Raw genomic sequence first — 57,671 nt, forward strand, 5'->3', positions numbered from 1 at the left:
AAAGACAAGAACGGCAACCCTGTGAAGGACAAAGATTCGACGCCAGGCAACGGCTTCACTAAAGGCGAAGACGATGATGACGATGAGCCGATTAATCTAACGCCATGTGCAATACCTCCAACCCCAACGTGTGGTGGTATGGGTGAAAATACATGTCCTGATTCTTGTGTGAACTTGGCCACCTTTATTCATAGTACAATTCGCACAGAAGGCGGTCGTTTCGAATGGTATACTACCTTCGATCACCAGCCTGGTACTAAAGTACTTGATCCAACCAAAGTATGTACTTCTGGCGACTACTACTTATTTGAAGTGGCTGAGTGTGGTGTATTCAGCAACGGTGCATTATTGAAACTTACAATTAAGTCTTGCGTAAGATTGACAGACCTGTCTGTTGAGAAGCAGGTACTGGAAGCGGGTCCTTATACTGTTGGACAAACAATTACCTATAATGTAGTTGCTTCTAATGAAGGCCCGAACAATGCAACAAATGTTACAGTAAGTGATGTTTTACCTGCTTCGTTGACGTTTGTAAGCGCGGATCCTTCTGCCGAATATAATGCTGCAACGGGTGTTTGGACTATTGGTAACTTGGCTAATGCAGCCAATCGTACCCTGAAAATCAAAGCAACTATTAATGCTGTTGGTTCAATAACAAACACTGCCATCGTAAAAAGCCCAGATAACGATCCGACCAAAGCTGGCAATGATACATCTCGTGTAACAATTCAAGCTACTTGTGTACAACCTGAGCCTCCAATTCTGGCTTGTGCAACCACCAACATTTGTCCAGGTGACAGCACATCGATTCACGCAATTGGTTGTCAGGGTGGAACAATCCAGTGGTCAAACAATATGATAGGCGCAAACATTGTTGTCAGACCAGCTGTAACAACAATGTATACTGCGATTTGTAAGAAGAATGGTTGCAGTAGCGGTCCTTCAAATGCAATTACAGTGTATGTAAATACGCCAACAACGCCAACAATTGCAGCAAGTCCTTCCACAACCGTTTGTGCAGGCAGCACTGTAACTTTGACTGGGGCCAATTGTGCAGGTACTATCATGTGGAGTACAGGCGCAACGGGAGCGCAAATCACGGTAACTCCAGGTGCAACTACAACGTATACTGCATTCTGTAAAATCGGGGAGTGTGAAAGTCCTAAAGCGAGTGTAACTATTACTGTAACACCAGGCGGACCTACACCTGAAGTTATTTGCAGCACTGATAAAGTTTGCCCAGGCGAAAGTGTTACGTTGGAAGTAAAAAACTGCACAGGTATCGTAGAGTGGTCAACTGGTGAAACAGGTAACGCAATTGTCGTTTATCCTTCAGAGACCACTGCTTACTGGGCAGTATGTAACAATGGGGGTTGTAAGTCGAAGTCTAAAGATTACGTCATAACGGTCACACCAATTGCTTCGCCAACGGTTGCAGCTAGTCCTTCAACAACAATTTGTAACGGTGGCAGTGTTACCCTCACCGCATCAGGTTGCACAGGTGTAGTAACATGGTCAAATACGATGACTGGTGCAAGTATCGTGGTAAGCCCAACGTCGACAACGACCTACACTGCCATCTGCAAAATAGGTAATTGTGTCAGCGCTCCTTCTGCCCCAGTTACAATAACTGTAGGAAATCCAACGGCTCCGATTATTTCTGCTGAATCGACCTTGCTTTGTGCAGGTCAAGGCACAACGCTCACCGCGGTTGGAACATGTGAAGGAAGCATCATCTGGTCTAATGGCGCTACAGGCAGCACGATTTCGGTGTCTCCTGCCGCAACTACTGAATATACTGCGGTATGTAAAGTTGGAACGTGCGAAAGCGTAATATCGAATAAAGTTAAAATTACCGTAACAACTACCGGTCCGGCGCCAACAGTGGTTGCCTCTAAACCGAGTATTTGTGTCGGTGACAGCACTACACTGACGGCAAGCAATTGTGCAGGTACGATTATCTGGAATACTGGGGCAACAACGACAAGTATTGTGGTTAAACCTTCCACTACTACTACTTATACTGCTTCATGCCGTGTAGCTGGGAAATGTGACAGCGCTCCTGGAAGTATAACTGTAACTGTCGGGAACAACACAACAGCACCAACCATAACGGTGAGCCCATCGGCTACTGTATGTGCAGGTACTAACGTGACACTTACCGCGGCTGGTTGCGCTGGTACAGTAATGTGGAGTACGGGTGCCACAGGTGCAAGTATCACCGTAGTAGCTAATGCAACTACGACCTACACTGCCATCTGCAAAATAGGTAATTGTGAAAGCGCTCCTGGTTCTGCTACAGTAACAGTTGTTCCTGTTCCTGAGAAACCGGTGGTTATTTGCAGCACCGACAAGGTATGTCCTGGTGAAAGTGTTACCCTTGAAGTACCGAGCTGTGCAGGTGTTGTGTACTGGTCGACTGGTCAAACTGGCCCTGCAATCGTAGTAACTCCAACAGTGACTACAACTTATACCGCTACTTGTAAAGTAGGTAACTGTACAAGCCCTGTGTCGGCTAATTACACCATACAGGTTATCCCCGTTACACCTCCAATTGTGAAAGCTACGCCATCATCAGTTAAATTAGGTGAAACGGCAGTACTTACAGCAGAGGGTTGTGCAGGAACAATTACTTGGTCGAACGGAATGTTAGGAGCAAGCATCGTAGTTAATCCTACTGAGACTACTTCATATACCGCTGTATGTAAGATAGGTAATTGTACTAGTGCGGCATCAGTGGCTGTTACTGTGACAGTGGCTAATTGTACAGCCCCAAGTATTGTGGCAACTTCAGCAGTAATCTGCGAAGGCAATTCTGTAACACTTACTGCCGCAGGATGTGAAGGCGGAACCATTCAATGGTCAAACAATGCTACTGGCAACAGTATCACGGTTACACCTTTAGGAACGACAACTTACACCGCAGTATGTAAAAAAGGAGATTGCACAAGTAGTGCTTCCAATACGGTGACGGTTGCGGTAACTAAAGTGTACGCACCAACGATTATTGCATCAGCAACAACCATCTGTAAAGGTGATTCTGTCACCCTGACAGCAACAGGTTGCAACGGTACATTACTCTGGTCAAATGGAGCGTCAAGTACTTCAATAAAAGTAGCTCCGATAGCAACTACTTCTTACTGGGTTAAATGTAAAGTAGGTAATTGTGAGAGTGCAGCTACTACTCCTGTAACCATCACGGTAGGAACGCCTGCACCTCCAACCATTGAAGCATCGAAGACAACGCTTTGCTACGGAGAGTCTGTAACACTGACGGCGTTGGGTAACTGTGCAGGATACATCCAATGGTCAAGTGGCCAAATTGGTAGCACCTTAACTATTATCCCAGCAGCGAGCACAATCTATACTGCAGCATGTTGCTACAACTCGATTTGCAAAAGCGTAGCATCTAATGCCATAAATGTGATAGTATCACCACGCATTACTGCTCCAGTTGTTGTTAATCTGGCGAATGTGTGTCCTGTTAAGACGGTAGATTTAACTACTGCAGTTAAGAATTATACACCTAACGCAGGTTTGGTTCTTGAATTCCACCAAACGAATTCACCAAGCTCGCCACTGGTCTCTAATCCTTTAGCAGTAGGAGTGTCTGGTACTTACTACGCATTCTTCCGCACAACGGCAGGTTGCTACAGTACTGGAACGGCTATCTCCGTATTGATTTCACCTTGCGAAACTACACCTTGTGAAACAAACCCTGCGACCGCTGATGCAGGTGCCGACGCCTCAATCTGCGCGGCGCTTCAGTACAAGCTCAACGGTAAAATAGGAGGCGTGGCTACTGGAGCAGTATGGACAACAAACGGTACGGGTACCTTTAGCAACTCGCTTGCACTGGATGCAACTTACTATCCATCGTTGGAAGATTTGATTAAGGGGGATGTAATACTCACCCTTACCACCAACGACCCAGATGGAGAAGGTAACTGTAAAGCAGGAGTAGATGCGATGAAGCTGATATTTACGGGAATCAAATTCAGACCGCAGATTATTGTAAATGGCACTTTCAAAGCAGATACACTGCCCGAAACCATTACCATCTGCCAAGGAGATACCGTTAAGTTGAAAGCAAGCGAAAACGGCTACAAAGTAAAATGGTTTAAAGACGGTAATGTCCTGTTCCCTGCCTCTGATGGTATCAGACAGTGGAATGTAACAGAACCTGGTACTTATTCCTACGCATTGGTTGATGATAGTCTTTGCTGCTCAGTAAACTCAGCTTATATTACGGTAGTTGTGAAAAGTCTACCAACGCCAATCGTGAAAAATCTGCGGAATGATTGCCCAAGCAATACCGTAGACTTAACCAAGGCACTGGAAGGTAATATCAACTATACTACCATCTTTACTTCTGCCGCTCAACCAAGATGCGATTGCTTGGTTGGTACACCAGAAGCAGTAGGAGCAGGTACTTATTTTGTTACTTACAAGAAAGATGGTTGTTATAGTGCACCAGCAGCTATAGAAGTGAAAATCTTCGATTGCGCTACCGACACGTTACGCTCCGACTTGAGTATCACAAAAACTGCAAATAAAACATTGGCGCTCATTGGCGAACAAGTTACTTACACCATTGTGGTGAAAAATAACGGACAGCACAAGGCAACTAATGTAGATGTTCGCGATATTATGCCAACACAGTTGGAGTTGATTTCAACATCGGGCTTAACAAACACAGGTGGTGTACTTAAAACCCGCATTCCTGCAATTGCAGCGGGCGACAGTACGACACTGACGGTAGTCACTAAAGCGGTAACGGCAGGCTATAATGTAATTAACAAAGCCGAAGTTACGTATGCTGACCAAGTCGATCCGAATACGGCAAATAACCTTGCGTCGGCAGGCATTGTTATCAGCGACGGTACAATATCTCCCGCCATTGGAGTTGCGCTTGCGGTTGATAAAATAGAGAAGAAAGGTGAAGGAGATACGACCTCTTACGATGTAACCTATAAAATAACGGTCAAAAACGTAGGAAATGTGCCTCTGACAAATGTAGTACTGCGTGATAGCATCACGAGTAGCTTTGCGCCTCCAGTTACGTTCGCAGTGTTAGGAGCACCAGTCGTTGAAACGGGTAGCCCACTCGTACCGAATGCAGGTTACAACGGAACAACAGATAAGAATATCTTAGGTCCTGGCAGTAACTTGGCGGTAGGTGCTGAAGAAACAGTCCTGATTACCATTAATATTAAACCCAATGGTAACAGTGGACCTTTCTTGGGCAGCGTGATTGCAACGGCAAACGGAAACGGTACACCTGTAACAGATGCTTCAAACCGAGGTATTGTGGTGAATGCACCAGTCAACAATCCTACTCCTGTGCGATTCGATTTGCCAAGTGCAATGATTGGATTGTCTAAATTAGCAGGTACTCCAGTAGCGCTTGGTGAAGGTAAGTTCAAAATACCATATACCATCAGCGTGACAAACCTTGGAACCAATGACCTCAAGAAAATCAAAGTAGAAGATAACTTGGGACTCACTTTTGGTAATAAGGCGGTCATTATTGGCAAGCCTTTGGTAACGGCAGACCTCGGGTTTGTGGTTGACTCAAGCTATACTGGTCAGGGATTACTTACTAATTTGTTGGTTGACTCGCTGAGTACTTTGCCAAAAGGAACAACGCGTAACATCAACTTGGCGGTGGTTATCTCTCTCTACAATCCTGATTCTGTGACTACGTTTAATAACATTGCAATCGGTGCAGGATATACAGAAGGCGGTGTAATGACTGCGGATACTTCAACGACAGGCGATAACGCTGACCCTGACAATGACCTTGATCCGCGCAACAATAGCGAATCTACTCCAGTATCACTTAACTCTACACCTGGAAGTGGGTTGCTTGGTTTGGCAATGTCTATCAAAGATACCGTGCGCAAAGGCGATGGTAGTATGAACATCACTTACAGGGTTATCTTGAAAAACTACGGTGCGGGTATGTTGACCAATGTTCAGGTTTCGGATTCACTGACCAAAGTCTACAGTTCGCTTACGGGTGCTAGTTATCAACTGGTAGGTACTCCAACGGCCAACGATTCAAGTACGTTACGCATCAATCCTGACTTCAACGGAGACCGCGATGTGAACCTCTTGATTGCCGAACAAAGCCGATTAGCGGGTGGACGATCAGACTCGCTATTCTTTACGGTCAATGTTACCACTGACGGACGTGTCACTCCTTATCTCAACCGTGCTTACGGAGCAGCACTTGCTGGACAGAATTCTGTTGCTGACATCTCGACCAATGGTTTGAATCCTGATTTGAACGGAAATAATAACCCAACGGAGTTGACAGAGGCAGAATACACGCCAATTGTGATTCCTTCCGACGGTGGATTGTTTGTTCCTGAAGGCTTCTCTCCAAACGGTGACGGTATTAATGATAAATTTGTGATTCGTCACCCATCTGGCACGAAGATTGTTCTAGAAATCTATAACCGCTGGATGAATCTGGTTTATCGTAACAACGATTATCAGAATGACTGGGAAGGCTCAGCTAACGTAGGAATTGGTGCTAACAATCAAACTGTACCAGTAGGCACCTACTTCTACAACGTGATTTTGGTTGACCAAAACGGCGGTGAGATTAAGAAGACAAGCCGATTTATGACCATTAACCGATAAGAACGATGAACAATATCATCAAACAAAAATGGACAATGTTACTGCTGCTGATCACTTTGATTAGCAGCAGTAAAACCTGGGCTCAGCAGGACAAAATGTTCTCCCAGTACATGTTCAATATGATGGCACTTAATCCTGCTTATGCTGGTAGCCGAGATGTGCTGAGCGCAACCGCTCTTTACCGCAACCAGTGGGGGGGAATGGCTGGAGCCCCTCAAACTGCTACGTTCAGCATTGATATGCCTGTAAACCGTGAAAGAGTAGGACTAGGACTTCAACTCTTCAATGACCAGGTGGGTCTTGAGAACTGGACTGGGGCGATGTTGTCGTACGCCTTTCGGATTAAGTTAGGCGAACGTTCAACCTTGGCATTGGGATTGCAAGGTGGAGCTATGAGTTTTCGCTGGGATTTATCCAAAGCGAACTTGGGCAACAACCTAACCGACCCTGCTTTTGCCAATAATGTTTCGAAGATCTTACCCAATTTCGGAACGGGTATTTATCTCAGTAACGATCGCTCTTACATTGGTGTTTCGGTTCCTTATCTGATTGAAAATAACCTTTCAGACTATGACTCTGGAGATAACCGCGCCAAAGTACGCCGGCATTTCTATGTCATCAGTGGGTTTGTGATTGGACGTAACAACATTAAACTAAAGCCATCCATGATGGCTCGCTACGTCCAAGGAACGGGATTGTCGCTTGATGGAAACCTTAATCTTTGGTTTAACGACCGAATTGCGGTTGGAATGTCTTATCGCCATAATCGTTTTTCGACGTATGCTGGTAAAATTCAAGAAGATATCAGCGGAAAAGTGTTAAGTGGAGATGCATTGGTTGGGATGTTGGAATTGCAACTTTCAGATCAATTCCGCCTGGGATATTCTTACGACTGGACACGCAATCGGTTGAACCAAGAACGTAAGTTTTTAAGCATTCCTACCCACGAAATAATGCTGCGGTATGAGTTTGGATTTAGCAAGAGCAAAATCCTTACTCCACGGTACTTCTAAAGAGACTGTTTGTTAAAAATAGTTAAAGGTATATTCTTCATGAAGGGTTCTTAACGATACCAACAGAAGAGAATATACCTTTTTTTTATCTTAAATTGTAGTATATGAAAACATACATTTTACTCATTATTTTGGCCATCGGTCTTTGGGTAAAGGAAGTAAAAGCACAGTCGTCTTTACAGCAGGCCAATCGTCAATATGAAATGATGGCCTATTCAAAAGCGATTGACTTGTACGAGCAGGCGCTTAAAGGTGGTGGCCTTGCCGATTCTACCAAATTACGTACGTTGATTAAATTAGGGAATAGCTATCGGCAAATCAGAGATACACAAAATGCCGAGCGAGTTTATCGGTTGGTGGTGGGAGAGGATACAATACCTTCGGCAGCTCATGCCAATTGTTATTTGTATTATGCACAAGCATTAGCAAGTAATGGCAAATATGACGAAGCTAAAGAAGCTTATGAGCGTTATAATCAATCGCAGCAAGAAGATAGTCGTGGAAAAGAATTTAATAAATTATATACAGATGTTAATAAGTTATCAAAAAATAAAGCAAGCTATACGGTAGAGTCACTCGATAATATCAATACAAATCGTGCTGAATTTAGCCCCACTTATTATAAAAAAGGCTTGGTATTTGTTTCTGCCCGCAATGAAGGGTTAAACGTAAAACGAGTATACAGTTGGAATCAAACGGCGTTTCTGGATTTATACGAAATCCCTGATTTATCCGTAATTAATTCTAAAAAAACGAGTAAACTCGGAGGTTCAACGTTAGCAAATAAGACCGAGCGGGCCAAAGGTGTTTATTTACTGGGGGCAGATGAGTACACTTCGCCAACGGCCAACGATTCCCAAATTCCTGGAAATTACCGTAATGCAAACGTGAATGGTACTGCTACCGCACCTTTACAAAATGCAGTGATTGAGTCCCATAATATGGGGAAAGCCATTAATTCAAAATACCATGAAGGGCCAGTTGCCTTTTTTAAGGATGGGCAAAGGATTCTTTTTACCCGTAACAACTACCTGAACGGAAAGTATAAAACAAGCAAAGACGGGGTTAATAAACTGAAATTGTACTCTGCTGAAAGTGTAAACGGTAACTGGAAGGATTTGAAAGAACTTCCATTCAACAGTGACGAATATTCCGTAGGGCATCCGGCGTTGTCAAAAGATGATAAATTGTTGTATTTTGTTTCAGATATGCCTGGAGGGTTTGGCGGGACGGATTTATACGTCAGTAAATACGACGGAGCCAATTGGTCTACACCAATCAATTTGGGACCAGGGGTCAATAGTTCGGGTAACGAGATGTTTCCTTTTGTAGACGCGCAAGGGAACCTTTATTTCGCATCAGATGGTCATGCTGGATTGGGGGGGCTGGATATATTTTATGCCAAGCTTATTGAAGGCGTTATGGCTAAAAAGCCGAGAAATCTTGGAACACCTATCAACTCAGCCAAAGATGATTTTGGATTGATTACCGACGCCGAGCGTACCAGCGGTTTTTTTAGCAGCAACCGACATCAGGGGGGGCATGATGATGATTTGTTTCGCTTTGAACGAACGGGTCCGCTAAATCCCTGTCAAGACATAATTGTAAATGTCATTGATGCAGAAACAAAGATGCCATTAGCAAATGCCGTTGTTGCCATGGCGGGCAAAAGTGAAAGTGATACCGAAGTAAAAACAGGCCAAACGGATAAAAACGGTAGCATACGCTTATGCCTAGACCCCGAAAATGATTTTGTGTTTAAAACAACTTATGAGGGCTATGTTGGCAATTCGGTCGATGTTGCCGCCAAAGATTTAGACATAACCGAAGTTATAAAACTGGATATTCCGCTGACGAAAATCAAAGTAAAATCTAAAACATTTACACTTCGGGGCTTAGTAACGACCCAAAAAGACCGCAAGCCTATCTCGGGTGTGAAAGTATTACTTCGAAATGAATGTGACGATAGTGTTCAGGAAGCCGTAACAGACGCAAATGGAACTTATCTTTTTGAAGTGCCCAGTGGTTGTGATTACTCAATTGAAGCCCTGAAAGATAATTTAGGAACAATGGGTAGTAAAGTAAAAGGAGGAGAGACATCCGAGGCAAATATCACCATGTTTGAAAAAGGCGATGTCATTAAAATCGAAAATATCTATTATGATTTAGATAAATCGAATATCAGAACCGATGCATCAGCTGAGTTGAACAAACTCGTGGAGGTCATGAACAAATACCCTAAAATGAAGATTGAATTCGGCTCTCATACCGACAGCCGTTCGTCTGCCAAGTATAATAAAATACTATCTACGAAGCGTGCAAAGGCCGCGGTTGCGTACATCGTAAATCAGGGAATCTCCTCTAAAAGGATTATTGCCGCAGGCTATGGTGAAAGTAAGCTGGTGAACAAATGCAAAGACGGAGCCCCTTGTACCGAAGAAGAACACCAACAAAACCGCCGAACAGAGATAAAGATTTTGAGTTTGTAAAAGTAGATGTTTAATAGGATGCTTATCAAAAGCAGAGGCTCTAATGAGTTTCTGCTTTTTTTATGATTATGGAATGGCATCGTAAGATTGTTTTTGCAAGCAAAACTGTAATTGTTGGTATCAAAAAGGGTAGAAGTTTGGGTTGACTTCTGCCTTTTTATTGGGTTTGGCAAGATTAGTGCTTTCTTTTGCGTTGATAAAAGAATCAACTGGTATTATGATGAAAAAACTATGTCTACTCTCTACAGTTTATCGCCTTTTCTCCCTCGTAAACTGTAAACTGCTAACTGCCTGCTGCTTATTTCTAATTGCCCACTATGCCCAAGCCCAGCGTGAAGTTCAATATTCTCAATATTTAGTTAATCCAATCGCCATCAACCCTGCAGCTACGGGTGTTCGTGAAAACTTTTATTTTAATGCCGTTCTTCGCCGGCAATTTGTGGCTGGAATACAAGGGCTTCCTGTTACCCAGTCTTTCGCTATGGATGGGAGCGTTGCTGATGGAAAGGTCGGGTTGGGATTACAGGGGCTAAACGACCGAGTGGCCGTCAATGTGGCGGTTTTTGGCAGTGCTTCCTATATTTTTAAGCTTTCAGAATTTCAAAAAATTTCCATCGGAGCATTAGGGGGAATTAATGTTTTGCCGTCGCGTTCAGCCATCAATACTGGTGGGGGAATCAATAAAGCATTGGCAAGTGCGGGCGTCGGAATTTATTATCAGGATGAAATGTTTTTTGGAGGAGTCTCGATGCCTGAAATCTTAAAACAAAGTTATGGATACAATAATACAAGTGGACTGCTTAATTATCAACGTCCCATTTTTTTACAAGCAGGTTTAAAAATGGACATCAGCGAAGGGTTAAATGTAGTTCCATCAATACTAATTACAAAACCTGAGCAAGGAAAAATCAGGACTGATTTAAACGCGTTGATGCACTACAAAAATGCCGCGTTGGTGGGGTTGTCTGTTCGTTTGGGAGGCGTTAATTATGTTCAGGTACTGTTGGGCTATGACGTTTCCAAAAACATAAGGATAGGTTATACCTACAATTCGCGACGAGTAGAAGACTTCTACGGCAACTCCAATAGTGTACCTGGAGCGGGTAAGGGTATCCACGAAATTGTGTTTACACTTCAGCCTAATCCAAGATCCAACTAGATTTTTACTAAATCTATAAGACTTTTGCAACGAATTCAAAATACATGAACTAAATTTGCCCCACTTTCAACCAGCATTTTTTTTTAATGGAAAAATACTCATATATAGCTAATTCAGAAGCTGCGTACATTGAGGACCTGTACCAAAAATACTTACAACAGCCTGACTCTGTTGATTTAAGTTGGCAACGGTTCTTTGAAGGGTTTGAATTTTCTGCTAAATACGGCGAAAATAAACCTAAATCAAATGGCAATGGGGCCGCACCGGTGGCTGAAACACCTATTTCAGCTTCGCATACCCGCAAAGAAATGGAGGTAGTTCACTTGATAAGGGGCTACCGTCAGAGAGGGCATTTAATGTCGCAGACCAACCCGCTAGGACCCCGCAAGAATCGGTATCCCGAGTTGGACTTAAAAGACTTCAACTTGTCGGAAGCCGATTTAGAAACGGTATTTGAGGCAGGGATTGAAGTATTTGGCCGGGCCGCAAAGCTGCGTGAAATTGTGGATGCCCTTCGTAAAGTCTATACCGAAAAAGTAGGGTTTGAATACCAATACATCCGCGACCGTCGGGCTAAAAGCTGGTTAAGAAAGAAGATTGAACAGGAATACCTGAACTTTACGCCTACGATTGAGCAAAAGAAACGTATTCTTGAAAAACTCAACGATGCTGTAACCTTCGAGAACTTTCTGCACACCAAATTTTTAGGTAAAAAGAGATTTTCGCTGGAAGGTGGAGAGGCGACTATTCCAGCATTGGATGTGGCAATCAACCGTGGCGCTGAGCTTGGGGTGGAAGAAGTGGTAATTGGTATGGCGCACCGTGGCCGTCTCAATGTATTGACCAATGTGCTTCAAAAGCCTTATGAACAGGTCTTTAACGAATTTGAGGAAAACGTTGAGTTGGATGAATTCAGTGATGGCGACGTAAAATACCACATGGGTTACGAAAGCCAAATCGAAACGCCAGAAGGGAAAGCCGTTAGTCTTAAACTTATGGCGAATCCATCGCACTTAGAAGCCGTTAATCCAGCCGTGGTAGGGTATGCCCGCGCGCGTGCCGATGAACACTACGGTCATATTGAAGGGCAGGATAAATACGACCCCGTTCTGCCTATTTTGATTCACGGAGATGCCGCCGTGGCGGGGCAGGGGATTGTGTACGAAGTAACGCAAATGTCTAACCTCCCCGCGTATTATACGGGCGGAACGTTGCACTTTGTGATAAATAACCAAATTGGATTCACCACCGATCACGAAGACGACCGCTCATCTATTTATTGTTCAGACATTGCCAGAATCGTGGATGCGCCTATTTTCCACGTCAATGGAAATGACCCCGAAGCGGTAGCCTTTGTAATGAAGGTCGCCATTGAGTTTCGCCAGGAGTTTAACCGCGATGTATTTGTGGACATGGTTTGTTACCGCAAATACGGTCACAATGAGTCAGATGAACCGCGTTTTACGCAGCCGACGATGTATTCGAAAATTTCACAACAGCTCAATGGTCGGGATTTATACCTAAAAGTATTGACCGAACGTGGAGAGTTGGACGCGCAAATTGCGGATCAAATGAAGGCCGAACTCGAAGGCGAGTTGCAGGATTTACTTCAAAAAGTAAAACAAAAACAGCTTCCGTATAAACGCCCTAAGCTCGAACGTGATTGGGCTGAGTTGCGGCGTTCGGTGCCCGAAGATTTTGAAAAATCACCCGTTACTGGTATTACAAAAGAGGTGATTGAAAAAGTAGGGCAAGCCCTTACAAGCTTACCCGAAGGTTTCAAAGCATTGAAACAAATTGAAAAAGTAATTGAAGAGCGGAAGCAGATTTTTGCGGGCGAAAAACCGCTGAACTGGTCGTCGGGAGAATTGCTGGCGTACGGCTCTATTCTGACGGAAGGAAAAACCGTCCGGATGACGGGGCAGGACATTCAGCGCGGTACTTTCTCACACCGCCATGCCGTGCTTCATGATTCCGAGACCAATGCCAATCACAACAGTTTGGCGCATATCGGTGAAGGACAAGGGAAATTTGAAATCTATAATTCACTGCTCTCAGAGTACGGAGTTATGGGTTTTGAGTACGGTTATGCCATGGCTAATCCCCACGCATTGGTGATTTGGGAAGCTCAGTTCGGCGACTTTGCGAATGGGGCTCAAATCATGATTGACCAGTTTATTGCCGCTACGGAGTCGAAGTGGAATGCCATGAACGGGTTGGTGCTGTTGTTGCCGCACGGCTACGAAGGCCAGGGGCCTGAGCACTCAAGTGCCCGTCCGGAGCGCTTTTTGATTTTGTCGGCGGAGTATAACATGTACGTTTGCAACATTACCACGCCAGCCAACTATTTCCACATGATTCGTCGTCAATTGGCATTACCTTTCCGAAAGCCAGCCATTTTGATGTCGCCTAAATCAATGCTGCGTCACCCGATGGCGGTATCGCCTTTAAGTGATTTTGCCGAAGGAACTTCTTTCCGCGAAACCATCGGAGATGAATTTGCTGAACCTAAAAAGGTAAAAAAAGTGTTGCTTTGTACTGGTAAGCTTTATTGGGAACTGTTGGACAAACAACAAAAAGATAATCGTAAAGATGTGGCCATTATTCGGGTAGAGCAGTTGTATCCATTCCCCAAAAAACAAATACAGGCGTACCTAGATCAATACAAAAAAGCGGATGTGATTTGGGTGCAGGAAGAGCCAGAAAACATGGGCTATTGGTCATTTATTTTGCGTGAGTTTCCTGAAATTGGTTTAGGAAAAGTGATTGCCCGTAAAGCCAGTGCATCACCCGCAACAGGATATATGAAAATACACGCAAAAGAACAGGCAGAACTCATTGAGCAGGCTTTTTCTTAAAATAATACCCTGAAAATAGAGCATTGAAAGTAATAGCGAGATTCTCTGTTTTCATCCTAACTCATTTTCAAATTGACAATTCCCAAATTCTGAATATATGTCACAGATTGAAATAAAAGTCCCGACCGTCGGAGAATCTATCACCGAAGTAACCATTGGTTCTTGGGTGAAAAAAGACGGAGAAAGTGTCAAACGTGATGAAGTAATATGCAGTTTGGATTCAGATAAAGCATCTTTTGATGTCGTTTCTGAGGCTGATGGCGTTTTACGGGTTAAAGCACAAGAAGGTGATGTATTACCGATTGGTGGACTGATATGTGTGATTGAAACATCGGCTGAGGCAGCTTCCGCTCCTGCGTCAACTCCCGCACCCGTTGCTTCGGCGCCTGCTCCCGTCGCTGCGGCTTCTGTTGCACCTGCAACGGCAGCTAAAATAGTAGAAATGAAAGTGCCGACAGTGGGTGAATCCGTCACGGAAGTAACCATCGCTAGCTGGAATAAAAAAGACGGCGATACCGTTCAATTGGACGAAGTCCTTTGTGAACTAGAGTCTGATAAAGCTACTTTTGAACTCCCTGCCGAAGCCGCAGGAGTGCTACGCATTGTAGCTGAAGCGGGTTCGACGTTGTCAATCGGAGCCGTAATCTGTAAAATTGAAGTAGGTGCTGGAAGTGCGGCGGCCTCAGCTCCAGTAGCTGAAGCACCGCAATCAAACGGTCAGGCGGTTACGGCCAATGCTTCCAATGATAGTTATGCAGCAGGGCATCCATCTCCCGCCGCTGCCAAAATTTTGGCCGAAAAAGGCATTAACCCTGCAAGTGTAGCGGGGTCGGGTGTTGGCGGAAGATTAACGAAAGAAGATGCCATCGCAGCACAACCCCAAACTGCTCCTAAGCCTACTCCAGCTGAACAACCTAAAGCGCCAGTAGCGGCACCAGCGGCTCCTGCCCCTGCTCCCAAAGCGGCGGATGCCCGTGGCCAACGCCGCGTGAAAATGACGTCGCTGCGCAAAACCATCGCGCGTCGTTTGGTTGCGGTTAAGAATGAAACGGCCATGTTGACAACCTTCAATGAGGTAGACATGAAGCCCATCATGGAGTTGCGTAATAAGTACAAAGATAAATTTAAGGAAAAACACGGCGTAGGTTTAGGCTTTATGTCATTCTTTACCAGAGCTTGTGCGGTAGCTTTGCAGGAATTTCCAGTAGTGAATGCCTTCATTGACGGCGATGAAGTCGTTTACAATGATTTTTCCGATATTTCAATTGCGGTTTCGACCGAGCGTGGCTTAGTGGTGCCCGTAATTCGTAATGCCGAAAAAATGACCTTCTCTCAAATTGAGAAAGAAATCATTCGTTTGGCTGGCCTCGCCCGCGACAACAAGCTGACCATTGACCAAATGCAAGGTGGGACCTTTACCATCACCAACGGTGGTATTTTTGGGTCTATGCTTTCAACCCCGATTATCAATGCTCCCCAAGCGGCGATTTTGGGAATGCACAACATCGTTGAGCGTGCTGTCGTGGTGAATGGAGAAATCGTTATTCGACCTATCATGTACGTTGCACTAAGCTACGACCACCGCACCATCGATGGCCGTGATTCGGTGAGCTTCCTCGTCAGAGTAAAGCAATTGCTCGAAGACCCTACACGGTTACTGTTGGAAGTGTAAGAATATAAATTAAAAAGGGGCTCGGTATACCGTGCCCCTTTTTTGTGAAATTGTTCGAATAATTAAATGACTAAAACAGTTATATAAATCCAATGCAATACGACGTTATCGTAATCGGTTCGGGGCCTGGCGGCTACATTTGCGCCATTCGTTGCGCGCAGTTAGGCTTAAAAACGGCCATTATCGAAAAATATAAAACCCTTGGCGGAACCTGCTTGAATGTAGGTTGTATTCCTTCCAAAGCGCTGCTCGATTCTTCTGAGCACTACTACAATGCCTCGCATACGTTTGCTGAACACGGCATTCAGCTCGAAAACCTAAAGGTGGATTTGGCGCAAATGATTGCCCGCAAGAGTGAGGTAGTCAGCCAAGTATGCAAAGGCGTCGAGTTTTTGATGAAGAAAAACAAAATTGATGTCTACCAAGGCCTTGGCTCATTTGTGGATAAAAATACCGTAAAGGTGACCAAAGAAGGAGGAGACATTGAAATGATTACTTCCAAAAATATCGTCATCGCTACGGGCTCCAAGCCTTCGTCATTACCAGGTGTTACGATTGATAAAAAACGCATCATCACTTCGACCGAAGCGCTTCAACTCAACGAAATTCCCAAACACCTCATCGTGATTGGGGCGGGCGTAATTGGCGCAGAGCTTGGTTCTGTGTACGCACGCATCGGGGCTAAAGTAAGCTTTGTTGAATATGCTTCGGCCATGATTCCGACCATGGACGCGACGATGGGCAAAGAGCTTCAGCGGACGGTAAAAAAACTCGGCGCTGATTTCTATTTTAGTCACAAAGTAAAAACGGTGGAAAATACGGGTGATGAGGTCATCGTAACCGCAGAGAACCCTAAAGGAGAGCTCGTTACTTTTACGGGTGATTACTGCCTGATGAGCGTGGGACGTAAACCCTATACCGATGGACTCGCGCTTGAAAATGCGGGTCTGGTGGCCGACCAACGCGGAAAAATCGAAGTGGATGAACACACGCTTCAAACCAAAGTGCCTAACATCTACGCCATTGGCGATGTGATTCGCGGGGCGATGTTGGCCCACAAAGCGGAAGAAGAAGGCGTGTTTGTGGCCGAAACCATCGTTGGACAAAAACCACATATCAATTACCTGCTCATTCCAAACGTAGTTTATACATGGCCTGAAGTAGCAGGAGTAGGTTATACGGAAGATGAATTAAAAGCCAAAGGAATTGCCTATAAAACAGGTTCGTTTCCGTTCAAAGCCCTTGGCCGCGCGCGCGCAAGCATGGACATTGACGGGACCGTAAAAGTATTGGCTCACAAAGAAACAGATGAAATTCTGGGCGCGCATATCATTGGCCCGCGCGCAGCTGATATGATTGCAGAGGCAGTGGTAGCCATGGAATACCGAGCCTCAGCCGAAGACGTGAGTCGCATGTCGCACGCACACCCCACCTATACAGAGGCCTTTAAGGAGGCTTGCTTGGCGGCTACAGGCAACCGTGCATTGAATGCCTAAATAATAAAAGTCGGTCAGTTTATTATGAGACTGACCGGCTTTTTTCTTCTATGTCATCCCTAAATAATTTTCCATCTTTTCTACTTCTAACGATAACAGTGCCCTTATATCAAAAGGAATAACGGTTAAAACCAATTGTTTTTCAAAACGAAATGGAGGAAGCGGTGCCCGAAAATCTTCCTGGGCGGGATAAATCAGGAATAGCGCATCCGCGTTGTATTTGCGCCCATAAGCGTATAATTGATACAAATCGGCCTGTTCTATACCATAATTAGGGAGAGTGGGTTCAATCCATTTCCACTTCATATCCATAACCACCGTTTGTTGGTCTTTGCGAATCACCAGGTCGGGGCGTAACCGAAATCGGCGCTTGCCAGAATGATCATCGACCAAAAAATGCAAATTGTCCTGATACGATACTTGATGGTCGACTAAATAACGTTTTGCACCATGGGCTACATAATTTTCAAATAATCGTTCGGTCGGAAACAATAACGAGTCATTTACGTCTTTGCCAGCCGTAGCCCATGACTGTTGATTGAGCAACACTTTGGCCCATTTCAACGCTTGTGCATATCGGTTAAAACGTCGGTCTAATTTTTCTAATTTTGCAAAATCAGCGTTTACTTGCGTGGAGGTATTGACGTCTGCCAATGCAAAACGCAATTGCCGAAGGCGAACCTGATTGGGCAAATATTGACTGCACTTGCCTAAAAACAACACGCAGGTTTTCAGCAAGCGATTGGGCAGGATGTCGGCGTTGAATTCGTCATGGGCGGAAAACAGCAATTCAGGATGGAGGGTATTTTGACGGTGCGGTAGCCATTTTCCCCGTACGAATGTTTGTTCGGTTTCAATGGTTTGATAAGCCCTTTCCAAGCCCTGTTGCATAATTTGCTCCATTTCTTGAATAAAAGCTGAAATGAAAATCTCCCAAAGTGGTTGGTCCGCCTGTTGTAAATGTGCTTGAGAAAGCTGGTAAAATGGAAGGTCAGTGACACTGCGGAGCATTTTCAATAAAGACTGTCTTGCTATAAAAACGGTATCATTTTTTGAAATTTTCGGTAAAATTTCAAATTGAGTACCGTCAGATGTTTGTAAAATACCCGTGTAATTTTTGAAACGAAGGCACTCTTTACCTTTTTGTAAAAAAAAATGAATTACGGCATCGGCATGGGGTACAAAAGCCCACTGTTTGAGCAGGTCAAAAGTCTGGTCTGAAACAAATACCTCCGTGTTTTGGGTGCTATCAATACTTCCCCCTGCCTCGGAAGCGCGCCGAACTATACCGTACTCATACACGACAACATGCTGTGCCATAGCAAATAATTAAAATGGGTGTTGTTAAATTAGTAAAAAGATGTTACTTTTGCACCACAATTTACGGTTAAGATTCTGAGGGGAAATTGATTCCCCTTTTTTGTTGGAAAAAAATGAATGTAAAGGAAAAAATTGTCGAATTGCTTTCTACCCTTTTGGAGGATGACAAATTTTTCATCGTAGAAGTGCAGGTCTCCGCCTCAAAAGTTCGTCAGAAAGTAACGGTGTTGATTGACAGCGATGCGGGCATCAGCATTGATGAATGTGCCGAAATTAGCTGGAAATTAGGAGAAATGCTCGAAACGCAAGAAGTGCTGCCCGATGCGTATACGCTTGAGGTGTCTTCTCCGGGTGTAGATTATCCGTTGGCGATGCCAAGGCAGTTTCGTAAGAATATCGGACGTACTTTAAGAGTAATAGCAAAAGATGGTGCTGAGAAAAAAGGTAAATTAATTTCGGCGGATGAAGAAGGGTTTGTGATACTCGAAGAATTGAAAAAGAAGAAAAAAGACCAAGTTCCTGTTGAATTGCCTTTTGCCTATACCGACATTGCAAAGGCACAAGTACAGATAACGTTTTAAATACCACAGGAAAATAGTATTTTTAATGTTTCTTTTAAGGATTGAATCTGGGTTGGTGGGATAAAAATAAAGTGAAAGAACGTAGTGTTAGAAGTGGGAATTAATTCTCGACGAATAATCACTGCTCTTAGATAAACTGTTTTAAGATTTAAAGAATTGTTCTGTGTTTAACAAATAACAATTAACTGTTTTGAAAGAAAATGGATAGCGTAGTATTGATAGAATCGTTTGCCGAGTTTGCTCGCTCCAAAAATATTGATCGTCCTACGATTATAAAAGTATTGGAGGAAGTGTTTCGTACGATGATTCGTAAAAAATACGGTACTGATACCAATTTTGATGTGATTATCAACCCCGATACGGGCGACCTCGAAATGTGGCGTACCCGTGAAATCGTGGACGATAACTCAGAAGATATTTGGGAACCGGATAAAATTCCTCTGGCTGAAGCCCGCAAAATTCAGGATGACTTTGAAGTGGGTGAAGAAGTAGCTGAGGAAGTAAAATTGGAAGATTTTGGACGGCGTCTGGTGCAAACTGCACGTCAAACGCTGATTCAGAAGGTAAAAGATTTAGAGAAAGAGTTGCTGTATATCAAATACAAAGACATGGTCGGCGACCTGCTCAATGTAGAAGTATATCAAATACTCAAAAACGAACTCATCTGTTTAGATACCGAAGGCAATGAATTAGTCCTGCCCAAACAAGAGCAAATCTTTAAGGATAAATACCGTAAAGGAGAGCCCGTTAAAGCGGTCATTCATAAAGTGGAGCTAAACAATGGTACGCCAAGAATTACGCTTTCGCGTACTTCTCCCGTATTTTTGGAAAGATTGTTTGAAACCGAAATTCCTGAAATCTACGACGGACTTATCAACATTCGTAAGATTGTGCGTGAGCCCGGCGAGCGTGCCAAAGTAGCGGTGGAGTCGTATGATGACCGTATCGATCCCGTGGGCGCTTGCGTTGGGATGAAAGGTTCGCGGATTCATACTATCGTGAGAGAACTGAATAATGAGAACATTGACGTTATCAATTATACCGAAAATCTCGAATTGCTCATTCAGCGTGCCTTGAGCCCCGCCAAAATAACTTCAATGGTGATAGATAAAGAGACCAAAAGGGTATCTGTTTATCTAAAACCTGATCAAGTTTCCTTGGCGATCGGTAAAGGAGGACAAAACATTAAACTCGCCGGGCGTTTGGTCAGCATGGAAATAGATGTATTCCGTGATGTTGAAGGCCAAGAAGACGAGGAAGATGTGGATTTGAGCGAATTTACGGATGAGATTGACGAGTGGATGATTGAAGAATTCCGCAAGATTGGTTTGGATACTGCAAAACAAGTCATCAACATCAGTAGAGAAGAGCTTGTTCGCCGTACCGACCTTGAAGAAGAAACAGTAGAAGAAATCCTTGAAATTTTACGTCGTGAATTTGAATAAATGTAGTCGGTTTGGGACAAAATGACTCACTGAAAAAGGGACATTTACGAGTTAATTGCTGACTATACTTGACGTACAGAGAACAGATAAACGTAGTTGAAAAATAAATCTGTATCTTTGGGTTAATTTTCCAGGGTTTCCCTAATAACGAATAACCAATAACTCGTACTTCGGTACGTCTATTTCCAGTATGTCGGAAGAAAAAAGTATGCGCCTTAGTCAAGCAGCTCGAATACTCAATCGTAGCCACGCTGCGGTTGCCAGTATTTTGGGTGCTAAAGGCTTTAAGGTTGATAATAATCCCAATACAAAGTTAAACGCTGAACAGCTTGAATTTCTGTCTAAAGAGTTCAAGGTGGACGCGCTATTGGGGGGAATTACCCCCAAAAAAGAAGAACCTGCTGCACCACAACCTAAGTCAGAAGATAGCCCTGTACTTTATTTTCGTACATCGCAGTCGGCTGTCAATGTACCTAAACCGGTTGTTTCAGAGCCTCAACCGGAGAAAGAAGAAAAACTTCCTGAAACCCCATCTATTGGACTAAAGGTTGTTGGGAAAATTGATTTGGATGCTCCCAAACCAATCAATGTACCCGTTCCAACTCCGCCAAAACCTGAGGAAGCACCTAAGCTGGCCCCTCCCGTTGTTGAAGAGAAAAAACCAGAGGTGGTTATTATTGAAGAGAAGAAACCAGAAGTGGTTGTTGAAGAGAAGAAAATAGAAGAGACTCCGGTGGCAGAAAAACCTGTTGAAGAGAAAAAGCCGGAAGTAATGATGCCAGAGCCTGTGAAGGAAGTAGCATTGCCTGTGGTTGAATCCAAAGCAGAAATTATCCTGCCTGTGGAAGCCGCACCCGTACCCGTACCCGAAATTAAGCCTATTGAGGAGTTAACGAAAGCAGAGCCAAAAGTAGAGCCAATCATAGAACCCAAAGCAGAAGTGGTACAAGAACCAGCGGTGGAACTCAAACCTGCACCTCAACCAAAACCCAAGGAAGAACCTGCTAAACCACAGCCGTTTACTCCTCGGACAGAACGCCCTCAACAACCTGTTAAGGTAAAACAACCCGAGCCTCCTAAAGAAGTTCCTGCCCCTGAGCCAGAACCCGAGCCGGTATTGATTGAAGCAAAAGGTGAAACCTTGAAAGGACTCACCATTCTAGGAAAGATTGAACTTCCTACCGAGCGCCGAGGTGGTGACGGAGGAAATCGAGATAAAGACAAGGACAAAAAACGCAAACGTAAACGGTTGCGTAAAGGAGAGAAAGTTACTGATAATGCCCCGGCAGCTAATCCTAATAGCCCTGCTAATAAAGGAAAACAGAATCAGAATGATCGGCCTATTACACAGTACCAACATGGCCAACGGGATGGTTCAAAGACCAATGCTCCGGCCAATGCAACTCCTAATGCCAACGCGACGCCCAATACAACAGCACCTAATGCAAATACCGCTGGTGGAGCTGCTAAAAAAGGGCCAGCGACCAATAATACGAATACGAATGCCAATAAAAAAGGCGGAAGCGGTCGTAGAGAGCGTAAAGATGAAATCAGCGACAAAGAAGTGGCTGACTCAATCAAGGCTACTTATGCCCGCTTGAGCGGTACTACTAGTGGTAAAAACTTTGGCGCAGATAAGCGCCGTGAACGTCGCCGTTTGCGGGCAGATGCTGCCGAAGAGCGCATGATGCAGGAGCAGGAGGATGCTAAAGTGTTGAAAGTGACGGAATTTATTTCGGCCAACGAACTGTCATCTTTGATGGACGTATCGGTGCAAGAAGTAATTTCGGTTTGTTTGAGCATGGGTATGTTCGTTTCCATCAACCAACGTTTGGATGCGGAAAGTATCACGCTGATTGCCGATGAATTTGGTTATGAAGTCGAGTTTATATCTGCCGAAGAAGAAATTCAAGGAGATGTAAAAGTAGAGGTAGATGCTGAAGAAGATTTGCTTGAACGTGCGCCGATCGTAACCATCATGGGTCACGTTGACCACGGTAAAACATCGTTGCTTGACTATATTCGTCGTACACGAGTTGCGGCGGGTGAAGCGGGTGGTATTACCCAGCACATTGGCGCCTACAGTGTAAAAACAGATGGCGGACGCAGAATCGCGTTCTTGGATACACCAGGTCACGAAGCTTTTACGGCAATGCGTGCTCGTGGAGCTAAATTGACGGATGTTGTTATCATCGTAATTGCGGCTGATGACTCTATCATGCCTCAAACGAGAGAGGCTATAAATCACGCTCAGAATGCCAACGTTCCGATTGTATTTGCATTCAGTAAAATAGATAAGCCCGGAGCTAACACCGAAAAGATACGTGAGGCACTAGCCAACATGAATATTTTGGTGGAAGAATGGGGAGGTAAATACCAAACTCAGGAAATTTCATCAAAATCGGGAGTAGGTATTCCTGACTTGATGGAAAAAGTGTTGCTGGAAGCAGACTTGCTCGAACTGAAAGCAAATCCGAACCGTAGAGCTTCTGGAACGGTGGTTGAAGCATCCCTTGATAAAGGCCGTGGATATGTGGCAACGATATTGGTACAAACAGGTACCTTGAGAGTCGGTGATGTGATCTTGGCAGGTGCGCACTTTGGACGGGTTCGTGCCATGTTTGACGCCACGGGTGCGCGTCTTAAAGAAGCTGGCCCATCGACCCCTGTGCAACTTTTAGGGTTGAACGGGGCTCCTCAAGCGGGTGATAAGTTTAATGTGATGGAAAACGAACGCGAAGCGCGTGAAATTGCTAACAAGCGTGAGCAAATCATGCGTGAGCAAACCATCCGTACCCGTAAACACATTACGTTGGAGGAAATCGGCCGAAGAAAAGCAATCGGTACTTTTAAAGAATTGAATATTATCGTCAAAGGTGACGTGGACGGTTCGGTAGAAGCACTTTCCGATTCGCTACTCAAACTTTCGACGGAAGAAGTACAGGTAAATATCATCAATAAGGCGGTTGGTCAGATTGCAGAATCAGATATTAACCTAGCCATTGCTTCCGATGCAATCATTGTTGGATTCCAGGTTCGCCCTTCAAACAATGCGAAAAAACTCGCGGAGCAGGAGCAAATCGAAATTCGTTTGTATTCAGTTATCTACGATGCCATCAATGAAGTGAAAGATGCCATGGCGGGTATGCTAGAACCAACGATGGAAGAAGCAATTGTTGGTAATGCCGAAGTACGTGAGGTATTCAAAATTAGTAAAATAGGTACCGTGGCAGGCTCTTACGTAACGGATGGTATTATCAAACGTAACAACAAAGTCAGAGTAATTCGCGACTTTATCGTGGTACACGAAGGAGATATTTCACAGTTGAAACGTTACAAAGACGATGTAAATGAAGTAAAATCAGGCTTCGAATTTGGACTCAGCATTAGAGGCTTCAATGACCTTCAAGTAGGAGATATTGTTGAAAGCTTTGAAATGAAAGAGGTAAAACGGACATTGTAAATTTTTAATTATAGTATTGAGCAGGCTTTTAGGGATTCTAGAAGCCTGCTTTTTTATTGAAACGTTGTATTTGTGTATATTTAAACTTATAAATATACCAAGGTATCGTATTTTTGTGGGTAATATTATATTTGCGTACGACTAAAACCCTAACCTGTGGAAGAGATTCAGCCAGAAATTATTCATAGCGTTCCGCAACGTCCGCCTTGGCGCAATGTAATGTTATTGCTGGGGTTGGTGTTGCTTGGAATGTCAATCGGCAATATTGTGGCTATGCTTGTGATTCTTCTGATTGGCGTGCTCCTCGGAGGGCCAAGCAACTTAGAGCAAATTTCGCAGATGATTCAGGAGCCGCAGCTGTTTCCTCATGCTTGGTGGTATTTAATGATACTTCACTCCGTTTCCCACCTTTTTACATTTCTGATTCCTGGTGTTGTTTATTGGCGTTGGTCCGAACAGCATCGAGTGGAAGAGTTTATAAGTCGACCAGCTCCATCTTTTTTGACTTTGGCGATGGTTTTATTTACGGTCATTGCTTTTTTGCCCCTCAACAGCTGGATTATTGAATGGAACAGTCACCTTCATTTGCCTGAAGGCCTACAGCGGGTTGAAAATTGGATGCGGTACAAAGAAGATGAATTGGCGGGCATGACACAATTTTTGACCGATTTTGATTCTTGGTTGAAATTTGTCGTTGCTTTGGGTGTGATTGCCGTAATTCCTGCCGTTGGGGAAGAAGTACTGTTTAGAGGGATTATTCAGCGGAAAATATTTCATAAAATTAGGGATGTACATGCTTCTGTTTGGCTGACCGCGGCTTTGTTTAGCGCTATTCACCTCCAATTTTATGGATTTGTGCCTAGATTGCTTCTAGGGGCAATGTTTGGCTATTTGTATTTTTGGACCCGGAACTTATGGGCTCCCATTTTTGCACATTTTATTAATAATGGACTCACAGTTTTGGCCATATTTCTGTCTCACCGCAAAGTGCTTGATTTTGAAATATCCTCAGCAGAATCGTCGGTATCGTGGATTGGGGCGATTCTTTCGTTGGTATTGACGGCCGCACTGTTGTTGAATCTAAAAGTAAGTTCTCAACGAAGCACTAATCTGACGAATGGTACCTAGCAACTGGGAAAAAGTGTTTGAAACAAGTTTTCAGCACCGTGCCGAAATTGTGCGCGAATATTTGGAACAGCAAGGAATCTCCGCTGTAATCATCAATAAACAGGATAGCAGTTACCATTTTGGGAAATGTGAGTTGTATGTTCCCGTGAAAGATGCTATCATTGCCAAAACAATTGTAGTGAATGAAATCTCGTTTGGATAGTCTTTCAAATTTACAACAACGCATCATTGCCGCTATAGCTGGAGTGTCCATCATCGTGGGCGCAATTTTATACGCCGACTGGACGTTTTTGTTGCTTTTTTGTGGCATAAGTATCTTTACCCAACTCGAATTCTATAAACTTCTTGGGTTGGATGGAAATCAACCGCTGACGTATTATGGCACAATGTGCGGGGTATTTATCAACGTCATTACTTTTTTGATTGAGAAAGAAATCGTTGATTTTCAAAACTATTTTCTCATCAGTCCGATGGTGACGATGATATTCTTCATTAAACTCTACAAAAAGCGGGATCTCAAACCTTTTCAGAATATTGCGTTCACTTTTTTGGGTATTATTTACGTCGCCATTCCTTTTTCTCTTTTAAGTGTACTTGCCATGCGCGGTGGCACGTATAACTATGAAATTGTACTGGGGTGTCTGTTGTTGCTTTGGGCTACTGACATCGGAGCTTATTTTGCAGGGACTTATTTTGGAAAACGGAAATTGTTTGAACGCGTATCTCCCAAAAAATCTTGGGAAGGGGCCGCAGGAGGCGCTCTGTTGGCGGGAGTAGTTGCGTTTGCTCTTGGTACTTATTTTACCTCACACCGCCCTTGGGAGTGGTACTGCATTGGGGCACTCATGGTGGTTTCAAGCACTTTAGGTGACCTAGTGGAGTCGTTGTTCAAACGGAGTATTGCAATCAAAGACTCTGGTAGTACGATTCCTGGGCATGGGGGGTTTTTAGATCGATTTGACGGGTTATTGCTTTCCACACCCTTTATTGTGACATTTGTTAAAATTTTTTCCTGAACTCAGGCGTTAAACAAATAGGGCGTTCGAGTCAGGAATATAAAAAGTAAACCATGCAACTTAATATAAAATACAACTTCCTTATTTTGATATTGGCGATACTGGTGAGTGCAGTAACTTCGTCGGAAGTAAAAGCACAAGGTCAGGTCAAAAGTATCATGTTTACGGGAAGGGTAGTAGGCGTAAAAGGAACACAAACTTTGGGCAAAGCTTATATTTTAATTCCCCGGGCTGGCCGGGGTACATTGGCTGATGAAGGTGGCTACTTTGCTTTACCCGTATTCCCAGGTGATAGTATTGTGTTCAGTTATTTGGGGTATCAAAAGCAATACCACATTATTCCACGTCGGCACATGGAGGAGTCTTATTCGGCCATTATTTTGATGAAAGAAGACGTCAAAACATTGGCAGAAGTAAAAGTATATCCGTATGCCACCGAAGAAGAATTCAAGAAGGCGTTTGTGGCCATGAAACTTCCTGATGAATTTGAACGGGCAAATCTTGAACAAAATACCCGTCAGGAGTTGCTAATGCAGATGGCGGCGGTGACGCCGTTGAGCGCGGCGGGCAACTATCGAAACTTTATGGATCAGCAAATCTTTGGTCGTGAAAATGCCGCCAACCGAAGTTTTACCACGGCAGTTCCATTTTTAAATCCCTTTGCTTGGGCTAAATTCATCAACTCCGTCAAAAACGGTGACCTTAAAAAGAAAGAATACCGTTCTATTCTTAATCAAGCTCCAAGGGAAAGCATTACTCGTCAGGATGTTATGAAAAAATAATAATTACTTTTCGAGACTTCGGTGAGGATAATTATGCAATTTCATGGTCTTACCGTCAAATATGGCGTAGGTGTTATCAACTATCCAGTCGCCCAAGATAAAAATGCGGCTTTGGTCATTGACGGGGTAATCCAGTTCAATGTGTCGGTGGCCAAATACATAATAATCGTGGTGTGCTTTTTTCTCCTCTTCTTTGGCGTATAACAATAACCATTCCTTTTCTTCGCCCAGAAACTTAGGTTTGATTTCTTTGTCGTTTTTGCGCCAACTATAACTTGCCCAGGTTTGTCCCAGCCAAAGGGCCCAATCAGGATGAAGGATATTGCCAAAAGACCACCGGGCCAACCGACTCTCAAATACTCGTTGAAGTACTTTGTACGAATTGTCTCCGGGACCGCGCCCATCGCCGTGGGTAATAAAAAAACGAGTTGTGCTGCCTTGAGCGCTGACCGATAATTGGAGCGGCTCTCGGAACGTTTGAATATTCAATTCTTTTTCAAAATACCCACTCATCCACATGTCATGATTGCCTGGGAAGGCGATGATTTGAATTCCCGCATCGGTAAGCTCCGCCAATTTTCCCATAAACCGCACGAACCCTTGCGGAACAACCCGGCGGTGTTCGTACCAAAAATCAAACAAATCACCCACTAAGCATATCATTTGGGCATCATGCCTAATCGACTCCAGCCAGCGTACTAATCGTCTTTCACGCACCATGCTTTCGGTATGATTTGGGGCACCGAGGTGGAAATCAGAGGCAAAATAAATTTTTTTATGGGTAGATAACGAGACTTCTAGCTGTGGGTAAGACATGAGAATAGTTTAAAATTCGGGCAAAAATACGGAGATTACTTTACAAGATTTTTCTAACTTTACGCTTCACCTATATCATTTTTTTAATGGAACCGATTGTACCCACAAAACAGGAAGTATTTTCGAAGATTGCGGCCTCGTTGGCTGAGCAAGGATTCAACGTTGTGAAAGAAGATCAGACTCGCCCTTGGGGAGGCTTTTTTGTCTTGGATGAGTCGCAAACCCCTCAATTTGCGGCTAAGTATTTTCCAACCGTAGAGCTCTCTTCGCTGCAAATTACCCAAAAATTGAGCCCCAAAATTCTGGTAGTAGCTCCCGAAAAGCGACTCTCGTGGCAATACCACCACCGCCGCGCCGAAATCTGGCGGGTAGTATCGGGTACAGTTGGCGTGGTAACGAGTGAAACCGACGAGGAAACCGAAGTGAAATCCTATCAGCCTGGTGAGCTGATTGTGTTGAAACAAGGAGAACGTCATCGATTGGTTGGGCTGGCTGAATGGGGGATTTTGGCTGAAATTTGGCAACATACTGATGCCACCAATCCCTCAGATGAAGAGGATATTGTACGTGTGCAGGATGATTTTGGAAGATAAATAAAACAACAGTTCCTAAAAATGACAATTTAAAAGCGCATGGAATCACTCAAATATCCTATCGGTCGGTTTCAAACTGGTAAAACATACACAATGGCTGAAACCAAATCACAGATTCAGACCATCAGTGCTTTGCCTTCCAAACTGTTTAATATCGTCAATCCGTTAAGTGCAAGCCAAATAGAGACACCGTATCGGCCTGGAGGTTGGACCGTTGCTCAAACGGTTCATCACGTGGCTGATAGCCACATGAATGCCTACATTCGTTTTAAATTGGCCTTGACCGAAGACAATCCCTTCATTAAACCGTACGAAGAGGCACTTTGGGCGGAGCTGGCTGATGGGAAAGGTGCGCCCTTAGACTGGTCGTTGCAGTTGCTTAAATACCTGCATTTGCGTTGGGTCATGTTGCTTAATTCACTGACCGAAGCAGAATTGCAGCGTACCTATTTTCATCCCGAAACAAAGCGCGTATTTGCCTTGCAAGAAGTGGTTGCCATGTATGCTTGGCACAGCGAGCATCACTATGAGCACATTCATCAACTATGCCTGCGTGAAGGCTGGATTCTAGAATAATAAACCATTATTAAATTTAATTTTAGAGGGTTTATAAATCTTTTTAATGTATTTAACGTTTATAGGTTGTAGATTAAAATAACTTTTAAACATTAAACTTTTAAGTAAAAAATGCCTTCCGGGTCCACTACTGATAATATTCTTGTACGGGTGTTGAAGTCTGTTTTTTTTAAAACTGCTACGGGCAAAGCGGGCCGTTATGCGCGCAACACGGGCAGTCTTTTGCAGCTTTTACGCGATGTTTTAAGCAAAACTAACGCGCTGAAAGGGTCGGGGTATGAAGCCTTGCGAGAAAAAATTGGGGTTTTGACGCGGTTACTCAAGGCCTATGCCACGGGAGAGTATAGAATTGTACCTTGGAAAACACTGACGCGCATTATTGCGGTGTTGATTTATTTTCTTTCACCCATTGATTTTATTCCGGATATTTTGCCTGTGGTGGGTTTTACCGACGATATTGCCCTCATTGTATGGCTTTTTAATGCCATTGGCACCGACTTGAATGACTTCCGTGAATGGGAAACTAAACGAAATACCATCTCAATAGACTGATATTTCGAGAAATTGTTGTTAATTTTGCAGAGCAGAATCTTAAAAATGGGTTAAATTTTAAAAATATAAGGTAAAATTGCCCCCTTGATTCGTTTTATTGGAGTAATAAAATAGTTATTTGAAAATTGAACGCAGTTTTCAAATAACACATAGCTAACAAATCACTAACTGTATTTTTCTAATGAATATGCTTTCGATCTTATTGTTTTTAGGCCTTGGAGGACAAGAAATCCTGTTGATTGGCCTTATCGTATTGCTGCTTTTCGGAGCGAAAAAAATTCCTGAGCTCATGAAGGGGTTGGGAAAAGGTATTCGGGAGTTTAAAGATGCCTCTAAAGAGGTAAAAGAAAACATCGAAAAAGGACTGGACGACGTAAGTCGCTAGAAAAAAGTTTGATACATTGGGCGTTTTTTTCAACGTTACAATGTAAAATAAGCTCAAACACCTAAAATCAGCAGTAGTGTTAGCACTACTGCCGATTTTTTATTTTGTGCCAACCTAAGTTTATCTTATTTACTCCCTTTCGTTTTGAAGTACTACACATCGCTTCGTGAAATACAGGCAGATTTGAATGACGGTTCCGTTTCGTGTCGTCAGTTGGTAGCGTATTATCTAAAAAATATTGAAGAGAAAAACGCTCAATTGAATGCTTTTGTGGCAGTTTATGGGGAGGAAGCCCAGCAGCGTGCTGAAGAGATTGACCTGAAAATTGTGGCAGGAAAAGCAGGGCGATTGGCGGGAATGGTGGTTGGAATCAAAGATGTACTGTGCTACAAAGACCACGGCTTACAAGCAGGCAGTAAAATTCTGGATGGATTCGTGTCGCAGTTTACAGCCACCGCCGTGCAGCGAATTTTGGACGAGGATGCCATCATCATCGGGCGTCAGAATTGCGATGAGTTTGCTATGGGCTCTTCCAATGAAAACTCGGCCTTTGGAGTAGTTAGAAACGCCGCCGACGTAACCCGTGTGCCAGGGGGCTCCTCAGGAGGCTCAGCGGTAGCTGTACAGGCCGATATGTGTTTGGCTTCTTTGGGGTCTGATACGGGCGGCTCGGTGCGACAACCAGCGGCTTTTTGCGGATTGGTTGGTTTTAAGCCTACTTACGGACGCATTTCGCGTTGGGGTTTGGTGGCGTATGGTTCTTCTTTTGATTGTATAGGTCCTATCACCAAAAGTGTGGAAGATGCGGCACTATTGCTAGAAATCATGGCTGGTGCTGACGAATTCGACAGTACCGTTTCAACGCAACCCGTGGGTGATTATACGCATTTATCGGACCTTCTAAAACATCCTTTGCGCATAGGATATCTGCGCGAGGGGGTAGAAAGTGAAGGGTTGCAGCCCGAAATGAAGCAAGCCATGTTGGCTAAATTGGAAGTGCTCCGCGAGCAGGGCCATACAGTAGAGCCAGTGGACTTTGACTTACTTTCGTACATTCTTCCTACGTACTATATTCTCACTACGGCCGAATCCAGCTCAAATCTCTCCCGATTTGATGGGGTTCGTTACGGCCATAGAAGTAACAAAGCGGAAGATTTAACCTCTCTTTACAAGAAATCACGTAGTGAAGGCTTTGGAAAAGAAGTGAAGCGCCGGATTATGCTTGGAACGTTTGTCCTGAGCGCAAGTTATTATGATGCCTATTATACCAAAGCCCAGAAAGTTCGTCGGTTGATGAAAGAACAAACTGACCGGGTATTTGAAAAATATGATTTTTTACTGATGCCTACTACACCTACCACGGCCTTCCCGATTGGGGATAAAACCGAGGACCCGTTGCAAATGTATTTGGCGGATATTTTTACGGTGCAGGCCAATGTAGTGGGAAATCCTGCCATCTCCATTCCCAACGGAGTAGATGCGCAGGGACTGCCCATGGGGTTGCAAATCATGGGAAAACCTTTTGGAGAGGCCGAATTGCTGGCTTTTTCAAATCAACTAACTGAAACAAATACAGCGCAACCGTCTGTTGCGTAGATACACAGCCATCAAAAACGAAACAAAACAAATGTAAAACCTAACGAGAAAATACCAAAAGCAATGATGGAATTGAAGCGAATCGCGGGGATAGGAATGTTGATGGGAATGTTTTGGCTTGGAACCGGTACATCTGGTCGTTCACAAAATGTAGAAACAAGCACCAACACGGTGGAAGAAGAACTGTTGCAGGTGGAAGCCTTCGCAGATTCGACGGTGCCTGAAATGGTGATTCGAGAACGTTTAGCCAAGTTACAAAACGAGATTCCGCTGAGGTATCACAAGGTTACACATCAATTTGTAGAACACTTTATTTATCGCAAGCCAGACTTCGTTAAGCGAATGCTTGAGCAGATGCATCTTTTTTTTCCACTCTACGAGCAAACCCTCGAAAAATACGGGATGCCGCGTGAGTTGAAATTTCTCTCATTGATTGAGTCGGGGCTGAATCCCAGGATTATCTCCTACGCAGGAGCAGGGGGGTTGTGGCAGTTTATGCCTGCTACGGGGCGTGAATATGGAATGCATCAGGATGATTATATAGATGAGCGCTTTGACCCCGTAAAATCGACCGATGCCGCTTGTCGTTACTTAAAACGCCTTTATAATGCGTTTGGGGATTGGGAAATGGCTTTGGCTGCCTATAACGTAGGCCCTGGCAATGTAAAACGTGCGATGCGTCGCTCGGGGTCGAGTTCATTCTGGGGGATTTATAATTTCCTGCCCAAACAAACACGCCACTATGTGCCCCAGTTTGTAGCGATGACCTATTTGATGCATTACCATGCCGACCATGGACTGTTTCCTGATGTTCCTGAATTTCCAACCGTGTCGGATACGATTCAGGTTTCAGGATATTTTAATCTGATGACTTTCGCAAAGCTGGGGGGAATGACAATGGATGAGCTTTATAAGTTGAACCCCATGCTTATCAACACTGAATTGCCCTCCAAAACGAAGAATTGCGTATTGAGGGTGCCCAATCATTGTTATCATTATTTGACCGAAAACCGTCAAATGATTTGGGATTCTGCCTCAAAATCGCCTTTCAGTGCCGTTGGTGCGCTCGCTTCCAATGGCAGTGTTTTGGAAAGTGGTGAGGAGACAGAAGGAGAAGCTGATGAGACCGATACAGTCCTAAAAACCAAAAAGGTATACCATACGGTTCGCAAGGGCGAAACGCTCGGGAAAATTGCCAGCCGCTATCGTGTAAGTGCAAGTGAGCTAAAAAAATGGAATAAACTGCGTTCAAATTCCATTCCGCGAGGAAAACGACTTGTTGTCCTCAAAGAATTTAAGGCATTACCGCAGGTAGCTGCCGCACCTTCTAAAGCAAAAGCTCAGGCAAAAATTAAAATTCGGTATCATCGCGTACAGCACGGAGATACTTTGTCTACCATTGCCGAACGCTACGGAATAGACGTAGCTCGTTTGAAAAAAATCAATCGCTTGCGGAGCAATATGGTTCGTAAAGGTCAAAAATTACTGGTTGGATAGCCCAAAACTTGCTAATTGTTAATTGTTAATCGTTATTTGGGGTTTTATTGAAATTACTCCATTTCGATCAACAATTAACATCAAGTTATGGCTCTTTTTTATATTAAAGCCTTTCACATCATCGGTGCTGTGGCATGGTTTGCAGGCTTATTTTATTTGGTCCGGATGTTTGTTTACCACGCCGAAGCCGACCAAAAACCCGAGCATCTACGTCAACCTTTTAAGGAACAATTTGGACTTATGGAGTGGCGTGCTTACAAAATCATTTGTAATCCTGCCATGATGCTCACCTGGGCCTGTGGCCTGACCATGACCATTCTCAATCCTGCCTATTGGCAAATGGGCTGGTTTCACGTCAAGTTTTCTATCATTATTCTGCTCACCGTTTATCACCTCTGGTGCAAACGTATCATTGTAAAATTGGAGAAAGGCGAAAAGCCTTACGATTCCTTTCAGTTTCGTCTGCTTAATGAGCTTCCTACCATTTTCTTGGTCAGCATTGTACTGTTGGGGGTTTTAAAAGATATGCTCGACTTCTTGTACGCTTTTGGAGGGGTAATGCTGTTTGGCGTTGTGCTGTTTTTGTTTGCCAAAGCCTATAAAAAGCGGCGAGAAGGGTAATTTTTTTTGGACTGCTTACCATAACTACCTTTGAAGACTAGGATTCTTCTTGCCGACGATCACGAGATTTTGCTCGATAGTCTCACCGATTCCATCAATTTTAGTGAATTTTTGGAAGTAGTATGTACGGCAAAAAATGGATTGGAAGTACTGGAAAAATTAGCGATTTATGACGTAGATGTATTGGTGTGTGATATGCAAATGCCACAAATGGATGGCATTGCCACGGTTTTGCAAGTGCGGCAACACTATCCTCACCTTAAAATTCTGATGCTTTCAATGCTTGAAGAGACCCATCTGATAGAGCAGGCAATTCAGGCAGGAGCCTTGGGATATGTGCTAAAGAAAGCCAAAAAAGCCGAACTCGAAAAGGCTATTTTGGCCGTGGCAAATGGAGGAAGGTGTTTCGGGAATGAAATTGTGGAGATACTTAATATTGCAGAACCTGTCCGTGAAAACCTGCCCTATATGCTTTCTGCCCGCGAAATAGAAGTGCTGAAGCTCATTGCCCTCGAAAATTCGAGTGTCGAAATTGCCGCAAAACTTAATATCTCCTTAAATACGGTTGAAAGTCACCGAAAAAGTATCTACCAAAAACTCCATCTAAAGAACCTCGCTGGAGCGGTTCGGTTTGCCCTAGACCATAAGCTTATTGATTAAAAATCACGGTTTGCCGTGATTGACACCTATTATTTTTCGGGAGAATTTTGATAAAAAAAACTCTCATGAAAAAAATTATACTTTGGTTATTGGTTGAGGGCTTTGCGACGCCATTGTTCGCACAAAGTATCACCCTCACGCCTTCTGGCAGTTCAGCTATTTTAGAATTAAATACGACCAATCAAGCTTTGTTGATGCCCCGAATGACCAAAACGGAAAGGGATAATATTGTCAATGCCCGCAGTGGTATGATGATTTTTCAGACCACGACCAATACTGGCAATCCGCGCGGTATGTACTGGTACAATGGCTCATCGTGGGTACGTTTTGCCGACGACAGTGACAACAATTGGAACGCATCTGGGGATAATTTATATACGCTATTGCCCGGCAATGTAGGCATCGGTGTGAGTAGCCCCGAAGATAGACTGCATATTAGGTCGTCGGGGTCGGGAGTGGGTATCATGCTGGATGCTATCAACCCTATTTTACAGTTACGCCAAAGCAACTTCCCGTCTTCTGGATACACCGATAAGGGTTTTGTGCAGCTCTCAGGCGACAATCTGCGTATCGGGCTTAACAGCAGTAATACTAATGGCAGGTTTATGGTTCGCACCCACGGATACGACCAACTGGAGTTTGATGGGAGCGCAGGGGCAAAATTATTTTTTAACTATCAGGGGACAAATGTGGCCTCAATTAGCACCAATTCTCTTAATAACTTGAATATAAGTACATTGGGGGTAGACGACTTGGTAAATATCAACAATGAATTATACGTGAACGGTACCCAAAATCGGGTAGGAATTGGTACGTCAGCGCCTGACGAGAAACTAGAAGTGCTGGGAAATGTCAAAGTAACTGGTGATATTACCTTAACTGGAAAGGTTACAAAAAGTACTAATCCAAGCGGAAGTTTGTTCCCTATTTGTTATGGAAAAGTAAGTTCCTCGGGTACGCCTGAATCTGGTTCTGGAAATTGGACTTCTCAAAATGATTATGAAGGGAAGTACATTATTTCAAACGCAAGCATTACTTTTGATTCTACGATACTAGTAACACTCAACAGTAGCAATGCCCAAATAATCTCCTCCGCAGCTTGTGGAAATGGGAAATGTAATGTTTTCCTGAAGGATGGTTTTTCCAATCAAAATGCGTTCCTTTCGGTCAATCAGGCCTTTTATTTTGTGATTTACAATTAAATAAATTCGGGCTTATCCATTTTATCATCCTCTAAGGGGACTGAAATTACAATTTTAGTCCCTCTAGAATAGCCCTTATCAATCAAAAGCTGACCCCCAATTTCCTTCAATCTTGTTTGTATATTGCTGATTCCGAAGCCCTTATGTTGGTTGTTGGGCCAGCCCTTTCCATTGTCGGTTATTTCCACCCACAATATAGTGCAGTTTTCAAAGATGCAAATGGTAGATTCGGTGGCTTTGGAGTGTTTGATGATGTTCTGAACGAGTTCCAGACAAATGGCGTATACATTCAGTGAAACTACATTGCTTAGTGTAGGTAAAGCGTTGATTTTTACCGAAAAATGAATTTTTTGATTCAGATTAAGTTTCCGCGCAAACTGTTCTAATGCCTGCGGTAGCCCCTCTCTTTCGAGCACTTCAGGCATAAGGTTGTGGGAGAGGAGCCTGATTTCTGAGTAGGCATTTTCGGTCATTGAAATGATATTGGAGTAGATTTTTTTTTCACGATGATTGAGGTGCTGGGGGTTTATGTTGTCCAATGAAATACTGATTGCGGTAAGAAGGCTCCCAAGGTTGTCGTGCAGGTCGGCGGCCATTCGCCTGCGTTCAAGGTTCTGACCGCGTTGCATGGCGTCTTTGATTTTGTCGTAGGCTTTTTGCAATTCGGCAGTTCTGCTCTGTACCTTTGCTTCCAGATTGACATTGAGTTTTTCAATCGTATCTCTTTGGTATTCAATTTCTTGGTTTTGTTTTTGTAGTAGCCTCCGGTTAAAAAACAAAACCGCCGACACAATCGCCAATAGAATAGCGCCTGCAATGAAATAATTTCTATAACGCTTCTGAATCGCTACTTCGGCCTTTTCTTTGTTGAGCAAAACCGTTGCTTTTTCTTCCGCAAATCTTCTTTCTAAAGCCACCTTGGCGTTAGCTACCTGCTCATTGAATAGCTTATCTTTAAACTCTATGTAGTGTTCGTGGGCAATGAGGGCTTCTGCCAACTGATTTTTGGCTTTATAAGCGTGGTAGAGTGTTTCGTACGACCGGTACAAAATCCGGGTATTGGCGATTTTTTCAATGCTTTTTTTGCTGAAAGCAATCGCCTCATCGTACTTTCTTAGCCCCAAGAAGAGCCGCCCCATGAGCATCTGGATCTCGGTCAAGCCGCGAATATTGGTATTTTTTTCGAAGAAACGCAGGCACTGATAAGCGGTAGGAAGTGCCTCCGCGTATTTTTTAAGGTCAATTTTAATGCTTACACAGTCATTGAGGATGTAGTGTTTCTGCAATACGTCGCTGGTTTGGTTGATATACACCAACGAGCTGTCTAGGTAGCGGCTAGATGTAAGGTAGTCGTTGGTGTAGCCAAAAGCGCGGGCGGTAGTCAGGTACATGATCGAAATCTGTAAGTTGTTTGCCCCATTGTGGTTTGCTTTTTGGAGGGCCTCAATGCTCTGTTGGGTATAAGAAACGGCGTTTTCTATATCACTTAAAAAAATGTACCCATATACCATTTCATCAATGATAATACTTTTTTGATGCGCTGAGACGGATATTTTTAGTGAATCTATCTTGTGGAGAGCTTCCAGTCCGGTTTTTATCAACGCAATCCAATCGCCTTTCCCGCGTTCAGCATTGACTTTCTGAAAATAAGCGTCAACAATAAAAGTGTTGAGCTTATGCTGCAACGCGTAACGGAGGTATAAATCATTATAAAAAGCAAGCGAGTCGGTAGAAGATTGATTTTGGAAGTAGGAAATAACGATACGTTGAAGGGCTTTGGCTTTTTGGGTGGGCTTAGTTTGAGGGTCTAGCCATTGTTTTTTGGAGGAATTCAACAAGCTGTCATCTTTGGCGACAGGTTTTAGCTGCGCTATTACTGCTCTACAACAAAAAAGTAAAATAATAATAATGCGCTTATTCATTTAACGTATACAGGTATCTAACAAAGCTAGACAATTTCTCAGAGATTTTTATGTGGGCTGCAAGGTCAATGTATATTGCTAGTACGTTGTTGTGAGTAGCTTTCAAAAAGTATCGTATCTTGGATTTACACAACAAAAAAAGCGATTACGAGAAACAAAAGTGTTGTGCGTATAGAGATTGCCTAGATTTTGCTCTTGATAGCCCCTGCTTTAGCGGCCAATCCGGGGTTTGAAAAGATATGCTTGACTCAGTGTACGTTTTTGGACGGTTAAGGAAGTTTGGTGTCTTGCTGTTTATCTTTGCCAAAGCGTATGAGAAACGGTGAGGGAGGTAAATAAACTGTTTAAATCACTAACCTTGGAGAATAAATGGCGGTAAATCTTTGGAGCAAAGAAGAATTGATTTTAGCATTTAACTTATACCTGAAGTTGCCCTTTGGTAAAATGCACAGCCGTACTCCAGAGGTGATTCATCTTGCGGGTTTGATTGGACGAACTCCCAATTCAATTGCCTTTCGACTTACTAATTTTGCGGCCGTTGACCCCTATCATCAAGCAAGAGGAGTGAAAGGAATGGACGGTGGCAAGAGGCAATGTCAACCGATATGGGATGAATTTATTGAGAATAAGGAGCAGTTGCTGTTTGAAAGTGAGCGTATTCTTGCTCGAAAAGAGCACCAAACCCTGGAAAATAAATTTGAAGACCTACTTTTTGATATTAAAGATTTGAAGGACGAAACAAAGCTTCGGGCGGTTAAAGTTCGTATCAATCAAAACATATTTAGGCAAATTGTTCTATCAAATTATTCTTCAAAATGTGCGATTTCTGGAATAGATGTTCCTGATTTATTGGTCGCAAGTCACATCCTTCCATGGTCTTCCAGTGAAAGTGAAAGATTAAATCCTGAAAATGGAATCTGCCTGTCCAATCTTTATGATAAAGCTTTTGACAAGGGATTGATAGGAATTACAGAACAGTTTTCGGTAATTATTGCTAAAGACCTGAAAAAGAATTCAAATAAAGCGTACTATCAGAAATATTTTGCTTTGCTTGAAAATGAAAAAATAGCGCTTCCAAAACGCTACCTCCCCCGAAAGGAGTTTTTACAGCATCATTTGGATACCATTTTTAGTAAAAGGAATGGCTAAAGTTTTCAAAAAAATCGTCTTTTACACTCTGACTTGAGTTTGAGACCGTGCTAAATAGTGTCATGTCTTTGATTTTCACCACGTTCGGATAAGGAAAGTAAATTGTAATTCTACTACACTAGGAAAATATATATCATTTCTCAGGATTGTAATCTAGTATTATTATAATAATTTTGGATTATAATCGTGAAAAGATATACTAATGATTCAACGTAGCTTGATGCCGCACCTTCAGCAACGACTGAAAAGAGGGAAAGTAGTTATCTTGACGGGTCCACGCCAAGTAGGTAAAACAACCCTGTTGCGAGCTATACAACAACAATATGAAGGGAAAACCATCTGGCTTAACTGCGATGAGCCGGATGTGCGCCAACAGCTTACCAATGCTACTTCTACGGAGATAAAGGCATTGCTTGGAAATGCCGATTTGGTACTGATTGATGAAGCCCAACGCGTAAAAAACATTGGTTTGACGCTTAAATTGTTGGTCGATAATCTCCCGGAGCGGCAAGTGATTGTTACAGGCTCTTCGGCTTTGGAATTAGCAAATGAGATTCAGGAGCCACTTACGGGACGTAAATTTGACTTTCATTTGTATCCACTTTCGGTTGAGGAACTGGTAAATTACAGCGGTGCTTTAGAAGAAAAACGTTTGTTAGAACGCCGCCTTATTTATGGCCAATATCCTGAAGTGGTGCTGAATCAGGGAGAGGAGGAGATATTGCTCCGAAACATCTGCGATAGCTACTTATACAAAGATATTTTTACCTATCAAGATGTAAGAAAAGCCGAAGTGATTCAGGCATTGTTGGAAGCGTTGGCCTTGCAAGTGGGTTCAGAAGTTTCTTATCAGGAATTAGCTCAACTGCTCAAAATAGACCAAGCAACGGTGGTACGCTACATTGATTTGCTGGAAAAGGCGTTTGTTGTTTTTCGTTTGAGAGCGTTGAATCGTAATGTACGTAATGAAATCGCGAAGAGTCGTAAAATTTATTTTTATGACAACGGGATTCGAAATGCGCTTATCAAAAATTATCAACCTCTAAATCTGCGGGCAGATACGGGGGCCTTGTGGGAGAATTTTTTGGTAAGTGAGCGCCTCAAAAGCCTTCATTATGCTCAAAAACAAGTAAATAGTTTCTTTTGGAGAACCGCCCAACAGCAGGAAATCGACTATGTTGAAGAAGAAAACGGACAATTTAAGGCGTATGAATTCAAGTGGAATCCCCTGCAAAAAGCTAAATTTTCGCGCACTTTTACTGAAAACTACCCCGTACTGAGTACCGCCGTGATTAATTCCGTCAATTATTTGGAATTTGTGCTTCGCTGATTGTTTCTTTGTTTAAACTCAAACCAAAATCCACATGACACGTTGGGGAATCATCGGGCCGGGGCGCATTGCCCATAAATTTGCCCAAGACTTAATGCAGGTGGCAGACGCCAAACTCACGGCGGTAGCCTCCCGCGACTTGGGCCGGGCGCAGCTGTTTGCGCGGGAGTACGGCGCTACGTATACGTACGGCAGCTACGAAGAAATAATCAATTGCCCAGAATTGGATGCCGTCTATATTGCGTCGCCGCACATCGGCCATTTTGACCATACGTTGTTGTGCCTCAACGCTGGTATTCCTGTTTTGTGCGAAAAGCCCTTTGCCATGAATACTGCTCAGGTAAGTGAAATGATTCACGTGGCGCGGGGCAAGAATGTATTTTTGATGGAAGCATTGTGGACGCGTTTTCTGCCAACCACACTCAAAACCCTCGAAATTATTGAATCAGGGGCCATTGGCAAAGTGTTGGGGGTGAAGGCGGACTTTGGATTTAAAGCGCCTTACGACGTCGACAAACGGACTTTTAACAAAGATTTGGGAGGAGGCGCACTGCTGGACATTGGGATTTATCCGTTGTTTTTATCATACCTGATTTTGGGAAAACCAACCAAAATTACGGCACAGGCTATTTTTGGTGAAACCAAAGTGGATGAATCGACAGGCATGACGTTGACCTATGCCGACGAACAGTTTGCCTTTTTGGATTGTACTTTCATGGCCAATACGCCATGTGAGGCGTTTATATACGGAGAAAAAGGGAGCATAGCCATTGATTCGCGCTGGCACGAAAGCAAGGCGGTGACGGTCACTTATGACAATGAAACCACCGAAACCTTTGCTTTCGACCGCCCAACTTGGGGGTATCAGTACGAAATTGAAGAAGTAAATGCATGTTTGGAGGCAGGCAAGCTCGAAAGTGACAGATGGTCATTGACCGACAGCATGAACCTGATTTCGTTGTTGGATGCCGTGCGGCAAGAGATTGGGCTGGTTTATAAAGATTTTGATGCGACAGATGCAGTATAAACATACCTGAATTGGGACCAGATTTCAAATCGGGCCAGCACCTTTAAGCCAACGGCAGTTGAAACCAAAAACGGCTGCCGTTGCCCAATTCACTTTCAACGCCGATACGTCCCTTTTGTGCTTCAATAAACTCTTTGGAAATGGCCAACCCTAGCCCCGTTCCTGATTTAGACTGGCCGTTGCTGGGAACCTGAAAATAGCGGTCGAAGATGCGCTCTTGGTATTTTGACTCAATTCCTTTCCCAAAATCTTGTACCGAAAAAAGCACGTGTTTTTGGTCATGGCTGACCTGAGCCTCTACCGTGATGGTTGATTTTTCGGGACTATACCGAATGGCATTGGAAAGAAAATTCATTAAAACCCACATCGTTTTGTCTAAATCTGCCTGAATAGCGGGTAAATCAACAGGAAGTTGACAATGCAATTCTAGCTGTTTTTGCTCTGCCGAAAATTGCAATGCCTCAGTCGCGGCCTTGACAACTTCCTGCGGATGGATGCTTCTGAAATTGAGTTGAATATTGCCCGTTTCTACCTGCGACAGGTCAAGGAGCTCACCCGTAATGTTGAGGAGCCGTTGACTGTCGTCTTGGATTTGATTAAGTAAGTGTTTTTGTTCTTTGTTCAATGACCCAATCCGCTCATTTTCAAGAAGTTTTAGGCTCATTTTAATGCCCGAAATCGGCGTTTTCAATTCGTGCGAAATCGTGGCGATAAAATTGGTTTTGGCTTGGTCAAGTTCGTGAAAGGGCGTAATGTTTTTAAGGATAATCACTTTGCCGATGCGTTGTTCGCCATTTTTTACTTCTAAAACCTCTTTGGTAAAATAGCCTTCTCGCTCGTTTGTCACTATTTTGAGGGGCTTTAGCGGGGTGCCGTCGTTTAATAATGTTCGTAATAAATCATTTTTGAGGGCCACATCGGGGGCGTATTTGCCCGCCAGCTGAGACGCATCTAGGCCGAGCATTTCGGCTCCAGTTGAGTTGACAAAAAGCAAATAGTCGCTCTCATCCAAGCCCACAATGGCGTCGTTCATTTGGTTGATGATGGTCTCGGTACGGCGTTTTTCGAAAAGCACCCTGGCCAGACTGCTGTGTTCGTATTCGTCCAGTTTTTCGGCCATTAGGTTAAAAGCGCGCGCCATTTCTCCGAGTTCGTCCTTGCGCTCCACACCCAGCCGCGACTCGTAGTTTTTACGACTGATTTCCTGCAAGCCTTCGGTCAATTGTTGGATGGGCTCGGCGATGGTGTTAGGAAAGTTGATGATAAACGAAAACGCCACTAAAGCGCATACCGTGGCAATAAGCACCATGTAAGAATAGACCTCATCGGCCGTTTTTTTTACCTGCGCATTTTTGCGCACAATGGCTTGCATATTGACATCTGTAAGTTTGGTTAACTGTTGAGCAATGAGGCGAATACGGCTACTGTCGGGGCTTTTGCGGAGAGCATTAAAGTGACTTCGAAGCTGCTGGGTGGCTTCAGCCTCGCCTATTTCGGTAATGTTTTGCTCTTGATGAAGAAGGCTTTTTTCAAAAAGGGTAATGTCTTCGTTTTTCCAGGCGTTTTCGTCAATCACATTACGCATGTTGCGTACGTATTCGAGCGAGATGTAATTGTCTTTCAATATCTCCTGCGCTTCAGAGGAGAGTTTTTTGAGGTACCACGCCCCTAGGCTGCCGAGCAATACAATGACGGCAAACAAAAAGGTAAGCGCAAGTCGAAGTTTGGTTTTTAGTTTCATAACCCCACCTTAGCCCTCCATTGTAAGGGAGCTTTTTTATAGTTCGTTAACTTATCACTACTAAATCAATGTCAGTATCGGAAACTTTGTTCAATAGTTTGAAAAATAGCGAGTTGCCTGTAATATTTCTCCAAAAATTGCGATGAGGTTTGCCTATGCAGACGGTTGTAATGTTATGTTTTTGAGCGGTGTCAAAAATGGTTTGGGCCACTTCATTGCTTTTGACCCGAATCACTTCAGCCCCAATTTCAGTCGCTAATTTAAAATTATTGATAAGATGGCGTTGGGCGGCAAGACCGATTTTGTCGGCCTCTTCTGCCGAGGTCTGAACGTACAATACGTACCATTTTCCTTGGTAATAACTCGCTAAACGCGCGGTTTTACGCAGTATTTTTTTTGCTATTTCGTGGTTAGAACTGATGCAGGCCAAAAATCGTTCGGAGCGTAAGTTCGCATTTCTGGGTACTTCCAATTCCACCTTTCGTTCCACCTGTGAGGCTACTTCTTTCAGGGCCAATTCTCGTAGTTGCAGAATTTTGTCGGCTTTAAAAAAATGATTGAGCGCGGTCTCGATTTTAGTAGGGTCATAAATTTTGCCTTCTTTAAGGCGGGCGATAAGCTCATCGGCGGTGAGGTCAATGTTGACCACTTCGTCGGCTTGCTGCAAGATACTATCGGGGACCGTTTCTTTAACTTCAATTCCTGTGATTCTAAAAACGTCATTATTAAGGCTTTCGAGATGCTGAATATTGACGGCTGAAATAACGTTAATTCCTGCATTCAGAATGTCTAATACATCCTGCCAACGCTTTTCGTTTTTAGAGCCGTGGATGTTGGTATGGGCAAGTTCATCCACAATCACTACTTCGGGATGAAGGTTAAGAATAGTTTGCAAATCCATTTCCTCCATTTCTTTCCCTTTATAAAATACGCTACGATGGGGGATGAGCGGCAAACCGTCGAGCAAGGCGTGTGTATCCGCGCGGCGGTGGGTTTCAATAAAACCGATTTTTATATCTACGCCATTGCGTAAAAGGGTATGGGCTTCTTGCAGCATTCGGTACGTTTTACCCACCCCTGCACTCATGCCGATATAAACCTTCAACTTACCCCGTCGCGATTTTTTGATGAGGTCAAGGAAATATTGGGCGTTTTGTTTGGTAGAATTGGGCATGGTTTTAAAATGACACGGCCAATGAGGTGGTGACAATAAAATCGGTTGCGGTTTTTCGGCCTGCTTTTTCAAATAAATCATCTTTACTCCCCAAACTACGGGCTTCAATCCTGCACAATGCATTCGAGATAGGGGTATAGTCTAGGTTGAATGAATAGCCATTTACGCGAAAACCGTTTGGTGAGTTAGTGGTGACAACCAATCCTTTGGGGTCGCTATAATTTTCTACACGTCCCGCAACGCCTACTCTTGAACTGAGTTGGTATTTTAAAATAGCCACCCAGCTTGTCCAAGCGTCGTAACTGGGGCGTTGTTGGTCTATCCCGTAGTCAAAATCGGCAATTAACTCCCATTTTTTGTTTAATTGAACTATGGCGTAGAGGTTATGAAAAAAACGATTTCGGTTGGTGTTGTCGGGGCGACTTCCCAAAAATGTGCTGGAATTGAGCGTAACCTTAGCGTTTGGCTTAAACGTAATTTGAGTGCCTACGGCCAAACGGGTATTTTCATCCGTCCGTCGAATTTGTTGCCAACCATTGAGCACCAATCCCGATAAAAACCATTTTCCGTTGTCGGTGGTATAGCCAATTTTGGCTCCCGTCTCATAATAAGGCGTATTGTCGGCCATGAGGCTGCGGGTGAGCGTTCGACAATCTTTTGAGATGGCGCTTTCAAAACCGATGTGTGAAGAAAACACGCCTGCGTCGAGCCAGAGATTTTTGGTTTTTGCGAGTTTAAGGCCCACATTGGCTTCAAAAATATGGCGCAACGTAGCAGGTTCGGCGGCCAAATTAGCGTTAGTGTACGTGCCAGCCATCAGGGCAATATTTCCGCGAATTCGTTCGTCAACGTAAGCGGCTTTGATAAAACCCAAATTGAGGTTGAATTCATTGTGTCGATTGTGGCTGTATACAAACGATGGGCGGTCATTGTTGAGGGGCTGGTTGAAATCATAGCTGTAATAGGCTTCTACGTAGCCAGATAGGACAAGTTTGGCTGTAGAATCAATGGTTTGGGCAAATAAGGGTGTACACAGCACGTAGGCAAGTGCGACAGTTACAAACTTTTTCATGGTAATTTCTGATTTTTGGCAACCGCTGTGGGGTTACAAGTTATCCAAAGCCAAATTCAATGCCAAAATATTTACTTTTGAAGGTCCAAACAAGCCCAAAAGAGGGCCTTGGGTATGTGTTTTAACCAGTGCTCTGACTTTATTTTCGGGAAGGTTTCTATTTTTTGCAATTCGAGCAACCTGTACCTCGGCCCCTTGTGGCGATACGTCGGGGTCAAGTCCGCTACCCGAAGCCGTCAGGAGTTCGGCGGGAATAGCTGATTTGGGGATGGTTGGATTATGCACCAAAAACGTGTCAATCCTAGCTTGTACCTGTGCCAAATAATCAGGATTGGAAGGGCCTTTGTTGGAGCCTCCCGAACCAGCAGCATTGTATTCCACCGCTGACGGGCGCGACCAAAAGTACTTATCTTCCGTGAATTTTTGGCCTACATTGGCAAAACCTACGACTTTGCCATTGACCGAAACAGTTTCGCCCTGGCCTTTTTCGGGCGCAAATTGAGCAAATCCCCATACAAGTAAGGGATAAATAACCACCAGTAATACAAACAGAGTAGCGGTCATTAAGAAGGCGGGTACGATGTGTGTTTTCATTTGAATACTTTTAAATTAGATTATACTTGAAAGATGAATGGCATTGGGTTTTAAGAAACCCAAGTGTTGGTTATGATTAACCAACAACACTAACTACCAACAGCACTAACCGATTACAGCCAACTTGCTACAATCAGATCAATGAGTTTGATGCCGATAAACGGCACTATTAATCCACCGAGGCCATAAATCAGCAAATTGCGGCGTAACAGCGCGCTTGCTCCGATGGGCTTATACGCCACGCCCTTCAAGGCCAACGGAATCAACAAAGGAATGATGATTGCGTTGAAAATCACCGCCGACAAAATGGCACTTTCTGGACTGGCTAAATGCATGATATTGAGCGCCTGTAAGGCTGGAATAGATGTCATAAACAAAGCGGGCACAATCGCAAAGTACTTGGCTACGTCGTTGGCAATAGAGAAGGTCGTGAGCGTACCGCGTGTCATCAACAGTTGTTTGCCTATTTCCACGATTTCAATGAGTTTGGTGGGGTCGTTGTCTAAATCGACCATGTTGCCCGCTTCTTTGGCCGCTTGTGTTCCGCTGTTCATGGCTACGCCCACGTCGGCTTGGGCCAGCGCTGGTGCGTCGTTGGTGCCGTCGCCCATCATGGCTACCAGTTTGCCGTTGGCCTGCTCGGCTTTGATGTAGTTCATTTTATCTTCGGGCTTGGCTTCGGCAATAAAATCATCCACACCCGCTACATTGGCGATGTATTTAGCCGTTAGTGGGTTATCTCCCGTGACCATGACCGTTTTGACGCCCATTTTGCGTAGACGTTCAAAACGCTCCTTAATGCCAGGTTTGATGACATCCTGCAATTCGATGACCCCTAACACTTTTTCGTTTTCTGAAACTACTAATGGAGTACCGCCATTCGTGGCAATTTCGCGCACTTTGTCGGCAGTATCGTTCGGAAATATGTTTCCTGCTCTTTCAACCATGACTCGAATCGAATCTTGCGCGCCTTTGCGGATGCGGACATTGGGTGGCAAATTAATTCCAGAAGAGCGAGTTTCGGCAGTAAACTTGATTATTTCGTTATCTTGGAGCATTGTAGGCAGTTTTTCCCCTTTTTGTAGCCCTAACTCTACGATGGATTTCCCCTCGGGGGTTTCGTCGGCCAAAGAAGAAAACAAAGCAGATGTTGTAAAGCATTCTTCACTGATACCCGCCGTGGGCCAAAAGTTTGTTGCTTTGCGATTTCCGATGGTGATGGTTCCTGTTTTGTCCAATAGGAGTGTATCAATATCGCCTGCGGTTTCTACCGCTTTCCCTGATTTGGTAATCACGTTGGCCTGCAGGGCGCGGTCCATCCCAGCAATCCCGATAGCCGAAAGCAAACCTCCGATAGTCGTTGGAATCAAACAGACAAAGAGTGCAATAAAAGCTGAAATAGGAATGTAGGTGTGGGAATAATCGGCAAAGGGTTTGAGCGTGACGCAGACGATGACGAAGATGAGCGTAAATCCTGCCAATAAGATGGTTAATGCGATTTCATTAGGTGTTTTCTGACGAGATGCACCTTCTACCAAAGCAATCATTTTGTCCAGAAAACTCTCTCCAGGTTGCGTTGTTACTTTTACTTTGATGTGGTCAGAAAGCACTTTGGTGCCACCCGTTACCGACGATTTGTCGCCGCCCGCTTCACGAATCACAGGCGCGGATTCTCCCGTAATAGCCGACTCATCGATGGTGGCCAATCCTTCGATGATTTCGCCGTCGGTCGGAATAATATCGCCTGCTTCGCACACAAATATGTCGCCTTTTTCAAGTTGGGAGGAAGGAATGGTTTGAAGTTCGTTCACTTTTAGTCGACCGAGGGTTCGGATGACCTTGGCCGGGGTTTCTTCGCGGGTTTTTCGGAGGCTGTTGGCTTGGGCTTTGCCGCGTGCTTCGGCCAGTGCTTCGGCAAAATTTGCAAAAAGCAAGGTGAGCAAAAGAACGGAGAATATAATAACGTTATAGACTAAACTTCCTTGGGTAGCAGCACCGCCAACTGCAATTTGCAGGCACGCCAAAAGCATCACAAGCGTTCCGATTTCGACCGCAAACATGACGGGATTGCGGAACATGATAGTTGGATTGAGTTTGACAAACGACTCTATCAGAGCGGTTTTTACCATACCTCCCTGAAAGAGAGAGGGGGCTTGAGAACGTTTCATATTTTTTGTGATTTTGAAGAAAAAATTAGTAAGCTATGTCTGCTGTTTTAACCGTCGAAAAAGCGGTTCACGATATTAGATGGAATAACACAGCGCATCATCCATACATTGACACTTTCCCCTTCCATTGCCACGCCGGTTCTGAAACCAACGTGCTGCCCTCCGAGCCAATGACCATTGAAAAGGTCTTGACTTATATTGCTTCCCAACTCAGCGAAGGGTAAAAAACTCCGCCAACGGCCCAAGCGCGAGCGCGGGAAAGAAAGACAGCGCGGCGATGATGAAAATCACGGCAAACACCATAAAACCAAACGTAGCGGTGTCAGTTTTGAGCGTTCCCGCAGATTCAGGGATATACTTCTTATTTGCCAAAATTCCCGCGATGGCAATTGGCCCGATGATGGGAATATAACGGCTCATAATCAGCACAATACCACAGGTAATGTTCCAAAAAGGAGTGTTGTCGCTCAAGCCCTCAAAACCAGATCCATTGTTAGCGGAAGAAGAAGTGTATTCATACAACATTTCCGAAAATCCGTGAAAACTTGGATTGTTAAGCCAGCCTACGCTTGGGTCTTGGGTAAATACATAACTTGAAAGTGCCGTAAAAGCCAGAATCAAAAAGGTATGAAGCAACGCGATGATGGTGGCAATTTTCATTTCTTTGGCTTCAATTTTTTTACCCAAAAATTCGGGCGTACGTCCTACCATCAACCCCGAAATGAAGACCGCAATGATGATAAAAATGTAGAAGTTCAGAAAGCCGACGCCCACACCTCCGTAAAGTGCATTAATCATCATATCAATGAGTTGCATAGCCCCCGAAAGCGGCGTCATACTGTCGTGCATCGCATTGACCGAGCCGTTGGAAGTAGTGGTGGTGGCGATGCCCCAAAAAGCAGAAGCCGCTGCGCCAAACCGTATTTCCTTGCCTTCCATACTGCCCAATGATTGGTTGATATTCATTTTTGTGATGGCAGGATTGCCTTGCATTTCAAAATAAACGGAGACGCTCAGCAGGAGGAAAAAGCCTAGGGTCATTACGCCAAAAATCATCCACGCGAGTTTTTTTCGATTAAGATAAAAGCCGAGCGCAAACACAAAGGCAATGGGAATGAGGATGATAAGAATGTTTTCGATGATGTTGGTCAGGTAATTCGGATTCTCCAGCGGGTGCGCTGAATTGACCCCAAAATACCCACCGCCGTTGGTCCCAGCCTGTTTGATGGCAATCATGGCTGCCGCTGGTCCGCGTGATACCTGTACCGAATCACCCTGCACCGTAACGATATTCGCTTTTCCCTCCCAGTTCATAGGTGTTCCGTTGAATACTAAAATAACGGCCGACACTAACGCGATAGGCAACAAAATACGGGTGCATGATTTAAGGAAATAACTATAAAAATTGCCTAATTGATTGGTTTGGTGCTCTTTCATTGCCTTAAATACAATCGCCGCTGCGGCCATACCCGTTCCTGCCGTTACAAACTGCATAAACATCAATCCTGCCAACTGCGAAAAATACGTGACTCCCGTCTCACCCGAATAGTGTTGCAGATTACAATTGACCAAAAAAGAAACGGCGGTATTAAACGCTAAATCTGCACTCATCGACGGATTATGGTCTGGATTGAACGGGAGCCATCCTTGATTCATGAGCACAAACATCATCCAGAAAAACCAAACAAAATTAATGGTTAAAAGAGCAGCCAAATTTTCCTGCCACGTCATTTCCTTTTTGGGATTGATGCGGCACACTTTATAAATATAGTTTTCGAGCGGCGACATAAAGTCCAGCCACGTAGGTTGGCCTAAATAAACCTTGGCGATGTAGCGCCCCAAAGGCAGCGCCAACAAAACCGTAAGGACAAAAATTAAACTGATACCGAGAATTTCCTGTAACATGATTTTAATGAAGTTTCTAGAATTTTTCAGGTTTAAGTAAGACGTACACCAAGTAGCCAAACACAGCCAAAGCAAGGATGAAGAGAGCGGTGAACATAGCGTTAGATTTTTTCAAAGAATCGAATAGAACCGTAGAACAGGGCAAAGCACCCAATGCCCGCGAAAAGAAGAATGATAAGCATACTCATAATGAAAATGTGTTTTAATGAGACACACTTATGTATGCCAAAGCCGTGCCTGTCGAAATGGAGGGTAGTTAAGATGTTAAAAAAGAGGCGTTTATGGTGTTTTTTGAAATTTGGACAATAAAAAACCCTTCCATTTTGGAAGGGTGGGTTTTCATTTTGATAGGGTAGCGCCGCAAAATTTTGAGGCGCTACAATTCATATTCTTCAATCTTCCGATACAGTGTCGTGAGACCGATGCCGAGGAGTCGGGCGGTTTCGGTTTTGTTGTGTTGGGTATGGTGCAACATCCAGTCAATGTGCTGTTTTTCAATTTCGGCCAACGTTGCTACACCCTGTGTGAAATTGGCGGTGCCAAACTGCATTTCAAAGGGAAGTTCCCGCGGGGTTAATTCATTGTGATTCGCCAGAATAACGGCGCGTTCAATCACATTTTTTAATTCACGGATATTGCCTTTCCAAGCACTTTGCTTTAGTCTTTCTAAAAATGACGCAGATAATTTTGGTGCTGGGCGGTTCATTTTAGCCGCATAGATTTGGACAAAATGCGCGGCCAATAAGGGAATATCTTCGGGGCGTTGATGCAGGGAAGGAAGTTTTATCTCAAAAACCGACAAACGGTAGTACAAATCGAGGCGAAAGTGTTGGTTTTCAGCTTCTTTTTGTAAGTCGCGGTTGGTGGCGGCCACAAACCGAACGCTGACTTGGGTTGGCTTGGTGTCGCCTACTTTGTAGAACGCATTCGTTTCCAGAACACGCAGGAGCTTGGCTTGCAAGTCTGGGCTCATTTCACCGATTTCATCCAGAAACAACGTGCCGCCGTGGGCTTCTTCCATCAAGCCTTTTTTATCTTTTGTCGCACCCGTAAAAGCTCCAGCGCGGTGGCCGAAGAGTTCGCTTTCCAGAATTTCGCGGCTGAATGCGCTGCAATTGAGCGCCACAAAAGGTTTATCGCGTCGTGGACTTTGTTGATGGATGGCTTGGGCAAATACTTCTTTGCCCGTACCAGTTTCGCCCAACAGCAACACCGTAGTATCCGTTACGGCTACTTTTTGGGCCAATTCTATAGCCTCCAGAATGGGTTTTGAGGTTCCGATGATACTTCCAAACCCAAATTTTTGACTTACTTTTTCCTCTAGCCGATGGACTTTCTGACGAAGCTCGGCTTTCTCGGTCGCCCGCGCTACCAGTGGCACAATGCGGTCGTTGTCGTCGCCTTTGGTAAGGTAGTCAAACGCGCCATTTTTGACGGCCTGTACCCCGTCGGCTATGGTGCCGTAGGCCGTCAGCAGGATAACTTCAACAAGTGGAAATTGCGTTTTGAGGCGTTGGGTAAGTTCAACACCGTGGGCATCAGGTAGTTTTACGTCGCAGACTACCACCTGAATGTCTTGTTTTTCCAGAATCTTAAAAGCCGAATGTGCATTGTCGGCTTCGCTCACGTGATAGCCTTCTAGCTCCAGAATGCGTTTGAGCAGCCCCCGGAGTTTGATTTCATCATCGATGAGGAGGAGATTGGGCATGAAATTCTGTCACGCTGTAAGCGTCTAATTTTTAGTGCATTAAATGTGATTTTAGGTGCCTACGGCATGACAAAATTAAGGTTTTTTAACCTGCTATTTTACATCATACTCCGCCAACGTCTCACGTAAAAACTTCAAGAACGGAGCCGAAAATTCCTTGCGTTTAAGGGCAAATTTTACCGTTGTTTTCAAGAAATCAAGTTTGTTTCCAATGTCGTGGCGCTCGCCTTCAATGCGGTGGGCGTAGATGCTTTCGCGGCGCAGCAAGATTTGGAAGGCATCGGTGAGTTGGATTTCGCCGCCTTTACCTTTGCCCGTTTGTTCAATCGCCGTAAAGATTTCGGGCGAAAGAATATACCGTCCGGCAATGGCTAGGGTAGAAGGAGCGGCCTCAATGGAAGGCTTTTCGATGAGGGCGTCCAACTGCATGATGGTATCGCTCAACGCCGTTCCGCCTACGATTCCGTAGCGGTTTACTTTCTCGCGTGGCACGGTTTCGACCGCAATCACGGTGCTTTGGTATTGCTCGTAGGTATCAATCAATTGCTGCGTGACGGGGATGACCGAATCCATGATGGTATCGCCCAAAAGCACCGCAAAAGGTTCATTGCCAACGTGTTGTTTGGCGTAATAGATGGCATCGCCGAGACCATTGGTCTCGCGTTGACGAACATAGTGAATATTGGCCATGTCGGACAAACGGCGCATTTCGTTCCAAAGCAGTTCGTCTTGTTTTTCTTCTAATTTGGCTTCCAATTCTACATTACGGTCAAAGTGGTCTTCGATGGCGCGCTTACCGCGACCTGTAATGATAAGAATGTCTTCAATGCCCGAATCGACCGCTTCCTGCACCACGTACTGAATGGTGGGCGTGTCGATGATGGGGAGCATTTCTTTGGGTTGAGATTTTGTTGCGGGTAAGAATCGGGTTCCTAAACCAGCGGCAGGTATAACAGCTTTACGAATCATGTGGGAGTTAAAAAATAGAATGAATGATTTTGTTTCTTACAAAATCACAATATTCGGGTTTTAAAAAAGTATGTTGTTTCTTCAAAACGCTATCCATGTTGAACATTCCAACGATATGAGTAGCAAAATATCCCTGACGGGAAGATGCTTTGGAGAGCATTTCAGGTTTGATTTCAATGGTATATTTTGGAAAATAATTTTTGGTTGTCATTAATACGGCATAGAAAAACTCTTCATCAAGGAAGAGTTCATCATTTGAAACAACTAAAGCAGGGTGAGGAAGAAAACGTCCATCGGGCATTTGAAAATTAACTTCAACAACTTCCCATTGGGATACCTTACCCTTCATAATTTTTGAATGATTTAGCAACAACCCGGCTGCCATTCATGACAGCGGCTTTACGGTAATCATTGGCAGTGTATTCGCGTTCTATTTCTCTTTTTAATAATGCCACAACTATTTCCAAAATAGATTCATCTTCTACACTGTCAATCAATTCGTGTGCTTTTTGTCTGGTCTGAGCCTCTACCATGTTTTTGTTATTTTAACAAAATTAGCAAAAAACAATCACTTATTTCCCATAAAGTGCCTTGGCGGCGGGCTCATATTTATCTCCCGCAATCCAGTAAGGACGAACGGATTTATTGGCAATGAGCCGGGCCGAATAGGCAAATGATTGACAGAATTTTAACAGATAATCAAAATCTACCGAGTCAGGATTGTCGGTGGCTTGGTGGTAATATTTGGCAATTTCACCGTCAAAACTTTTGAATCCTGGGGCAAAATCTGGGGCAGGAATGCCCTTGGCGGCTAAATTTACGTTGTCTGAGCGGTCAAAAAGGCCCTGTTCGGGAGCGGGGTCGCCAAAAACGCCTAATCCAAACGCTTTACAGCCCGCCTCGATTTCCGCTTTGCAGTTGGTGCGGTCGAGGCCAATGACCGACACGAGCGTTTTGTCGCTGTAGCCAGCGCCATCGCTGTTGAGGTTAAACACGCACTGATTTAGCGGTACTAGCGGGTGCTCTGCATAATATTTACTACCCAATAATCCCACTTCTTCGGCGGTGTAGCCAATCAATAAAATAGAACGTTTGGCGGGCTGGATAGATAAAGTCTTGGCGGCGGTCAGCATGGCTACCGTTCCGAAAGCATTGTCGCGGGCACCGTTGAAGATACTGTCGGCTGGGGTGTAGGTATTGCCACCTTTTTTACCCGTGCCTACGTGGTCAAAGTGCGCCGATACCACAATATATTCGTTTTTGAGCATGGGGTCAGTTCCTTCAATCACTCCTACCACATTATAGGAATTGATATTTTGTTGGTCACGGCCTGTGGTTTGAAACTTGGCCGAAGAAGCCCCGCTTTTGAATAGATCCGTGTATTTTTTCTGCTGGCCATTGACCCAAACGTGCGTTACTCCGTTGCTTCCGCCATTGTCCAAACTCAGTTTTTCATTTCCGAAATACCGTGACGCAAAGTTCCAAGGGATTTGAGCGGTAAACAGTTCAATGAGCAAGGCGGCGCCTTTTTCGGTGGCAAGTTTGCGCTTATCGTTGGCGGCGGCAAAGATTTCTTGTGGCGTTTTTGATTCGGGCGTGCCTACCTGCGCCACCACGATTTTGCCTTTCACATCTTTTGTATAATCAGCGGCTTGCCCATAGCCCACAAAAACCACATCGGCGCTGAAGTTGGCGGCGCCTCCTCCCAAAATGACAAATTCTTTGCCCGAGTGTAAGGTATCACTGTTGGCAATTAAAAGGCCCTCTTTGGCACTTTTTTGAATAAGAAACGGAACAGGTTGCAAATAGGTCGTTTGGCCGGGAGCGGGCTTGATGCCTAAGTACCGAAACTGCTCCGCGAGGTACCGCGCGGCGACCAAGTTGCCTTGCTCCCCCGTGCGCCGCCCCTGCAACTCGTCGGAGGCTAAAAAGCGCATGTTCATTTCTACTTCGGCCCGTGAATACTTGGTTTCGGGCAGTTTTTTGAGTGATTGAGCAGAAACAGAAAACGAAAAAAAAGAGGTGGCTAATGAAACAGCAATGAACGATTTTATAGATGCTTTCAGCATGACAAATAGAGTTTACGCCGTTTCCAGCACTTTGGGGCCTTGTTGATTGATTTGAGATACGTAACTTTTGGTGGTAATGCCTACGCTGCCGAAGGCTTCGCTCATGGTTTTTGCAACGCGCTCGGCGGTGTCGCGGCCACGGCTGAGGGCAAACATGGACGGGCCAGCACCAGAAATACTGCACCCCAACGCGCCGCTGTCGAGGGCGGCCTGTTTTACGTGGTCAAACTCAGGGATAAGAATGGAGCGTACTGGCTCAATGATGACATCCACCATCGAACGGCTGACCAAGTCGTAATCTTCCTGCATCAGCCCCGCAATCAACCCCGCTACGTTGCCCATTTGAGAAATGGTATTTTTGAGCGAAACCTCGTTACGCAATATATAACGCGCATCTTTGGTATTGACTTCTACGTCAGGATGAACCAGTGTACAAAATAACTCATCGGGAACTTTGACCTTAAACACATCAAGCGGGGAATAACTGCGAATGACCACGAAGCCGCCCAACAGTGCAGGCCCTACGTTGTCGGCGTGGGCCGCCCCGCAGGCGATTCGCTCGCCTTCCATCGCAAAGGGCAACAACTCCCGCTGCGTCAGCGGACGGCCCAACAGCTCATTGATGGCAAAAATACCCACCACTGAGCTGGCTGAGCTAGAACCCATACCGCTGCCCAAAGGCATGTTTTTGTGAAGTGTTACCTCGATACCCTGTTGGGAACCAATGTGTTCCAGAAATTTAAGCATCACCACCGACACGGCGTTGCGCTCGGGTTCGCGCGGCAGGCGACCTTCATCGCCGATGATGTCTTTGATAATGATGCCGGGCATGTCGCGTTTGCGGAGTTCTACGATGTCGCCGGGTTCGTCCAGTGCAAATCCAAAAATATCAAACCCACAGGCTACGTTAGCAACGGTGGCCGGGGCAAAAGCTTTTATATAATTCATTGAGAGGTGGGAGTTTTGACTCAGGAATTGGTAAGTTATATTAAAAAAGTTTTTGGCATTTTCTACGGATTCATTGGCTTCTTCAGAGATAATGTCGTCATAATCATAGTCGCTAAATCGTCTCTTTTCATAAGATTTTTGTAGCCAGACATTAGAATCCAATGGAAAAATCCCCGTTTTAATGTATTTCAATCGGAATTGATTATGAGCTCCTTCGTGAGATTTAGTATGAATGTTTTCTATCCAAAGTAAAACCTGAATACAATGAAAAATAGAGTAATACGCGCGATTTACGCTGGCTTCATAACGCCCTTGCTCCAAAAAATCAGTTGCATCCTGCAAACAGTCTTCCGCTTTTTGAAAAATGATCAGAGAATTCATAATTCTATACCGTCTTCTCTTACATTCTCATATAACGGTAGTTTCAATGAAGAAAACCGAGTTTTGACTACTGGAATGGTTGAAATCCATTTATCATATTTTAATCCTAAATCGCTGTTAATCACCGACATGTTGCTTATTTCGGTAAGAGGATGGATTTTTTCATCATTCAGAACTACCAAAACATCTACATCCGACTCCTCACGCTGTTCCCCGCGGGCATAGGAGCCAAAGAGAATCACTTGGTGTAAACGTTCACCATATAAATCCAACAGCCCTTTTTTAAGGTCTGCCAGCAACGATTTGAGTTCGGAAGGGATAGCACGGTGACTCATACCAATGTCATTTTGACAAAAGTACATAAAAACGCCAAAAAATGCAGGGATGCTTTTGTTGGTGGTTCAGGGTTGAACAATAAAGTTAAATTTCCATGAAAACCATTCGGGAAGGCGTGGTTTGTTTATGATTTAGATGGCGAAGCCGAGTTTGAAACTACTATAAGGTTCAAAAATAGGTTGATGCTTAGTAGTAGAACGTTCTTTGTAGAGCAATCCAAGCTGAAAATCAAAAAAACCTTTTTCAAATATCCTTCTTTGCATTCCCCAAGTCGCGTAGGCAGCTCTGGTATTGTTCCAACGTGTTTCTCGTTTTACTTGAAAAATAGGATTATAATCCATGTCACTAAACGATAGCTGTTGGCTGCCCATAATAGCGAAGTAGTTCCCCGAAAGGTTGTTGGCCGATTTTCCCTCTCTTATTCGCTTCTTTAGGTTGTAGTAGTACCTAGGCTGTATTAAAAGGGTACTGCCAGCCACCAAAAATTGCGAGCCAAATGATTGGAGCGCTTTTCTGCTCAAATATGCTAAAGATAGATTTAATTCAGTGTTGATGGACCACGCTGATTTTACAATCTTTCTTTCATACGAAACGGGCAAAGAGAAGTTAAATTGGCGATTGGTAAAGGTGAGAGGCGAGACAATATTGATTTTAAAAAGGTGGTTTTCTTCTTTAAAACACTTCCAAACATTGCAATCGCTGGCATTGAGAGATGCTGTTTTTTTGGCAGAAGTAAATCCCAAACCAAATTTTACATCTGAAAATATAAACCATTCGTTCTTGGGGGCAGGAACATTGATGTTTGATTGATTGTGTAGGGTCAAATCGTAAGTAGTGCGCCCAATATTGAGAGAGAAATCGGCAAATCCTCGCCTGAAAAATCTCTTTTGGGTACCTAATTTTAGAGCAAAAATTTGGGAGCTCTTATACCACTGATTGGATTGGTTTCCGATGAATGGTACTTCGAGTAATTTGCTCACAAACTTAATAGAGGGTATTTCAAAAGCTTGTCCGTACTTAAAACCTACATACGAACCTGTTAGGTTATTAGCTTGTAAACCTTGTTTTAAGCGTTTTTTCATATCATAAAACCAGCGAATTTCGGCACTTGCAAAATGAGATGCCCATTGGAAATCACTAATGTAGCCACCGCTTAAGCCTATATCAATAGAGAACGAAGACCCAATTTTATGTTCATAACCAAAAGCATAGGATAACGAACTAGGTAAGCTTTCTGAGATTTCATTACTTGGGCCTCTTAATTGTAAACTAGGTATAGGACTGGCTGATAAATACCCCTTCAGCATCCACTTCGTAGGCTCCTTGGTCATAAAAACATAATCATATTGGTCAATAAACCGCTGTTTTTCGAGCGTTCCGGTTTCCTGCGTATGCGTAATGCGGACGGAGTCGCTTTGGGCGAAGGCGGTAGAGATTCCTCCTATCGTCAGAATGACAAAGAAAGTCGAACAAAGGAAGAGGAGTAATTTTTTCATGGCTATTGAGGGTTTAGAGGGCAAAGCCGAGTTTGAAGTCAAAAATGAAGTTGCTTGGGCCTAATGAATAGGGATGACGGTCCAACAGCATTTTTGAAATATTTAGGTCAA

Annotated in this window: 46 protein-coding genes and 2 pseudogenes (1 of these 48 running past the window's edge); 28 read left to right on the top strand and 20 right to left on the bottom strand. The window is 44.1% G+C overall.

All coding sequences use genetic code 11. The features are described from left to right. Positions 1-138: 138 nt before the first annotated feature. From GVN20_RS30135 to lpdA, 8 genes and pseudogenes are all read left to right on the top strand, one after another. Positions 139-666: pseudogene (locus GVN20_RS30135) on the top strand (DUF11 domain-containing protein); the annotation flags it as partial. 858 nt (positions 667-1,524) lie between these two features. Beyond that, positions 1,525-6,651, top strand: coding sequence for a gliding motility-associated C-terminal domain-containing protein (locus GVN20_RS17625; RefSeq protein ID WP_229599106.1), 5,127 nt, complete (start codon positions 1,525-1,527; stop codon positions 6,649-6,651). A gap of 5 nt (positions 6,652-6,656) precedes the next feature. Beyond that, complete coding sequence (locus GVN20_RS17630; RefSeq protein WP_166559608.1) at positions 6,657-7,664, top strand: type IX secretion system membrane protein PorP/SprF; 1,008 nt, start codon at positions 6,657-6,659, stop codon at positions 7,662-7,664. A 104-nt stretch (positions 7,665-7,768) separates the two neighbouring features. Then, the gene (locus tag GVN20_RS17635; RefSeq protein ID WP_166559609.1) at positions 7,769-10,153 is read left to right on the top strand and encodes an OmpA family protein; all 2,385 of its coding nucleotides are present in this window, start codon (positions 7,769-7,771) and stop codon (positions 10,151-10,153) included. Positions 10,154-10,370: 217 nt separating this feature from the next. Then, positions 10,371-11,312 carry a PorP/SprF family type IX secretion system membrane protein gene (locus tag GVN20_RS17640; protein ID WP_166559610.1) on the top strand — a complete coding sequence of 314 codons (942 nt, stop codon included), beginning with the start codon at positions 10,371-10,373 and terminating at the stop codon, positions 11,310-11,312. A gap of 86 nt (positions 11,313-11,398) precedes the next feature. Then, positions 11,399-14,170 (top strand): 2-oxoglutarate dehydrogenase E1 component, encoded by a 2,772-nt coding sequence (locus GVN20_RS17645; protein ID WP_166559611.1) that lies wholly within the window; start codon positions 11,399-11,401, stop codon positions 14,168-14,170. A 97-nt stretch (positions 14,171-14,267) separates the two neighbouring features. Next, a complete protein-coding gene (gene odhB, locus GVN20_RS17650; protein WP_166559612.1) occupies positions 14,268-15,842 on the top strand; it encodes a 2-oxoglutarate dehydrogenase complex dihydrolipoyllysine-residue succinyltransferase in 1,575 nt (524 codons plus the stop codon). Between the two features lie 92 nt (positions 15,843-15,934). Beyond that, a complete protein-coding gene (gene lpdA / locus GVN20_RS17655) occupies positions 15,935-17,338 on the top strand; it encodes a dihydrolipoyl dehydrogenase (RefSeq protein WP_166559613.1) in 1,404 nt (467 codons plus the stop codon). A gap of 48 nt (positions 17,339-17,386) precedes the next feature. On the opposite strand, the gene GVN20_RS17660 is transcribed toward lpdA, so the two are convergent. After that, entirely contained in the window at positions 17,387-18,658 is a 1,272-nt protein-coding gene (locus GVN20_RS17660; RefSeq protein ID WP_166559614.1) for an McrC family protein, read from the bottom strand. Between the two features lie 113 nt (positions 18,659-18,771). On the opposite strand from GVN20_RS17660, the gene rimP reads away from it, so the two are divergent. The 7 genes from rimP (at position 18,772) to GVN20_RS17695 (ending at position 27,073) form a co-directional block, all read left to right on the top strand. Next, on the top strand, positions 18,772-19,239 hold the full coding sequence (gene rimP, locus GVN20_RS17665) for a ribosome maturation factor RimP (protein ID WP_166559615.1): 468 nt from the start codon (positions 18,772-18,774) through the stop codon (positions 19,237-19,239). Between the two features lie 200 nt (positions 19,240-19,439). Continuing rightward, complete coding sequence (gene nusA, locus GVN20_RS17670; RefSeq protein ID WP_166559616.1) at positions 19,440-20,684, top strand: transcription termination factor NusA; 1,245 nt, start codon at positions 19,440-19,442, stop codon at positions 20,682-20,684. A gap of 190 nt (positions 20,685-20,874) precedes the next feature. Next, a complete protein-coding gene (infB, locus tag GVN20_RS17675; protein WP_166559617.1) occupies positions 20,875-24,147 on the top strand; it encodes a translation initiation factor IF-2 in 3,273 nt (1,090 codons plus the stop codon). A gap of 156 nt (positions 24,148-24,303) precedes the next feature. Next, positions 24,304-25,275, top strand: a complete 972-nt coding sequence (locus tag GVN20_RS30025) for a CPBP family intramembrane glutamic endopeptidase (protein ID WP_166559618.1) — start codon at positions 24,304-24,306, stop codon at positions 25,273-25,275. Next, positions 25,265-25,477 carry a putative signal transducing protein gene (locus GVN20_RS17685; RefSeq protein ID WP_114066937.1) on the top strand — a complete coding sequence of 71 codons (213 nt, stop codon included), beginning with the start codon at positions 25,265-25,267 and terminating at the stop codon, positions 25,475-25,477. Before GVN20_RS30025 ends, GVN20_RS17685 begins: the two co-directional genes overlap by 11 nt. Continuing rightward, complete coding sequence (locus tag GVN20_RS17690; protein ID WP_114066936.1) at positions 25,458-26,291, top strand: phosphatidate cytidylyltransferase; 834 nt, start codon at positions 25,458-25,460, stop codon at positions 26,289-26,291. Before GVN20_RS17685 ends, GVN20_RS17690 begins: the two co-directional genes overlap by 20 nt. Before the next feature lie 53 nt (positions 26,292-26,344). Next, positions 26,345-27,073 (top strand): carboxypeptidase-like regulatory domain-containing protein, encoded by a 729-nt coding sequence (locus tag GVN20_RS17695; protein WP_114066935.1) that lies wholly within the window; start codon positions 26,345-26,347, stop codon positions 27,071-27,073. Positions 27,074-27,076: 3 nt separating this feature from the next. Here the strand turns inward: GVN20_RS17695 and GVN20_RS17700 are convergent, their stop codons facing one another. After that, a complete protein-coding gene (locus GVN20_RS17700; protein WP_166559619.1) occupies positions 27,077-27,889 on the bottom strand; it encodes a UDP-2,3-diacylglucosamine diphosphatase in 813 nt (270 codons plus the stop codon). 86 nt (positions 27,890-27,975) lie between these two features. Between GVN20_RS17700 and GVN20_RS17705 the strand changes: the two genes are divergently transcribed. The 9 genes from GVN20_RS17705 to GVN20_RS17745 all read left to right on the top strand — a co-directional run bounded on the left by GVN20_RS17705 (position 27,976) and on the right by GVN20_RS17745 (position 35,571). Then, a complete protein-coding gene (locus tag GVN20_RS17705; RefSeq protein ID WP_166559620.1) occupies positions 27,976-28,482 on the top strand; it encodes a phosphoheptose isomerase in 507 nt (168 codons plus the stop codon). 39 nt (positions 28,483-28,521) lie between these two features. Continuing rightward, positions 28,522-29,058 (top strand): YfiT family bacillithiol transferase, encoded by a 537-nt coding sequence (locus GVN20_RS17710; protein ID WP_166559621.1) that lies wholly within the window; start codon positions 28,522-28,524, stop codon positions 29,056-29,058. Positions 29,059-29,169: 111 nt separating this feature from the next. Then, entirely contained in the window at positions 29,170-29,610 is a 441-nt protein-coding gene (locus tag GVN20_RS17715; RefSeq protein ID WP_166559622.1) for a YkvA family protein, read from the top strand. A gap of 181 nt (positions 29,611-29,791) precedes the next feature. Further along, on the top strand, positions 29,792-29,995 hold the full coding sequence (locus GVN20_RS17720) for a twin-arginine translocase TatA/TatE family subunit (RefSeq protein WP_114066930.1): 204 nt from the start codon (positions 29,792-29,794) through the stop codon (positions 29,993-29,995). Positions 29,996-30,139: 144 nt separating this feature from the next. Then, on the top strand, positions 30,140-31,591 hold the full coding sequence (gene gatA, locus GVN20_RS17725) for an Asp-tRNA(Asn)/Glu-tRNA(Gln) amidotransferase subunit GatA (RefSeq protein WP_166559623.1): 1,452 nt from the start codon (positions 30,140-30,142) through the stop codon (positions 31,589-31,591). Between the two features lie 63 nt (positions 31,592-31,654). Beyond that, positions 31,655-33,088, top strand: a complete 1,434-nt coding sequence (locus tag GVN20_RS17730; RefSeq protein ID WP_166559624.1) for a lytic transglycosylase domain-containing protein — start codon at positions 31,655-31,657, stop codon at positions 33,086-33,088. 87 nt (positions 33,089-33,175) lie between these two features. Then, positions 33,176-33,709, top strand: a complete 534-nt coding sequence (hemJ, locus tag GVN20_RS17735; protein WP_166559625.1) for a protoporphyrinogen oxidase HemJ — start codon at positions 33,176-33,178, stop codon at positions 33,707-33,709. 30 nt (positions 33,710-33,739) lie between these two features. Next, the gene (locus GVN20_RS17740) at positions 33,740-34,369 is read left to right on the top strand and encodes a response regulator transcription factor (RefSeq protein ID WP_166559626.1); all 630 of its coding nucleotides are present in this window, start codon (positions 33,740-33,742) and stop codon (positions 34,367-34,369) included. Positions 34,370-34,434: 65 nt separating this feature from the next. Next, a complete protein-coding gene (locus GVN20_RS17745; RefSeq protein ID WP_166559627.1) occupies positions 34,435-35,571 on the top strand; it encodes a hypothetical protein in 1,137 nt (378 codons plus the stop codon). Here the strand turns inward: GVN20_RS17745 and GVN20_RS17750 are convergent. Further along, positions 35,568-37,493 (bottom strand): sensor histidine kinase, encoded by a 1,926-nt coding sequence (locus GVN20_RS17750; protein ID WP_166559628.1) that lies wholly within the window; start codon positions 37,491-37,493, stop codon positions 35,568-35,570. The two genes, GVN20_RS17745 and GVN20_RS17750, sit on opposite strands and share 4 nt — an antisense overlap. 369 nt (positions 37,494-37,862) lie before the next feature. Between GVN20_RS17750 and GVN20_RS17755 the strand changes: the two genes are divergently transcribed. From GVN20_RS17755 to GVN20_RS17765, 3 genes are all read left to right on the top strand, one after another. Continuing rightward, entirely contained in the window at positions 37,863-38,642 is a 780-nt protein-coding gene (locus GVN20_RS17755; protein ID WP_166559629.1) for an HNH endonuclease, read from the top strand. Positions 38,643-38,844: 202 nt separating this feature from the next. After that, positions 38,845-39,972, top strand: a complete 1,128-nt coding sequence (locus tag GVN20_RS17760; protein ID WP_166559630.1) for an ATP-binding protein — start codon at positions 38,845-38,847, stop codon at positions 39,970-39,972. Between the two features lie 34 nt (positions 39,973-40,006). Continuing rightward, entirely contained in the window at positions 40,007-40,999 is a 993-nt protein-coding gene (locus tag GVN20_RS17765; protein WP_166559631.1) for a Gfo/Idh/MocA family protein, read from the top strand. 43 nt (positions 41,000-41,042) lie between these two features. Here the strand turns inward: GVN20_RS17765 and GVN20_RS17770 are convergent, their stop codons facing one another. From GVN20_RS17770 to kdpB, 5 genes are all read right to left on the bottom strand, one after another. Beyond that, on the bottom strand, positions 41,043-42,740 hold the full coding sequence (locus GVN20_RS17770) for an ATP-binding protein (RefSeq protein WP_166559632.1): 1,698 nt from the start codon (positions 42,738-42,740) through the stop codon (positions 41,043-41,045). A 46-nt stretch (positions 42,741-42,786) separates the two neighbouring features. Then, positions 42,787-43,914 (bottom strand): sensor protein KdpD, encoded by a 1,128-nt coding sequence (locus tag GVN20_RS17775; RefSeq protein ID WP_166559633.1) that lies wholly within the window; start codon positions 43,912-43,914, stop codon positions 42,787-42,789. A gap of 4 nt (positions 43,915-43,918) precedes the next feature. Further along, positions 43,919-44,986: a porin gene (locus GVN20_RS17780; protein WP_166559634.1), complete on the bottom strand. Its 1,068-nt coding sequence runs from the start codon at positions 44,984-44,986 to the stop codon at positions 43,919-43,921. Positions 44,987-45,019: 33 nt separating this feature from the next. Then, positions 45,020-45,580 (bottom strand): K(+)-transporting ATPase subunit C, encoded by a 561-nt coding sequence (locus tag GVN20_RS17785; protein ID WP_166559635.1) that lies wholly within the window; start codon positions 45,578-45,580, stop codon positions 45,020-45,022. A gap of 113 nt (positions 45,581-45,693) precedes the next feature. Continuing rightward, a complete protein-coding gene (gene kdpB / locus GVN20_RS17790; protein ID WP_166559636.1) occupies positions 45,694-47,748 on the bottom strand; it encodes a potassium-transporting ATPase subunit KdpB in 2,055 nt (684 codons plus the stop codon). 35 nt (positions 47,749-47,783) lie between these two features. Here kdpB and GVN20_RS17795 point away from each other — a divergent pair, with 35 nt between their 5' ends. Continuing rightward, positions 47,784-47,972, top strand: coding sequence for a DUF6516 family protein (locus GVN20_RS17795; RefSeq protein WP_166559637.1), 189 nt, complete (start codon positions 47,784-47,786; stop codon positions 47,970-47,972). On the opposite strand, the gene kdpA is transcribed toward GVN20_RS17795, so the two are convergent. The 12 genes and pseudogenes from kdpA to GVN20_RS17850 all read right to left on the bottom strand — a co-directional run. Beyond that, on the bottom strand, positions 47,959-49,653 hold the full coding sequence (gene kdpA, locus GVN20_RS17800; RefSeq protein WP_166559638.1) for a potassium-transporting ATPase subunit KdpA: 1,695 nt from the start codon (positions 49,651-49,653) through the stop codon (positions 47,959-47,961). The genes GVN20_RS17795 and kdpA overlap by 14 nt on opposite strands. A 16-nt stretch (positions 49,654-49,669) precedes the next feature. Beyond that, complete coding sequence (gene kdpF, locus GVN20_RS17805) at positions 49,670-49,750, bottom strand: K(+)-transporting ATPase subunit F (protein ID WP_114070236.1); 81 nt, start codon at positions 49,748-49,750, stop codon at positions 49,670-49,672. Between the two features lie 279 nt (positions 49,751-50,029). Next, the gene (locus tag GVN20_RS17810; protein ID WP_166559639.1) at positions 50,030-51,361 is read right to left on the bottom strand and encodes a sigma-54 dependent transcriptional regulator; all 1,332 of its coding nucleotides are present in this window, start codon (positions 51,359-51,361) and stop codon (positions 50,030-50,032) included. 93 nt (positions 51,362-51,454) lie between these two features. Then, entirely contained in the window at positions 51,455-52,330 is an 876-nt protein-coding gene (gene galU / locus GVN20_RS17815) for a UTP--glucose-1-phosphate uridylyltransferase GalU (RefSeq protein ID WP_166559640.1), read from the bottom strand. A gap of 7 nt (positions 52,331-52,337) precedes the next feature. Beyond that, a complete protein-coding gene (locus tag GVN20_RS17820) occupies positions 52,338-52,679 on the bottom strand; it encodes a type II toxin-antitoxin system PemK/MazF family toxin (RefSeq protein WP_166559641.1) in 342 nt (113 codons plus the stop codon). Next, positions 52,669-52,863: a hypothetical protein gene (locus GVN20_RS17825; protein ID WP_166559642.1), complete on the bottom strand. Its 195-nt coding sequence runs from the start codon at positions 52,861-52,863 to the stop codon at positions 52,669-52,671. The genes GVN20_RS17820 and GVN20_RS17825 overlap by 11 nt, the downstream gene beginning before the upstream one ends. Positions 52,864-52,902: 39 nt before the next feature. Further along, entirely contained in the window at positions 52,903-54,399 is a 1,497-nt protein-coding gene (locus tag GVN20_RS17830; RefSeq protein WP_166559643.1) for a M28 family peptidase, read from the bottom strand. Between the two features lie 12 nt (positions 54,400-54,411). After that, positions 54,412-55,347, bottom strand: a complete 936-nt coding sequence (locus GVN20_RS17835) for a homoserine kinase (protein ID WP_229599116.1) — start codon at positions 55,345-55,347, stop codon at positions 54,412-54,414. Between the two features lie 48 nt (positions 55,348-55,395). After that, positions 55,396-55,728, bottom strand: a pseudogene (locus tag GVN20_RS29725) (HEPN domain-containing protein); the annotation flags it as partial. Then, positions 55,725-56,063 (bottom strand): nucleotidyltransferase family protein, encoded by a 339-nt coding sequence (locus tag GVN20_RS17840; protein ID WP_166559645.1) that lies wholly within the window; start codon positions 56,061-56,063, stop codon positions 55,725-55,727. The gene GVN20_RS17840 and the pseudogene GVN20_RS29725, both read right to left, overlap by 4 nt. 132 nt (positions 56,064-56,195) lie before the next feature. Next, positions 56,196-57,560 carry a hypothetical protein gene (locus GVN20_RS17845; protein ID WP_166559646.1) on the bottom strand — a complete coding sequence of 455 codons (1,365 nt, stop codon included), beginning with the start codon at positions 57,558-57,560 and terminating at the stop codon, positions 56,196-56,198. A 13-nt stretch (positions 57,561-57,573) separates the two neighbouring features. Beyond that, on the bottom strand, positions 57,574-57,671 hold the final stretch of the coding sequence (locus tag GVN20_RS17850; protein ID WP_166559647.1) for a hypothetical protein. 916 nt of this gene lie beyond the right edge of the window; only the last 98 of its 1,014 coding nucleotides appear in the window; its start codon lies beyond the right edge, outside the window; the stop codon is at positions 57,574-57,576.

Origin of the sequence: Runella sp. CRIBMP, from assembly GCF_009905605.1 — a bacterium.
Classification (GTDB): Bacteria; Bacteroidota; Bacteroidia; order Cytophagales; family Spirosomataceae; genus Runella.

Coding starts and splice junctions, on each gene's coding strand:
- GVN20_RS17625 (WP_229599106.1), top strand. CDS start 1,525: ATGACTGGTGCAAGTATCGTGGTAAGCCCAACGTCGACAACGACCTAC.
- GVN20_RS17630 (WP_166559608.1), top strand. CDS start 6,657: ATGAACAATATCATCAAACAAAAATGGACAATGTTACTGCTGCTGATC.
- GVN20_RS17635 (WP_166559609.1), top strand. CDS start 7,769: ATGAAAACATACATTTTACTCATTATTTTGGCCATCGGTCTTTGGGTA.
- GVN20_RS17640 (WP_166559610.1), top strand. CDS start 10,371: ATGATGAAAAAACTATGTCTACTCTCTACAGTTTATCGCCTTTTCTCC.
- GVN20_RS17645 (WP_166559611.1), top strand. CDS start 11,399: ATGGAAAAATACTCATATATAGCTAATTCAGAAGCTGCGTACATTGAG.
- odhB (WP_166559612.1), top strand. CDS start 14,268: ATGTCACAGATTGAAATAAAAGTCCCGACCGTCGGAGAATCTATCACC.
- lpdA (WP_166559613.1), top strand. CDS start 15,935: ATGCAATACGACGTTATCGTAATCGGTTCGGGGCCTGGCGGCTACATT.
- GVN20_RS17660 (WP_166559614.1), bottom strand. CDS start 18,658: ATGGCACAGCATGTTGTCGTGTATGAGTACGGTATAGTTCGGCGCGCT.
- rimP (WP_166559615.1), top strand. CDS start 18,772: ATGAATGTAAAGGAAAAAATTGTCGAATTGCTTTCTACCCTTTTGGAG.
- nusA (WP_166559616.1), top strand. CDS start 19,440: ATGGATAGCGTAGTATTGATAGAATCGTTTGCCGAGTTTGCTCGCTCC.
- infB (WP_166559617.1), top strand. CDS start 20,875: ATGTCGGAAGAAAAAAGTATGCGCCTTAGTCAAGCAGCTCGAATACTC.
- GVN20_RS17685 (WP_114066937.1), top strand. CDS start 25,265: ATGGTACCTAGCAACTGGGAAAAAGTGTTTGAAACAAGTTTTCAGCAC.
- GVN20_RS17690 (WP_114066936.1), top strand. CDS start 25,458: ATGAAATCTCGTTTGGATAGTCTTTCAAATTTACAACAACGCATCATT.
- GVN20_RS17695 (WP_114066935.1), top strand. CDS start 26,345: ATGCAACTTAATATAAAATACAACTTCCTTATTTTGATATTGGCGATA.
- GVN20_RS17700 (WP_166559619.1), bottom strand. CDS start 27,889: ATGTCTTACCCACAGCTAGAAGTCTCGTTATCTACCCATAAAAAAATT.
- GVN20_RS17705 (WP_166559620.1), top strand. CDS start 27,976: ATGGAACCGATTGTACCCACAAAACAGGAAGTATTTTCGAAGATTGCG.
- GVN20_RS17710 (WP_166559621.1), top strand. CDS start 28,522: ATGGAATCACTCAAATATCCTATCGGTCGGTTTCAAACTGGTAAAACA.
- GVN20_RS17715 (WP_166559622.1), top strand. CDS start 29,170: ATGCCTTCCGGGTCCACTACTGATAATATTCTTGTACGGGTGTTGAAG.
- GVN20_RS17720 (WP_114066930.1), top strand. CDS start 29,792: ATGAATATGCTTTCGATCTTATTGTTTTTAGGCCTTGGAGGACAAGAA.
- GVN20_RS17730 (WP_166559624.1), top strand. CDS start 31,655: ATGATGGAATTGAAGCGAATCGCGGGGATAGGAATGTTGATGGGAATG.
- hemJ (WP_166559625.1), top strand. CDS start 33,176: ATGGCTCTTTTTTATATTAAAGCCTTTCACATCATCGGTGCTGTGGCA.
- GVN20_RS17745 (WP_166559627.1), top strand. CDS start 34,435: ATGAAAAAAATTATACTTTGGTTATTGGTTGAGGGCTTTGCGACGCCA.
- GVN20_RS17750 (WP_166559628.1), bottom strand. CDS start 37,493: ATGAATAAGCGCATTATTATTATTTTACTTTTTTGTTGTAGAGCAGTA.
- GVN20_RS17755 (WP_166559629.1), top strand. CDS start 37,863: ATGGCGGTAAATCTTTGGAGCAAAGAAGAATTGATTTTAGCATTTAAC.
- GVN20_RS17760 (WP_166559630.1), top strand. CDS start 38,845: ATGATTCAACGTAGCTTGATGCCGCACCTTCAGCAACGACTGAAAAGA.
- GVN20_RS17765 (WP_166559631.1), top strand. CDS start 40,007: ATGACACGTTGGGGAATCATCGGGCCGGGGCGCATTGCCCATAAATTT.
- GVN20_RS17770 (WP_166559632.1), bottom strand. CDS start 42,740: ATGAAACTAAAAACCAAACTTCGACTTGCGCTTACCTTTTTGTTTGCC.
- GVN20_RS17775 (WP_166559633.1), bottom strand. CDS start 43,914: ATGCCCAATTCTACCAAACAAAACGCCCAATATTTCCTTGACCTCATC.
- GVN20_RS17780 (WP_166559634.1), bottom strand. CDS start 44,986: ATGAAAAAGTTTGTAACTGTCGCACTTGCCTACGTGCTGTGTACACCC.
- GVN20_RS17785 (WP_166559635.1), bottom strand. CDS start 45,580: ATGAAAACACACATCGTACCCGCCTTCTTAATGACCGCTACTCTGTTT.
- kdpB (WP_166559636.1), bottom strand. CDS start 47,748: ATGAAACGTTCTCAAGCCCCCTCTCTCTTTCAGGGAGGTATGGTAAAA.
- GVN20_RS17795 (WP_166559637.1), top strand. CDS start 47,784: ATGTCTGCTGTTTTAACCGTCGAAAAAGCGGTTCACGATATTAGATGG.
- kdpA (WP_166559638.1), bottom strand. CDS start 49,653: ATGTTACAGGAAATTCTCGGTATCAGTTTAATTTTTGTCCTTACGGTT.
- kdpF (WP_114070236.1), bottom strand. CDS start 49,750: ATGTTCACCGCTCTCTTCATCCTTGCTTTGGCTGTGTTTGGCTACTTG.
- GVN20_RS17810 (WP_166559639.1), bottom strand. CDS start 51,361: ATGCCCAATCTCCTCCTCATCGATGATGAAATCAAACTCCGGGGGCTG.
- galU (WP_166559640.1), bottom strand. CDS start 52,330: ATGATTCGTAAAGCTGTTATACCTGCCGCTGGTTTAGGAACCCGATTC.
- GVN20_RS17820 (WP_166559641.1), bottom strand. CDS start 52,679: ATGAAGGGTAAGGTATCCCAATGGGAAGTTGTTGAAGTTAATTTTCAA.
- GVN20_RS17825 (WP_166559642.1), bottom strand. CDS start 52,863: ATGGTAGAGGCTCAGACCAGACAAAAAGCACACGAATTGATTGACAGT.
- GVN20_RS17830 (WP_166559643.1), bottom strand. CDS start 54,399: ATGCTGAAAGCATCTATAAAATCGTTCATTGCTGTTTCATTAGCCACC.
- GVN20_RS17835 (WP_229599116.1), bottom strand. CDS start 55,347: ATGAATTATATAAAAGCTTTTGCCCCGGCCACCGTTGCTAACGTAGCC.
- GVN20_RS17840 (WP_166559645.1), bottom strand. CDS start 56,063: ATGAGTCACCGTGCTATCCCTTCCGAACTCAAATCGTTGCTGGCAGAC.
- GVN20_RS17845 (WP_166559646.1), bottom strand. CDS start 57,560: ATGAAAAAATTACTCCTCTTCCTTTGTTCGACTTTCTTTGTCATTCTG.